At 52.8% G+C, this 57,671-nt stretch carries 42 protein-coding genes and 2 riboswitches (2 of these 44 cut by a window edge); of the genes, 24 read left to right on the top strand and 18 right to left on the bottom strand.

Features of this window, described 5'->3' with window-relative positions; genetic code table 11:
* A protein-coding gene (locus C0560_RS13575) for a YadA-like family protein (protein WP_248858742.1) crosses the window boundary here: on the bottom strand, window positions 1-462 show its 5' end (the start). It extends 483 nt beyond the left edge of the window; only the first 462 of its 945 coding nucleotides appear in the window; it begins with the start codon at window positions 460-462; its stop codon lies off the left edge, out of view.
* Window positions 463-933: 471 nt separating this feature from the next.
* Window positions 934-1,029: riboswitch (TPP riboswitch) on the top strand.
* Between the two features lie 67 nt (window positions 1,030-1,096).
* Here C0560_RS13575 and C0560_RS13570 point away from each other — a divergent pair.
* From C0560_RS13570 to C0560_RS13560, 3 genes are all read left to right on the top strand, one after another.
* Window positions 1,097-2,398, top strand: a complete 1,302-nt coding sequence (locus C0560_RS13570; protein WP_248858741.1) for a tyrosine-type recombinase/integrase — start codon at window positions 1,097-1,099, stop codon at window positions 2,396-2,398.
* Between the two features lie 233 nt (window positions 2,399-2,631).
* Complete coding sequence (locus tag C0560_RS13565) at window positions 2,632-3,525, top strand: DUF1837 domain-containing protein (RefSeq protein WP_248858740.1); 894 nt, start codon at window positions 2,632-2,634, stop codon at window positions 3,523-3,525.
* Between the two features lie 5 nt (window positions 3,526-3,530).
* Entirely contained in the window at window positions 3,531-6,110 is a 2,580-nt protein-coding gene (locus tag C0560_RS13560; protein WP_248858738.1) for a DEAD/DEAH box helicase, read from the top strand.
* Window positions 6,111-6,418: 308 nt separating this feature from the next.
* Here C0560_RS13560 and C0560_RS13555 read toward each other — a convergent pair whose 3' ends face one another.
* A complete protein-coding gene (locus C0560_RS13555; protein WP_248860288.1) occupies window positions 6,419-6,994 on the bottom strand; it encodes a recombinase family protein in 576 nt (191 codons plus the stop codon).
* 843 nt (window positions 6,995-7,837) lie between these two features.
* On the opposite strand from C0560_RS13555, the gene C0560_RS13550 reads away from it, so the two are divergent.
* The 3 genes from C0560_RS13550 (at window position 7,838) to C0560_RS13540 (ending at window position 9,603) form a co-directional block, all read left to right on the top strand.
* Entirely contained in the window at window positions 7,838-8,197 is a 360-nt protein-coding gene (locus tag C0560_RS13550; RefSeq protein WP_248858736.1) for a hypothetical protein, read from the top strand.
* Between the two features lie 9 nt (window positions 8,198-8,206).
* On the top strand, window positions 8,207-8,833 hold the full coding sequence (locus C0560_RS13545; RefSeq protein WP_248858735.1) for a hypothetical protein: 627 nt from the start codon (window positions 8,207-8,209) through the stop codon (window positions 8,831-8,833).
* Between the two features lie 122 nt (window positions 8,834-8,955).
* Window positions 8,956-9,603 (top strand): hypothetical protein, encoded by a 648-nt coding sequence (locus C0560_RS13540; protein WP_248858733.1) that lies wholly within the window; start codon window positions 8,956-8,958, stop codon window positions 9,601-9,603.
* A 110-nt stretch (window positions 9,604-9,713) separates the two neighbouring features.
* On the opposite strand, the gene C0560_RS13535 is transcribed toward C0560_RS13540, so the two are convergent.
* The gene (locus C0560_RS13535; RefSeq protein WP_248858732.1) at window positions 9,714-12,758 is read right to left on the bottom strand and encodes a hypothetical protein; all 3,045 of its coding nucleotides are present in this window, start codon (window positions 12,756-12,758) and stop codon (window positions 9,714-9,716) included.
* Between the two features lie 1,017 nt (window positions 12,759-13,775).
* Window positions 13,776-13,873, top strand: a riboswitch (TPP riboswitch).
* Between the two features lie 36 nt (window positions 13,874-13,909).
* Here C0560_RS13535 and thiM point away from each other — a divergent pair.
* From thiM to C0560_RS13520, 3 genes are read left to right on the top strand one after another with little or no spacing between them, the layout of a single operon-like run.
* Window positions 13,910-14,680, top strand: coding sequence for a hydroxyethylthiazole kinase (thiM, locus tag C0560_RS13530; protein WP_123427330.1), 771 nt, complete (start codon window positions 13,910-13,912; stop codon window positions 14,678-14,680).
* Window positions 14,677-15,477 carry a bifunctional hydroxymethylpyrimidine kinase/phosphomethylpyrimidine kinase gene (gene thiD / locus C0560_RS13525; protein WP_248858730.1) on the top strand — a complete coding sequence of 267 codons (801 nt, stop codon included), beginning with the start codon at window positions 14,677-14,679 and terminating at the stop codon, window positions 15,475-15,477. Before thiM ends, thiD begins: the two co-directional genes overlap by 4 nt.
* A gap of 49 nt (window positions 15,478-15,526) precedes the next feature.
* Window positions 15,527-16,273: a GntR family transcriptional regulator gene (locus C0560_RS13520; protein WP_100779578.1), complete on the top strand. Its 747-nt coding sequence runs from the start codon at window positions 15,527-15,529 to the stop codon at window positions 16,271-16,273.
* Here the strand turns inward: C0560_RS13520 and C0560_RS13515 are convergent.
* From C0560_RS13515 to C0560_RS13505, 3 genes are read right to left on the bottom strand one after another with little or no spacing between them, the layout of a single operon-like run.
* Window positions 16,247-17,203: a PfkB family carbohydrate kinase gene (locus tag C0560_RS13515; RefSeq protein WP_181826572.1), complete on the bottom strand. Its 957-nt coding sequence runs from the start codon at window positions 17,201-17,203 to the stop codon at window positions 16,247-16,249. The two genes, C0560_RS13520 and C0560_RS13515, sit on opposite strands and share 27 nt — an antisense overlap.
* Complete coding sequence (locus C0560_RS13510) at window positions 17,200-18,204, bottom strand: ADP-ribosylglycohydrolase family protein (protein WP_102104111.1); 1,005 nt, start codon at window positions 18,202-18,204, stop codon at window positions 17,200-17,202. The genes C0560_RS13515 and C0560_RS13510 overlap by 4 nt, the downstream gene beginning before the upstream one ends.
* On the bottom strand, window positions 18,201-19,478 hold the full coding sequence (locus C0560_RS13505; RefSeq protein ID WP_248858728.1) for a nucleoside permease: 1,278 nt from the start codon (window positions 19,476-19,478) through the stop codon (window positions 18,201-18,203). The genes C0560_RS13510 and C0560_RS13505 overlap by 4 nt, the downstream gene beginning before the upstream one ends.
* A 252-nt stretch (window positions 19,479-19,730) precedes the next feature.
* Between C0560_RS13505 and fbaB the strand changes: the two genes are divergently transcribed.
* The 7 genes from fbaB (at window position 19,731) to C0560_RS13470 (ending at window position 27,454) form a co-directional block, all read left to right on the top strand.
* Window positions 19,731-20,783: a class I fructose-bisphosphate aldolase gene (gene fbaB / locus C0560_RS13500; RefSeq protein ID WP_123427334.1), complete on the top strand. Its 1,053-nt coding sequence runs from the start codon at window positions 19,731-19,733 to the stop codon at window positions 20,781-20,783.
* Between the two features lie 312 nt (window positions 20,784-21,095).
* Window positions 21,096-22,250 carry a mandelate racemase family protein gene (locus tag C0560_RS13495; RefSeq protein WP_248858727.1) on the top strand — a complete coding sequence of 385 codons (1,155 nt, stop codon included), beginning with the start codon at window positions 21,096-21,098 and terminating at the stop codon, window positions 22,248-22,250.
* 33 nt (window positions 22,251-22,283) lie between these two features.
* Window positions 22,284-23,900 carry an ABC transporter substrate-binding protein gene (locus C0560_RS13490; protein ID WP_248858726.1) on the top strand — a complete coding sequence of 539 codons (1,617 nt, stop codon included), beginning with the start codon at window positions 22,284-22,286 and terminating at the stop codon, window positions 23,898-23,900.
* Entirely contained in the window at window positions 23,897-24,934 is a 1,038-nt protein-coding gene (locus C0560_RS13485) for an ABC transporter permease (protein WP_107703253.1), read from the top strand. The genes C0560_RS13490 and C0560_RS13485 overlap by 4 nt, the downstream gene beginning before the upstream one ends.
* Window positions 24,931-25,836 (top strand): ABC transporter permease, encoded by a 906-nt coding sequence (locus C0560_RS13480; protein WP_123427338.1) that lies wholly within the window; start codon window positions 24,931-24,933, stop codon window positions 25,834-25,836. The genes C0560_RS13485 and C0560_RS13480 overlap by 4 nt, the downstream gene beginning before the upstream one ends.
* Entirely contained in the window at window positions 25,808-26,671 is an 864-nt protein-coding gene (locus C0560_RS13475) for an ABC transporter ATP-binding protein (RefSeq protein ID WP_100779587.1), read from the top strand. The genes C0560_RS13480 and C0560_RS13475 overlap by 29 nt, the downstream gene beginning before the upstream one ends.
* 9 nt (window positions 26,672-26,680) lie before the next feature.
* On the top strand, window positions 26,681-27,454 hold the full coding sequence (locus tag C0560_RS13470; protein WP_102104106.1) for an ABC transporter ATP-binding protein: 774 nt from the start codon (window positions 26,681-26,683) through the stop codon (window positions 27,452-27,454).
* A gap of 87 nt (window positions 27,455-27,541) precedes the next feature.
* Here the strand turns inward: C0560_RS13470 and yegS are convergent, their stop codons facing one another.
* From yegS to yegD, 10 genes are all read right to left on the bottom strand, one after another.
* Entirely contained in the window at window positions 27,542-28,441 is a 900-nt protein-coding gene (gene yegS, locus C0560_RS13465; RefSeq protein WP_100779589.1) for a lipid kinase YegS, read from the bottom strand.
* 251 nt (window positions 28,442-28,692) lie between these two features.
* Window positions 28,693-30,054: a tRNA 5-hydroxyuridine modification protein YegQ gene (yegQ, locus tag C0560_RS13460; protein ID WP_100779590.1), complete on the bottom strand. Its 1,362-nt coding sequence runs from the start codon at window positions 30,052-30,054 to the stop codon at window positions 28,693-28,695.
* Between the two features lie 153 nt (window positions 30,055-30,207).
* The gene (locus tag C0560_RS13455) at window positions 30,208-30,540 is read right to left on the bottom strand and encodes a YegP family protein (protein ID WP_123427409.1); all 333 of its coding nucleotides are present in this window, start codon (window positions 30,538-30,540) and stop codon (window positions 30,208-30,210) included.
* 139 nt (window positions 30,541-30,679) lie between these two features.
* Window positions 30,680-31,402 carry a two-component system response regulator BaeR gene (gene baeR / locus C0560_RS13450; protein ID WP_100779592.1) on the bottom strand — a complete coding sequence of 241 codons (723 nt, stop codon included), beginning with the start codon at window positions 31,400-31,402 and terminating at the stop codon, window positions 30,680-30,682.
* Window positions 31,399-32,802 carry a two-component system sensor histidine kinase BaeS gene (gene baeS / locus C0560_RS13445; protein WP_129035992.1) on the bottom strand — a complete coding sequence of 468 codons (1,404 nt, stop codon included), beginning with the start codon at window positions 32,800-32,802 and terminating at the stop codon, window positions 31,399-31,401. Before baeS ends, baeR begins: the two co-directional genes overlap by 4 nt.
* Window positions 32,799-34,214 carry an MFS transporter gene (locus C0560_RS13440; protein ID WP_248858725.1) on the bottom strand — a complete coding sequence of 472 codons (1,416 nt, stop codon included), beginning with the start codon at window positions 34,212-34,214 and terminating at the stop codon, window positions 32,799-32,801. Before C0560_RS13440 ends, baeS begins: the two co-directional genes overlap by 4 nt.
* The gene (mdtC, locus tag C0560_RS13435; protein ID WP_107703257.1) at window positions 34,215-37,292 is read right to left on the bottom strand and encodes a multidrug efflux RND transporter permease subunit MdtC; all 3,078 of its coding nucleotides are present in this window, start codon (window positions 37,290-37,292) and stop codon (window positions 34,215-34,217) included.
* Complete coding sequence (locus tag C0560_RS13430) at window positions 37,293-40,415, bottom strand: MdtB/MuxB family multidrug efflux RND transporter permease subunit (protein ID WP_248858724.1); 3,123 nt, start codon at window positions 40,413-40,415, stop codon at window positions 37,293-37,295.
* A complete protein-coding gene (locus tag C0560_RS13425; protein WP_248858723.1) occupies window positions 40,415-41,662 on the bottom strand; it encodes an MdtA/MuxA family multidrug efflux RND transporter periplasmic adaptor subunit in 1,248 nt (415 codons plus the stop codon). Before C0560_RS13425 ends, C0560_RS13430 begins: the two co-directional genes overlap by 1 nt.
* Window positions 41,663-41,869: 207 nt before the next feature.
* Window positions 41,870-43,222, bottom strand: a complete 1,353-nt coding sequence (gene yegD / locus C0560_RS13420; RefSeq protein ID WP_248858722.1) for a molecular chaperone — start codon at window positions 43,220-43,222, stop codon at window positions 41,870-41,872.
* A gap of 132 nt (window positions 43,223-43,354) precedes the next feature.
* Here yegD and alkA point away from each other — a divergent pair, with 132 nt between their 5' ends.
* Window positions 43,355-44,227 (top strand): DNA-3-methyladenine glycosylase 2, encoded by an 873-nt coding sequence (gene alkA, locus C0560_RS13415; RefSeq protein ID WP_123427421.1) that lies wholly within the window; start codon window positions 43,355-43,357, stop codon window positions 44,225-44,227.
* Here alkA and C0560_RS13410 read toward each other — a convergent pair.
* On the bottom strand, window positions 44,192-47,521 hold the full coding sequence (locus C0560_RS13410) for a diguanylate cyclase (protein WP_107704247.1): 3,330 nt from the start codon (window positions 47,519-47,521) through the stop codon (window positions 44,192-44,194). The genes alkA and C0560_RS13410 overlap by 36 nt on opposite strands.
* A 342-nt stretch (window positions 47,522-47,863) precedes the next feature.
* On the opposite strand from C0560_RS13410, the gene udk reads away from it, so the two are divergent.
* The 3 genes from udk (at window position 47,864) to asmA (ending at window position 51,048) form a co-directional block, all read left to right on the top strand.
* Window positions 47,864-48,505 (top strand): uridine kinase, encoded by a 642-nt coding sequence (gene udk / locus C0560_RS13405; RefSeq protein WP_100779601.1) that lies wholly within the window; start codon window positions 47,864-47,866, stop codon window positions 48,503-48,505.
* A gap of 91 nt (window positions 48,506-48,596) precedes the next feature.
* Window positions 48,597-49,178 carry a dCTP deaminase gene (gene dcd, locus C0560_RS13400; protein WP_100779602.1) on the top strand — a complete coding sequence of 194 codons (582 nt, stop codon included), beginning with the start codon at window positions 48,597-48,599 and terminating at the stop codon, window positions 49,176-49,178.
* Between the two features lie 22 nt (window positions 49,179-49,200).
* Entirely contained in the window at window positions 49,201-51,048 is a 1,848-nt protein-coding gene (gene asmA / locus C0560_RS13395) for an outer membrane assembly protein AsmA (RefSeq protein ID WP_248858721.1), read from the top strand.
* A gap of 47 nt (window positions 51,049-51,095) precedes the next feature.
* Here asmA and C0560_RS13390 read toward each other — a convergent pair whose 3' ends face one another.
* Window positions 51,096-52,679 carry a TerC family protein gene (locus C0560_RS13390; protein WP_248858720.1) on the bottom strand — a complete coding sequence of 528 codons (1,584 nt, stop codon included), beginning with the start codon at window positions 52,677-52,679 and terminating at the stop codon, window positions 51,096-51,098.
* Between the two features lie 694 nt (window positions 52,680-53,373).
* On the opposite strand from C0560_RS13390, the gene C0560_RS13385 reads away from it, so the two are divergent.
* The 4 genes from C0560_RS13385 to wcaA form a co-directional block, all read left to right on the top strand.
* Complete coding sequence (locus C0560_RS13385) at window positions 53,374-54,513, top strand: polysaccharide export protein (protein ID WP_100779605.1); 1,140 nt, start codon at window positions 53,374-53,376, stop codon at window positions 54,511-54,513.
* 6 nt (window positions 54,514-54,519) lie between these two features.
* The gene (wzb, locus tag C0560_RS13380) at window positions 54,520-54,963 is read left to right on the top strand and encodes a low molecular weight protein-tyrosine-phosphatase Wzb (RefSeq protein WP_123427425.1); all 444 of its coding nucleotides are present in this window, start codon (window positions 54,520-54,522) and stop codon (window positions 54,961-54,963) included.
* 2 nt (window positions 54,964-54,965) lie between these two features.
* Entirely contained in the window at window positions 54,966-57,128 is a 2,163-nt protein-coding gene (gene wzc, locus C0560_RS13375) for a tyrosine-protein kinase Wzc (RefSeq protein ID WP_100779607.1), read from the top strand.
* 83 nt (window positions 57,129-57,211) lie between these two features.
* Window positions 57,212-57,671: the 5' portion of a colanic acid biosynthesis glycosyltransferase WcaA gene (wcaA, locus tag C0560_RS13370; protein ID WP_100779608.1), read on the top strand. Its footprint extends 383 nt past the window's final position; the window shows 460 of its 843 coding nt (coding positions 1-460); it begins with the start codon at window positions 57,212-57,214; the stop codon falls past the right edge of the window.

The following is a 57,671-nucleotide window of genomic DNA, read 5'->3' as shown; positions in this document are numbered from 1 at the left end:
AGTCTGCTGAAGATCTTTTTCAATGCGGGTCGTTTGCTGCGTGGTGGTATTTGTTACCGTCGTAATCTGGTTAGTGATGTTCGTGTTGGTCTGTTGCAGTGCATTATCGATGTCGATTTTCTGCTGAGTGACCGCATTATTCGTATTATCAATTTGCGTGTTTAAATCTGTTCGCGTCTGCTGTAAATCATAGTTGACCACCAGTACTGCATCTTTAGTGCTATTCAGATCGTCATCTACGCTACTGATACGCGTATTCAGTCCCTGAATAGCCTGTTCGCTATCGACTTTATTTTGGGTGATCTGGTTCTGATGATCGTTGATAAGACCGATAGCCGCCTGGTGATCGGCTTCAACGGTATCACCCCACGCTTGAGAATAATCTATTGGTGCAGCAAATACGCTTCCGGCGCAGAAAAGCGTCAACGCAAATACAGCGACAGGGGTTTTACGAGTAAGCATTAATTTCACGGTCTCAATCTCAACAATAAATGCAAAAATTCTTAGATATAACGCAGCTAAAAACCGACGCGAAAAATCGAGTCGAGTAAGTCTGCTCCAGAGGGTGTATTTCTTCGATGGTCACAATCTTATTAACCGGGCTGAACTATCGTCTAACTGACGCGTATGAACTTTGACGCAGATCACGTGCAGTGCATATATCTAAGTTGCTGAAAGTAAACATTAATTTTGCATAAAGCGTTGTTTTTATTTGTATTGTTACCCTGGTTTGCGAGGTGGTAGTGCGAAGAGAAGCGGAGAGTTAAAAACATTAAATCTGAATAATCAAAGAGATTAAATGTATACACAGTAAATGAATGTTGAGGCTATTTTTTTAATATTTTTTCCCTGACGCGCGACAGAAATCGGCTCGCGAAGGCTTGCCTGAGGCGATGGCTTGCTCTACCCTGCTAAAATTACTGAACTGCTCAGTAAGTTGACTCGGGGTGCCCTTCCTTGTGAAGGCTGAGAAATACCCGTACCACCTGATCTGGATAATGCCAGCGTAGGGAGCCAAGATTCCAGTTAGTATTCATGTGGTTACATTTCTTTTTGTCCGTGTGTAATGCACCTAAGGTACAAAAAGAGAGTGATCATGAGGTACAAAACTCTGCCATACACGTTTCAACGAAACGGTAATTACTATCTACAAATCCGGCTTTCAAATGGCAGGATGTATAAAAAATCACTCCTTACTGATAGCTATCACCAAGCCTCAGCTTTGATGATTAACATCACCCCGCACATCCCATTTGTTAAATCATTAGCAACTCCGACTGCGATGTTTGATGCGTTTATCTTAAACCTGATCGTGTCAGAACGTAGGACTGTGACACTTCCGCTGTTATCCAGTCTGCCGCTTGCTGTATCCCCTAAAATTGGGGAGCCATCGGCACAAGTTGAGCCGGAAAACGCATTAACTCTCTCTGATGCTTGGGCTATGTACAAAGCCGAAAAGGGGGGGAATTGGACTAAATCGATCTCAATGGCGAATGAACGTTACATTGAAGTATTGCTTGTAGTGTTGGGGGGAAATACGGACGTAACTGCGATCACCAAACAGGACATTAGACAGGTGATGGAAGTTGTTGAGAATTTACCTAAACGTATTGTTCAACCGTATCGCTCGATGAAGGTTCGGCAGTTGATAGATTGTGATGACGTGCCACCTGATGAGCTTGTGGGCGTCGAGGCTATCCATAAGCATCTGAAGCTCTACAAATCCTTGTTCAAAACTTTTCTCACCGATAGCAAAGGTATTTTACCTAAGTCGCCAACTGATGGCGTAGTGGCGGCACCATCAAAAGCCAGGTTCGGTGCGTACAGTTCGGCGGAGATGAAGAAGATCGTAGATTGGGCACTCAAGCAGCCAGATGGCTGGCAGAAGTGGATTACATTGTTGTTGGCATACACCGGAGCCAGGAGAGGCGAAATCGCAAAACTGGAAAAATCACAGATTAAATTTGATGAGGACAGCCAGCGATATTACTTCCTGATTGCAGAAGGAGGGCAGGGGAAAACAGAAAATGCCACCCGGCAAGTAGTAATCCACACCAAGCTGATCGAATGGGGTTTCATGGAATACGTTGATCGCCAGTGGAAAGAGCGGATTTTTTCAGAAGTGTCAGGTACGAACATGACGAAGATCGGTAAAGAATTTGCTGATGTGCGTGATCAGCTTGGCATCCCTTACTTAGACGACTTTGGACAGCGAAGGCTTTTGCACAGCATTCGTCATTCTGTTTGCTCCGCTGCGATGGCTGGGTGGGTTAAGAACATCGTGCATCTGCAACAAACGGTAGGCCATGAAAAAAGCGGAGGGATCACAAAACGCTATTTGCATACCTTTCCTCTATCGTCAATTTGTTACGTAATTGATGGGATTTGTTGGGTCTGAAACTACTAAGAATGGTAGGAAAAGCTACTTAATGATCCTTAGTTTTGGATGAAATTGAAGATTACAAAGATCTTGAGCTAACAATAGCTGATATGTGCCTTTTTTAATCAAAAAAGCCATAAAAACCTTTCTTGACTGTATATTAATACAGTGCTTATACTATGTATAAGAAATCGACATGAAAAATTTGATATGGTAAATTTTATCCATGATAACAAAAAGGTATTGTGGATATGTTACTACCAATACGAGTTCATAAACGATTTCTAACTTTATTTAAGACTTTGCAAATTGACGATTGCCCACAGCAATCAACTTTAAATATTCATGTACTTAATATCGAAAGCAATGAATTTATATACTGTAAGTTAGTTGAAGAATTACGTGACATAATAATTACTTATGTACATTCGAATAGGAGGCTTGAGGAGTTTAAGGAAAATTATCCTTCGTATAGCCCTAAACCTTTTTTCGAAGCAATACAAAAATTTCGCAATTATACGTCAAACGAAGGTGAGTTAGGTGAACTGCTTTTATACGCTTTTCTTGAAGCAGGACTAAATGCTCCGAAATTACTTTCCAAAATGCAATTGAAAACAGATTCTAATGATTACATTAAGGGTTCTGATGGTGTACATCTGTTAGAATTAGATGATGGTTATCAATTAATATTTGGAGAATCAAAGCTCTATGCTGATCTTTTAGAAGGTGCTCGAGAAGCGTTTGATTCTATTTTAGATTTTAAAAGTAATGGAATGGCATTTGAAAGAGGGCTGATAGATACACACGTTATAAATGAAATGGTTTCAGAAGAAGGTTATGAGAAAATAAAATCAATTCTTCTTCCTTCTGGCGATGATGGGCCAGATCTTGATTTATCTTTTGGTATATTTCTTGGTTTTGAATTGAAAATAGATAGCTCACAGTTATCGTTGAAAAACAAAGAGTTTAGAGAGTGGGTTAATGAGTCCGTGAAACAACATGCTACTCGCGTGGTCAGTACGATACGAAGGAAAATTATTAATCATAAATTATATGGTCACGAATTCCACATATATATAGTTCCTTTTACCGATATTGATGTTACACGAAAAAAATTAATTCATGAAATGCTAACAATTAAGTGAACACTATGAATGAATTAAATTTAAGTAAAAATATTCATTTGGCAGCTCGTCTTGCAGATGATGCTTTTGAAAGTGCTTATTTTAAAGAAATCAATAAGTTTATAATTGGTTTATACGATTACAGTTTATTTAACTGCGATTCAGATGTTAGTCTCTCCAAGAGTGATAACAATAAAATAGCACACGCTTTGCGTTTTGCAGATATATTTTCACATTCTTCAAAAGAAAATCATAGATCATGTGCATTTGAAATTATAAGTAGAATAGCCTTATTAAAAACACATGATCCTTATTTTAAATTTATAGGTACTGCTGTAATTAATCGGCTTGGGGTTTATGCAGCAGAAAAACTCATATCAAAAGGGGTGAAATTACCCTTAGATAGAGAAGTTGATTCTATTATTAAAAAATCAATTCAGAAAACAGATGAAGATGGAGTATATTTCACTGATAAACAACATGAGTTATACAAACTTTTAAAAAGTAGTAAAACAATTAGTTTTGCTGGTCCCACTTCGATGGGAAAGTCATTTGTTATTAATGCATACATTAAAGAAATAACTCTTAAAAAAGAGCTTAAAAATATAGCTTTAATTGTTCCCACACGGGCTTTAATAAGCCAAAATGCACTAAAGTTAAAAATTGATATTGCATTGTATAAGAATGAAAGCCCTTATAAGGTTGTTACGACATCCTATATGATTAATGGTGATGAAAGTAAAAATAAAGGCTATATTTTTATTCTCACCCCAGAAAGGCTGGTTAGTCTCATAAGCACTATTCCTGGACTAATGATTGATTATGTTTTTGTAGATGAAGCTCAAAAGTTAACAACAAAAAATGATTCGAGAAGTCTTGTTACTTATTCAGCTATAGAGCAAACCATTAGTAAAAATCCTGAGGCAAGATTATTCTTCTCTTCACCTAATTTATCTAATCCTGAAATATTTAACATTTTGTTTGATAGAAAAGACGCTTTGGTATATAGAAATACAGAAGGTGCAACTACTCAGAATATGTATTTTATTGATCTCTTAAATAGCAGCTTTAGCTATGTTAACACCGAGGAAAGGACGCTTGAAAAAATAGATGAGATCTCTAATACTTACACGAGCACAAATGATGTTATCTATAAATTAAATAATGGTAAAAGTAAAATTATTTATTGTGGGGGGATAGAAAGCACTCTTGAGAGAACACGTAGCTTTATCAATTATCTCAAAATTAATAAGAAAAAAACAAAGCCTTTGAATTTAGAAATATCATCTGAGATAAGAAAATTTGTTCATGATAACTATGAACTTGCAGAAGCCATCAACTATGGTGTTGCTTTCCACTTTGGAAACTTGCCTCAATCGATTCGAGATTTAATTGAGCATCATTTCAAAATAGGAAATATTGACTATCTATTCTGTACATCAACCCTACTTGAGGGGGTCAATTTACCTGCAAGATCCGTATTTATTCTTACACATAAAAAAGGCCCCAGTCCCTTAGAGTCGGTTGACTTTTGGAATCTGGCTGGGAGAGCTGGGCGATTATCTATGGAATTGTCAGGAGATATTTTTTGTATTAGAGATGATAATAAGTTTTGGAATAAAAAAGCTGTTGATAATATCCTTCTGTCTGATAAAAATAATATTTCATTAAAACCAAGTTTTTATATTGAAGACGAAAAAAGATTGAACGATTTACACCAGATAATTACGACTGGTAAAACAGGGGATATTAAAAATGCTGAGTTCCTTAGAACTTTAGGAGATATGATAAGAATAGACACTATGAGGGATTCTAAAGAACTTCCTCTCATTAGTTATTTCCAAAGTAGTGGAAAATCAGAAATTTTGTTAAGTGCAGAAAAAAGCACTGAAAATATTACCATGCCAATGAATATCCTTTTGGCAAATAGTCATATTGCGATTGATTCGCAGTATCATGCTTTTAAAAAAATAAAAAGCCTTACAGTTAAGGATCTGAAATTATCATGGCAACCTACATACGAAGAAATTAAAGAAAAATTGAATTTGATATTCGATATTTACCAAGTTGAAAAGTTTGCAACAGGTAGAGAACGTCTTTATTTAAATTCAATTCCATACTATGCAGTATTACTGTTTCAATGGATTCGCGGAAATAGTCTACAGGAAATTATCTCGGGGACAATTGCTTATAGAAAGAACAAAAGTATATATATTAAAAATACACCTGTTCTTTTTGACAGCGAAAACCCAGCTCATTTAACTGCATTAGTTAATGAAACTATAAAAGATATTGAGTTGCGTGTAGGTTACCAGTTACAAAATTATATTTCACATTACTGTCAGCTTCTGAATTATGTGTTACAAGGAAATCCAGGGGCAAACTGGTCTCAGTTCATTGAGTTTGGCTCTAATGAGCCAATAGTATGGCATCTACAAATGATGGGCTTTTCAAGGGATAGTGCTGTTTTTCTCAAGAAGAATTTTTCAAAATACCTTAAACTTAATAATGAAATGAATAAACTCATCATAATGGATAAAGAACTGATCAAGCGTTCATTCAAAAAAGATGGACTACATTATTTAGAAATCCAATCGTTATTATAAAACTGCCGAATCAGAGTCTTTTATTCACTCTGATTCGCACTTTTATGGTCAAATCAAAAGGAGCATTAAAATTTTTCAGTAGCGATTTAGTATGCTAAATCACTGCATATCGAATCTGCTTCTAAAGCTTGATTAAGTGTTGCGAACTGCCTTGATTGTTCATTGCTACACTTTAGAATTAATCGCAACGCACAAATCAATACAATGTAGGCAGTTGCATAGAATTAATTACAGGCTCATTATGGATATCGAGAGGATTCGAACAGTACTAAACTGCAAGCCCTTTGACTTTATCTCCTCCTACTATATCAGCGTTCAATGCCGCAAATACTGGCAAGCATTTCCTTCTTCACACGAAAAACTGTAGCCCTGCCGCAATCACATAACTTTGCGATCTCGTCTGGTGTATTCTTCCCGGCCTGTAACATATCGATAATCTTGTTATGTAGTTCTTGGTTCTTTTGCTTGCCTTTGTACTTCCCTGCTTCTTTGGCAAGAGTAATCCCTTCGTTGCGGCGTGATGCGATCATTCCTCGTTCAAATTCCGCAACGGCTCCCATCATGGTTAGGATCAGGCGTGATTGTGGGGAGTTATCAAAGCTCATTGAGTTAGCAATGAACTGAACAGTGATCCCACGAGCAACCAGGTTATCAATTATTTCCAGCAAATCGCGAGTATTGCGTGCCAAGCGGTCGATGCTGTGGGCGACGAGAGTGTCACCTTCGCGGAGGTGTGAAAGTAGATTCAACAATTCAGGTCTTTCGCTGGTGGACTTGCCTGATTCTTTCTCTGTAACGATTTTATCGCAAACAGGTTCCAGTACTGTTAGCTGACGCTGAAGGTTTTGGTCCTTACTTGAAATTCTCGCATATCCGAAAATCATTTCCTTGCCCTCACTCGCCGCAAATATCATTTAAACTAACTGAATGATACTGTATCATTTAAATACAATCAATGTCTAAATGATACAAGTTAGGAGAGGAAAACGGAGTATCGTTGGGGAGTACCCAAAAGAGATTCTTGATCGTTCTGTTTTAGGCAATATAGGGTTAGTGGAAAGTTCGACACTGAGATCTGAGTACACGGAATTTTGTTGGCAGGGTTGAACCTGATCATGTGAACGACATTTTAAATCAGGCGGAAAAAAACAGACTGTACTTTTATCTCAGTAAACGATCCCTTTACCTTTTTTGTCACAAAATGAGTAGCTTGGGCTTTGATTATTTTATGATCTGAAGGCCAGTACTTTTAGCGAAGACGAAAAAGCGGCCTTCATGAGGCCGCCTACGATAGATCACCAACGAACTTCCGAGGTAGGTAGTGGTGTTGCATTATAACGCTCTGTACTTACGCTATTTTTTGAGGTTCAATCCTGCAATCACCTGTGGTATTCAACGATTCGTGCATCTGGGGCAATGGGGTACTGTTTGTTACTGGGGAGTTCATTAGAAGGGTACAAGATAGGTGATCGGGCGTTCTTTCAGAATCAGTACCGGCAGTACTGGTTGGGAGTCATTCAACGGGATTGTTTTGTCCTGCTCTATCCTGAACCGCTATCGAGCATATTGGATGGCCTGACGTACCTTAATGCAGAACGGCATATGAAACAGGTTCATCAAGATGATTGGTTCTGTGATCAGAGTGGGCTTCCATTCTGATATAGATATCAGGTATTTGATAGATGTTGTAGGATGATGGGATAACTAACATGTGAGGCTGTACAATCATGCAATATTACCCCCTCTCTACTAATACCACCGAACATAACAGTGAAAGTGCTGAACTGTTATTTGATATTTTAAGTAACATCATCAAAGACAAATCTTTAATTAGTATTCTGAAAATTGATCTAAGTTTTATAGATCCACGTGCAACAGCATCCGATTATATTATCATCAACGAAGTTGAACACATTTTGGATAATACATACTGTGTTCAGTATACCTTAGATTATTATATCTATAACCTCTGCAAAGATATGGATGTTGAGGGTGAACATGAAACATCCATGAATTTTGATGTTTACCCTAATTACATAGAATTCGATTTAATTGACATTGTCAGGGATACAGTAGAAGAGTTTTAAGGGTAACTTATGGATCGTTTACTAAAGATTATTAACATCCTACTACTCAGTATTGTAGGAATGCTGTTGCTTATCGGCGTGATGGTGCTGGTACAAGGTAGTAAGGTAGATTTGGGCAAGATTGCTGATTGGTGGGCTGGATTAAGTGCTGTAGCAACGGCTGGTACTTTTGCCGTAGCTGTCATTGTTTTGAGGAAAGCACCAAACTGGTTCAAACAAAAAAGAAATGAAACTGGATTTAATCATGTTATCTCTTTAATGTTAGAATACGATGATATTGAACAAAAAATTCAACGATTATATTTTGATGTAGCCAGTATTCGTCGAAACGATCCCAATTTTGATAGTCTTTGGAATGAAGTTAGAACAGTTGTTTACACAATAATAGTTCTTCGCTCTAAGCTACAATCTTGTAAACGATGGAATATAAATGCATCACCAGATGTGGATAATGCAATTATTAGATTAAAAGATTTTTGTAGTCTTTCACTAAAAGTACTCACTTGTGAAAAACTTAGGGATTTGGATAAATTAGCTGAGTCTCAAAATAATCTATTAGAACTCAAAAATAACATATCAACAGATGCTCAATCATTTAAAACAGATATTAGTGACATATTCGGATTTCCAGAATGATAATGATTCCCCTGTTCAGTACCAGGTAACAAACCCCGAATGGACGGACGGTACTGAACAGGGGATTGGTAGTGTACCGTCAAGTACTATTAGATTTTAATTACAGAAATGATGGATAACAAGTGAATAAAACTAATAAAATTCTAATTGGTTCGGTAAGTGCCTTATGCATTGTTGGTACTTTGACCCTACTTAAAGCGGTGTTTAATGATGGGGGGAAGATGGTTACTGATTGGATCAGTGCATTGTCAAACGCAACAATGGCAGGTGCTGCGGTTTATGCTGCTTTACAGGCGAAGAAATGGTTCAAGCAAAAAAAGTATGAGATTGCTCATTCTATAGCTAAAGATCTAACTTATACACTTTATGAAATGCAAACCATATTGGATAACTTTGATACACATGTCACTATGTTTACTGCTTCCTCTACTGCTCAAGCTGACATTAATGAAATTAAATTAATTACAGATAAATTCTGTCAATTAATATCTAAAAAAGAAAGAATGCTGTTTGAGTTAAAAAGATTACATTGGGTATTAAAAAGTGAGTATGATGAGATATATTACTTACCTTCATGCCTCGACTTTGAAATACTTATATGTCAAGTAAATTTATCACTTGTAATGTATGAGTTTGATAATACCGATAGTGCTCATTTGGAGTATGATATTCGACAAATAAATGATCCCATTAAACAATATGAGGCAGCCATAAAAGTTTTTCTTTCTAATGAAATAGAATACGAAGAATATTTCGACATAAAAAAATAAACTACCACCATCAGGATACTATCAATAGTGGTAGTTGCTTTGTCTATACTATCCTATTTAAAGTTGGATATTCAGTACAAAAAAATAAAGGGGCATTATGCCCCTACTCTTTAAATCATCCGTCTATTAAAAATAGTACTTTTCAATGTTGATTTTGATTGTGTGATTACTGCTGGGTCAACATTCAGTAATACAGCATCAAATACAGGTCGCGTCTTAGCTTTGATTACATCGGCTAAATCAGTACCCTGATCATTCTTGCTTTCAAATTCAAAACCGGTAAGGCTTAAGTACTTCACTGGCGTAAGGCGTTCTACATTCCCGTTAATACGTGAGCGTTCTGATTTACCGAGTGTGATATAGCGGTTCAGTACTTCGTCTGGTGTTTTGTCTTGTGAGTCCAATAAATGATCCACAGCTTCTGCATTTATATAGGTATTACTATCGAGCTGTGGATCATTTTTCATAACTGACAACCAACCACCCAAACGCATTTGCAACACATCACCATTGAACCGTTCTACCAGTACAAAACGAGCAATTTTTTCTGCCAATTCACGTTTACCCTGAACGGTTAACCCCTGCTTTTTATGCTTACCATACGTCACTAAGTGGTTAGGCAATTCACGGGTAATCAGATCAAGTACGCTGTTACCGTTATGTGCATTACCCATATCTTCATTCAAGTACCGCCAGTACTCTTTGTTGGCTTTGAGGCGTTCTAAGTACTCAACAACATCAGTACGCTTTAGGCCACGACGTATAAACCCTTCTACAAACTCACGCTGTACCTGTGCTTCTGGTGTGTCGTTATCAACTACCCAACCACGATCATGTACCTGACTGATCACCAGGTCGATAGTTGCCCGGTACTGCTCCTTCTTATCCTGTGCAACGGCTGCACGTTCTTCTGCTACCTCTGCATAAAGTACTGCACGTTGAGGAACCGTGAACTTAAAGCCGTACTCTGTTAGTTCCTGAGCGTAACGGTTGAAATTGGCCTTACTGCATTCAAACCTGTTGTTAGCCATCTGGTAATCAATCTTGATGAACGACACTTCAAACTGTTTCGTTTCATCATTCCAGTACACGTTTTCCATACGGTTTTCATTACGGTATGTGTTGATGTACTTCTTCCGTTGCTTATCGCCTAATAGCTGAATATAGCGGTTCATTGCTTTTGCAGAATCAGTACCAACATCTACGTAATCCTGTGCCGTGATCTCTATACCCTGCTCTGGTAAATCACCACTAACCAGTACTGACGGCGTGTAATGGTATGTACGGATAGTACCAGTACACTTACGCCAACGGTTTGTAACCTGCTCGATACGTTCTGGTGTGCAATCACCGATTACGTGTACTTCACAGTTCTTTAGTACATCGTTTACATTCAGACCTTCTACGATACTATTAGTACCGATCAGACAATCGTACTGCTCACCTAAAATCGAGCTATTCAAGAATGTCTGAATTTCTGCTGTGTCTTTAGTATCTGCGGTATATTCAAGAGTACGTATGCCAGTTAATTTAGAACGTACTACTTTAATATCGTCTTTGTCATTTAACAGAATAACCATCTTGTTTGTATGTTGACGTTCATTAATGCGTTTAATTGCAGTGCCTACTATATCCCCTTCACACTGAATACGGGTTAACACCTTATCAAATGGTTGTACCTTACGTACTCGTACTGTATTAACTACTTCCAGTTTGCAGAAGTATTCACGACGAATAGTACCTGACATTAGCACTACTGATTTGAATAGACTAAAACATTTATGAACAAGCTGATTTACCGAATCACGGTAAGAATCAAGATATAAACCGTGTGCCTCGTCAATTACCAATGTCATATTTTTATATTTGTCGTGGTTATCTGTATCATTCAGAATTTTTTCAATCTGATGATAAGTACTAACCCCGTCATGAATATTATTAAATTCTGCACCTGCACGGGTATTCTGCTTAACAATGCTGAGTAATGGGGCAACCATGATCACATCAGTACGTTTAGACCAGTACCACGACTTACCTACTCCACAATCACAGATTAAAAGATTCACACCGTTCAGTACTTTGAACTTATCAGCCACGTCTGATAGGTACTGATCACCGTTTAACATGATTTCGTAATCGTATTGTGTTTGTTCGGTGACTACCGGCTTAACGCTAATGTACTGAGGCAAGATAACAGGCATTGGTAGTTTGTATCCTGCTGGTAAGTTCTTACGTAGCCCTGCAATATGACCATATGAAGCATTAGCCATTGCTGCAATCTCTGCTCCAGTATGTGTTGCCCCACTACGCCCTACATGTTCCAGTACTCGAATCATATCGTATTGGTTAACACCCAGTGCTGCCAGGCGATTACCGAGAATGCGGCGATCTTCGTACTCAAGCTGACCATCATTGTGATTGATAATGGCTTCAAGTAGATCTTGATGTTCAGCATAAGTAAATTCATAGCTAACTGGATGAACAGGATTGATGTACTGTGCTATTGGTTCTACGTACTGCACATCAGCCATTACATCTAATAGACGGCCTTCATTGTGATGACTAATAAACTTATCGGTGTGTACGGTATTCAGTTGCGGCAAGTACTGAATCTGTAATGACTTACTGAATGACGCATCTGAATAATGAAAACGCTGCTTTAACGATTCAGACCATTCAGACCACTCATCAGCACTAAGTGTTTTAGTAAGTGGAAGTACTACACGGAAACGTTCACCAGATCTAATACCAGTACCACCAGAGCTATACAGAACGTATTCGTACTGACTTAGATCTTCTTGTACTTCTTTAACGGTAATCCCATCATCAATATCGAGTACCACGGCGTAATGTGCGATGACGTTTTTTGCACTACGTGCTGCACCTTCAATCATCTGAGCAAATACTACTGCATCAAATTGTTCTTTAGCCTTGTTGTATTGTTCTGGATTACTTGCAGTGAACGTAGCCCATTTAGAACGATCCAGTACTTCCTTAACAAATTCATCCCAGTCAAATTCTGTATGAAAAGTACTGGCTACTGTACGTCCTTCGGCTGCTGCTTTCTGTTTTAGTTCTGCCTTGTCTGATGCAAAACGGTTTTGAAAATACGTAACTTTTAATTTTTGATTCTGATAAATAGTATTGAGATTCATAAAAAATTCCTTTTATTTAAAATTGGCATCATTGCCTATGTACTAAAGCACTTAGTACAATGTATTTAACTTGAAGTACCAGTGCCGCAAATTCTGGTGTTTTTTTATTACAGCTTAATTGTTATTACACCAGCTTGAATATCATCCTTCAGTAATTAATGTGCTGTTTGCTTTTGATAACGCTATATTGCATTCTCAGATAACACACTTAGTATAGGATAGATATTTTAATCGTTTCAAACATTTTCCCATTAAGCACCATTATTAATTATATCGCATGAAATATATTTTTTCCTGAACCACACTCAGCAGATGCATACTTAAACTTGGTAAAAATAAATGTAGGATTAATCATTTGTACACGCTCCATATTGATTAATTTAGAAAGGCCGATTCATGCGAGTGAGTCGGCCTTTTTTTGGGGGATGGATTAGTTGTTTAACTGGGGGCTGTGTAAATGCTTAAGTTTTACTTTTTGATACCATTTTTTGTATTTCGTAAGTTTGTTATTTCTTGGCTTCTCTATGTATCCTTTTTGTAATCGCACTTTTAATATGTTACATATTCGTGCTGAGTCATATCGCTACATAGAATGTTTTCATATTGATCAAAAGTCAGTGATCTTTCATTTTCATTTAATCACCGGTTTCATTGTCTGTGTCACTTTTAGTATATGTTACAAAAACAATCCGTTTCACAAGAATAATTTGTTAATGTAAGAGGGTATTTTATATGTGTAATTACATGCTAATGCTTAATGGGAAATAATGGTTGTCATCTTCTCCCCTCGCACATTTAATCTGACGCCGTATATATATCGATTGATATTGATTATAGAGATTGCGATGGTGGAGTAGGTCAGAAGTTGATTTGAAAAGTATTAAGTTCTATTGTTTTCCTATGAGGTACAAAATGGGGTACAAGGTGCGGTACAGCGTGATAGTGTAATATTCATAAGATCAATCTTGTATCAGCACGTGACTTGACGTAACCTACTAATTGATAAAGAAATGTAATCAACATGACTCGGGGTGCCCTTCTTCGTTGAAGGCTGAGAAATACCCGTATTACCTGATCTGGATAATGCCAGCGTAGGGAAGTCAGATGCCCCTCACGGCTATCGCTTCTTGACGCAAGGCAGGAGCGAAACCATGCAGCCTGACCTGCTCGATTTACACGTCTTACACCACTTCCGTACCCGTTCTCCGCTTACTCACTGCATGACTAACGATGTGGTGCAGGCCTTTACCGCGAACGTTTTACTGGCCCTCGGGGCCTCTCCGGCGATGGTTATCGAAGCCGAAGAGGCGGAGCAGTTTGCCGGGATAGCCGATGCGCTGTTAATCAATGTCGGTACGCTCACCTCGCCGCGCGCGCAGGCCATGCGCCGGGCAATTGAACGTGCGGTTGGCGCAGGCAAGCCCTGGACGCTCGATCCGGTGGCGGTCGGTGCGCTGGCGTTTCGCACCCGCTTTTGCCAGCAAATTCTCACTCTGAAACCCGCCGCCATCCGTGGGAATGCCTCAGAAATCCTTGCCCTTGCCGGTATGAGCGCGGGCGGTCGCGGCGTAGACACTACCGATACCGCTGCCAGCGCGTTGCCCGCAGCCCAGGCACTGGCACGCCAGACCAACGCCATTGTTGCGGTCACGGGGGAGGTGGATTACGTCACCGACGGGCAGCGAACGAAAACCATCGCAGGAGGTGATCCGATGATGACCCGCGTGGTCGGCACCGGCTGTGCCCTGTCGGCGGTGGTTGCGGCAAGCTGCTCGCTGCCGGGCGATCGGCTGGATAATGTGGCTGCCGCCTGTGGATGGATGAAGCGCGCGGGAGGAGTAGCCGCCGCACACAGCGCCGGGCCGGGCAGTTTTGCCAGCGCCTTTATTGACGCCCTCTGGAATCTGGAGGCGCAGGCATGAAACGCATCAACGCATTAACCATCGCAGGCACCGATCCGAGCGGCGGCGCGGGTATTCAGGCCGATCTCAAAACGTTCTCCGCTCTCGGGGCTTATGGCTGCTCGGTCATCACCGCGCTGGTGGCGCAAAATACCCGTGGCGTACAGTCGGTCTATCGCATTGAGCCAGATTTTGTCGCGGCTCAGCTCGATTCCGTGTTCAGCGACGTACGCATTGATACCACCAAAATCGGCATGCTGGCCGAAACCGATATCGTTGTAGCGGTGGCCGAGCGGCTGAAGCGTTATCAGGTGCAAAACGTGGTGCTCGATACGGTGATGCTGGCAAAAAGCGGCGATCCGCTGCTTTCAACGTCTGCCGTTGAAACCCTGCGTAAAAAGCTGCTGCCGCAGGTTTCGCTCATCACGCCGAATCTGCCGGAAGCGGCGGCGCTGCTCGATGCGCCGCACGCCCGTAGCGAACAGGAGATGAAAGAGCAGGGCCGTGCATTACTGGCGCTGGGCTGTGAAGCGGTGCTGATGAAGGGCGGTCATCTGGACGACGCCGAAAGCCCGGACTGGCTCTTTACCCGCGACGGTGCGCAGCGATTTACCGCCCCGCGCGTCATCACCAAAAACACCCACGGCACCGGCTGCACCCTGTCGGCGGCACTGGCGGCGCTGCGCCCGCGCCATGAAAACTGGGCCGATACGGTGCAGGACGCCAAAGCCTGGCTCTCACTGGCGCTCGCCAAAGCCGATACTCTGGAAGTCGGTCACGGTATTGGCCCGGTTCACCATTTTCATGCATGGTGGTAAAGCGCTGAAGGAGTATACTGAATAAGGACTTTCTGCCAGGAAAACAGAGATGGAACAAGCGCATACCCGGTTAATTGCTCAACTGAATGAACGGTTTGCGGCGGTGGATAATACCCCGCTTTATCTGAGATTTGCCGAGACGGTAAAAAACGCCGTGCGCAGCGGAATGCTGGAGCATGGCAACATTTTGCCGGGCGAGCGCGATCTGAGCCAGTTGACCGGGGTGTCGCGCATTACCGTGCGCAAGGCGTTGCAGGCGCTGGAAGAGGAGGGCGTGGTCACGCGTTCTCAGGGCTATGGCACGCAGATTAATAACATATTTGAGTATTCCCTCAAGGAGGCGCGCGGGTTTTCTCAGCAGGTGGTCCTGCGCGGCAAAAAGCCTGACACCCTGTGGGTGAACAAACGGATCGTCAAATGCCCGGATGAAGTCGCGTCGGAGCTCTCAATCGCACCGCAAAGCGATGTCTTTATGCTCAAACGCATTCGTTACGTTGACGACGACGCCGTGTCGATTGAAGAGTCCTGGGTGCCGGTTGGGCTGATTCACGACCCCGATGCCATCGGGATTTCTCTGTACGACTATTTCCGCAGCCAGAATATCTTCCCGCAGCGTACCCGCTCGCGCGTCAGCGCCCGGATGCCGGACAGCGAATTCCAGATGCACATCAAAATGGACGAAAAAATACCGGTGCTGGTGATCAAGCAAGTCGCGCTTGACCAGCAACACCGGCCGATTGAGTACAGCATTAGCTACTGTCGCAGCGATTTATACGTCTTTGTGTGCGAGGAGTAGTTCCTCGCGCGTCGGCGCACAGTCGCCGCCGCGATGGCTGACTACCCACGCGGCCACCGCATTACCGAGTAATACCGCATCTGGCAGCGCCCAGCCCGCCGCCAGCCCAGCCAGCGTTCCACCTGCGTGGCTGTCACCTGCACCAATGGTATCCACCACCGTGGCGGGAAATGCCGGAACATGCCCGGCATTTTCACCGTCGTAATACTCTGCGCCGTCTTTATCGTGCCGCACAATCAGCGGGCAGCCGTAATGCGCCTGCCACGCCTTGCCGAGGGCTTCCATGGACATACCTAGACGCTCCGCCGCAATAACGGCTTCCTGGCGATTCAGCGACACAATCGGTTTGCAGGCCATGATACGTGCCATCAATGCATCAGGAATATCCGCGATGCGTGGCCCAAAATCGATAAACGCCGTTACGTCTCTAAGCCCTTCCAGCCAGTGCGTCAGCAGGTCCCCGCACGGCGAGGCCAGCTGATAGCCCGAGAGCGATACCAGGCTGTGAGGCGGCACCACAAGCGCGTCCAGCCAGCTCTGCTGCCACTGGTTTTCCACGCCGCTGAAAGACATAAAGGTGCGCTCGCCGTCCGGCTCCACCAGCGCCAGGCACCAGCCGTTATCACCGCTTTCGGCTTCCACCGCGCTGTGCAGATCCTGTTTCGCCATGGCGTTACGAATGATATCGGCCCACACGCCGTGCCCGACCGGTAGCGCGTTTTGCGCCGTGATCCCGAGGCGTTTCAGGGCGATAGCGATGTTCAGCGCACAGCCGCCAATGTTCACGCCCTGCTGTTTTAATTCGATATCACACCCGCGCCAGGGCAGGGCGTAGGCATCGGCGATCACGTCGATGACCGCCGCACCCAGCACCGTCACCGGACGCTGGGCCGTTAAGGTTTCAAGCTGGTGAGAAAGTTCGGTTCTCATGCGCCCTCTCTTTCTTCCCGATAGTGCAGCAGATGCTCGCAGTAGTAGCCAAAGTCCAGCTGATTCACCGCATCCAGCTCGGCTTTCAGCGCCGGATCAATTGCCTGCACGCCATGCAGCGCGCCGCAAATCGCGGTCGCCATCGCGCCGATAGTGTCCGTATCCCCGCCGAGATTCGCGCATAAAATTGCGCAGCGGTTTGGGTCTGTCCCGGCCAGTTCCACCATCGCAATCGCCGCCGGAACGGATTCAATGGTGCTGGTGCCTGCGCCGACGAGCTGGTAAATCTGCTCGCTGGCGGAGTCGATGCCGTTGGCCTCGCGCACGGTTTTAAGGGCCAGTTCCAGACGCGCAGCCAGAGAGGCGCTGAACGTGGTGGATCTGGACTCCTGGGCATAACGCGCGATGCCGGGCAGTGCGTCGACGATGTTCTGCCAGCTTTCCCCGTCAATGGCGCGGGAGATTGCCCAGGCGATCACCACCGCACCGGCAATCGCCAGATCCGATTTGTGCGTCGGACTGGAGGCGAGCGCCACCTGCTCAACAAAATGCTCAAGACGGGTGGCCGGGAGCAGGCAGCCGAGCGGTGAGGCGCGCATCGCCGCGCCGTTGGTAACGCCATTATTTTCCAGCTCGCTCACCGGTTTACCGCTGCGGATGGCGTTAAGGGCAATTTTTGACGTTGGGCCGAGCACGTTCTTATTAAAAGCATCAAACTCTTCGGCCCACAGCAGGATATGCCTGCCGATGGCATCGGGATCAATCTGCCCGTCGCATTCGATAATGGCATCCGCCAGGCTCAGGGCCATGGAGGTATCATCCGTAAACTCCGCCCGGCCAAAATAACAGGCGGCATTATTCTCTGCCGGGCCGGGCAAAAAGCGGTCGATCCAGCCAAAATGGGCTTTCACGCGGCTTCTTGGCCACAGCTCTGACGGCATGCCCATCGCATCCCCCAACATCTGCCCGTACAGGGCACCGAGAATACGTTCTGCTTTCATTTTACTTCCCCTCGTGTCAGCGCAGTATCGGCATCATCCACCTCAATGGCGGTGATCTCTTTATCCGATTCGCGGAAAAACAGCATAAACAGCACGGCGATAACGGCGATCATAATGCCGCCGAACGCCCACATTCCGGCCCAGTTGAAGGTCAACCCGTTCACAGGCTCTTTATAGGCAAACATTTTTTCCATCATCACGCCGCCCAGACGGTAGCCCAGCAGGCTGCCAAAGCCCTGACAGCAGAGTGTGATCAGCCCTTGCGCTGCGGTACGCATATGCACAGGCGCTTTTTTGTCCACGTAGATATACGCGGTGACGTAATAGAAGTCGTAGCTTACGCCGTGGAGCAAAATGCCCAGGAACAGCAGCGCGTAGGTGAAGTATTGATCTGCGCCACCGAAGACAAAGAAGCCGTAGCGGATGGCGGCGGTAATCAGGCCCAGCAGCAGGACCTTTTTAATACCAAAGCGCTTGGTGAAGAAAGGCAGCGCCAGCATAAAGAAGATTTCAGAGAACTGGCCGAGGGTCATCCAGCCGGTGGCGTTTTTCATGCCCACTTCCGTGAGATATCCGTTCGCAAAGATGTAGTAGAACGCCAGCGGCATCGCGAACAGGAACGAGCAGAAGAAGAACACGAGGAAGTTTTTATCGCGCAGTAAAATGAGCGCATCCAGCCCCAGCATCACTTTGATATCCAGCTTGCCGGTGCTCTTTGGCGGTGTATTCGGCAGGAACAGGGCAAACACGCCCAGAAGCGCAGAGCTGGCCGCCGTCATCAGCAGGGGAATATTGGTGTCAGAAATATCGTTGTAGCCGAGCATTTGCGGCAGGAAACCGCAGGCCAGGCCCGAGGCGATCCAGCCAATCGTCCCCATCACGCGGATGCGCGGAAAATCGGCCTCCACGTCGTCAACGTTCGCAAAGGCAATGCTGTTGGTCAGGGCGATGGTCGGCATGTAGGTCAGAGAGTAGAGCAGCAGCAACGGGAAGAAGGCGCTGAAGTGCGTTTGCTGAGCGGCGAAGTACATCAGAATTGCCCCGGCAAACATCAGCACCGCCAGCACTTTTTGCGCGGCAAAGAAGCGGTCTGTCAGCGAGCCAACGAGGATCGGCGAGAGGATCGCGGCGATAGCGGTACAGGCATACGACCAGCCAATTTCCCCGGCGGTAAAGCCGCTTTTACTCAGCCACAGCCACAGCGGCACAAACCACGCGCCCCAGATAAACCATTCAACAAACATCATGAATGACAGTTGGACTTTCGTTTTCATTGTTTAATCCTGCATGTCAGAGAGGGTACGCCTTTAACATACCACTCAATAATACCTTTTAAATACCTTTGCGGTGATTGTTTGATCAATGTAACAGTTTTGTTGTACACGAAACGAGCCAGCAGATTGTGCTGAAAAAAATGACTCAGGCTGGAAAATAGGCTAGGACGGGTCCAGGCTTAGTCTGCTCACAAAAATGTGGGTATGGATATCACGCTCCGACACGATGTCGGAACTTACGGGAGCATCGCTATGACTGATATTGCGCAGCTGCTTGGCAAAGACGCCGACAGCCTTTTACAGCATCGTTGTATGACTATTCCAGCCGATCAGCTCTACCTGCCGGGCCACGACTACGTTGATCGGGTGATGATTGATAACAATCGCCCGCCTGCGGTTCTGCGAAACATGCAGACGCTTTACAACACCGGGCGCCTCGCCGGAACAGGCTATCTGTCCATTCTGCCCGTTGACCAGGGCGTCGAGCACTCTGCGGGAGCGTCGTTTGCCGCCAATCCGCTCTATTTCGATCCGAAGAATATTGTTGAGCTGGCGATTGAAGCCGGCTGTAACTGCGTGGCGTCAACTTACGGCGTGCTGGCCTCCGTGTCGCGCCGCTACGCGCACCGCATCCCCTTCCTCGTAAAACTGAACCATAACGAAACCCTGAGCTACCCGACCGAATACGACCAGACGTTGTATGCCAGCGTCGAGCAGGCGTTTAACATGGGCGCGGTGGCAGTAGGGGCGACAATTTACTTCGGCTCCGAACAGTCCCGTCGTCAGATTGAGGAGATCTCTGCGGCGTTCGAGCGTGCCCACGAGCTGGGGATGGTCACGGTGCTGTGGGCCTATCTGCGTAACAACGCCTTCAAGAAAGATGGCGTGGATTACCACGTTTCTGCGGATCTCACCGGCCAGGCGAATCATCTGGCGGCGACCATTGGCGCGGATATCGTGAAGCAGAAAATGGCCGAAAATAACGGCGGCTATAAGGCAGTAAACTTCGGTTACACCGACGACCGTGTTTACAGCAAACTGACCAGCGAAAACCCGATTGATCTGGTGCGCTACCAGCTCGCCAACTGCTACATGGGCCGCGCGGGGCTGATTAACTCCGGCGGTGCGGCAGGCGGCGAAACGGATCTTACCGATGCGGTGCGCACGGCGGTGATCAATAAACGCGCGGGCGGTATGGGCCTGATTCTGGGCCGTAAGGCGTTTAAAAAATCGATGACCGAAGGCGTTAAGCTGATCAACGCGGTGCAGGACGTGTATCTGGATACCAAAGTCACTATCGCGTAGGTTTACTGCAATCCCTTCTCCACCCTGGAGAGGGGATTTATCAGATCCGATAATTTCCCTCTCATTTCTATGGGAAAAGAGATAACCCAAAACCCCGTTTCATTTCAGCCAAACCCTTATCCCGATCAACTTCACACTTCCCCTCTCTTTTGTGAAAACTGTCACTCCTCACCGTGCATATGCCCAATAAATGGTCGATGCTTAGCGGAATTTGTCTAAGGCAGCGGACGAATTTTGCGCTTAAAGTTACTTTCGAAACAGCTTTTCAAATTACGAAGTCGCTCTGAACCTCTGTTGTTTTAAGGACTGATAATGAAAATTGAATCTGTAAACGTCACCGTCTTCCAGTACCCGACGCGCCGGGTCTCCGACAGCGCCGGGCACTCGCACCCTGGCCCGGAAAGTATGGCCAAAATGGCGATGCTCTCGATCACGGCAGACGATGGCACCAAAGGGTATTCTTTCGCGCCGCCGGAAGTGGTGCGTCCCTTTGTGGTCAATACTTTCTTTCGCAAAGTGCTGGTCGGCCAGGATGCGTTCAATCGCGAGAAAATCTGGCAGGAGCTGGCGCACTGGCAGCGCGGGAGCGCGCACCAGCTCACCGAGCGCGCGCTTGGGTTCGTCGAGCAGGCGCTGTGGGATCTGATTGGCCGCAAACTGAATATGCCGGTCTGGAAACTGCTTGGCGGGTATCGCGATAAAGTTCCGGCCTACGGCAGCACAATGTGTGGCGACGATCTGCCAGGCGGCCTGTCGACGCCGGATGAGTACGCGAGCTTCGCTGAAACCCTGGTGGCGCGCGGATACAAAGCCATCAAACTTCACACCTGGATGCCGCCCGTCTCGTTTGCGCCAAACCCGAAAATGGACGTCAAAGCCTGCGCCGCCGTGCGTGAAGCGGTCGGGCCAGATATCGATCTGATGATCGACGGCTATCACTGGTACAGCCGTACTGAAGCGTTGTACATCGGCAAAGAACTGGAAAAACTCAACTTCGCCTGGTTTGAAGAGCCGATGGAAGAGGAGAGCATGGCCTCCTACGTCTGGCTTGCGGAAAACCTGTCGATCCCGATTATCGGCCCGGAAAGCCTGGGCGGAAAACATCACAGCCGCGCCGACTGGGTGAAAGCGGGGGCGTGCGACATTCTGCGCGCGGGCGCTAACGGCGTGGGCGGGATATCACCGACGCTGAAAGTGGCGAACCTCGCGGAGTCCTTCGGCATGGACTGTGAAGTACACGGTAACGGCGCGGCAAGCCTCGCGGTGATTGGCGCCATTAAAAACTGCCGCTGGTATGAGCGCGGCCTGCTGCACCCGTTCCTTGATTACGACCAACCGGCGGCGTATCTCCACAGCCTGGTCGACCCGATGGATGAACACGGCATGGTTAGCCTGCCGAATCGCCCTGGACTCGGCGAAGACATTAATTTTGCGTATATCGAAGCCAATATCGTCAGCCACGACTGACACATAAAAACGTACCCTACAGGCGATATATACATGAAACAAACTCCGCTGTGCAGAGCGTGTGTACTCGCGCTCTCGCTGATGATGGGGGGCGGTGCGGCGTACGCGAAAACGCCGCCCGACCAGCTCATCATCGGCATGAACATGAACAACCTGCTGACCCTCGACCCGGCGGCGATGACCGGCAACGAAGTGGTTGGCATCGTGGTGAATCTCTACGATTCGCTGGTGGAGCTGGATCCGAACGAACTCACCCACGTCAGGCCCGCGCTGGCGAAATCCTGGGATATTGCGCCAGACGGCAAAACCCTGACTTTCCATCTGCGCGATAACGTCAAATTCCACTCGGGCAACCCGCTCACGGCGCAGGATGTGGTGTGGTCGATGCGCCGTCTGCTGCACCTCAATCTGGCGCAGGCATCCGTCTGGAAATCCTACGGCTTTTCGAAGAAAAACATCGACCAGCAAATCCGCGCGACCGACGACTACACCGTGCAGATCGTGCTGCCCAAGCCTAACGATCCGCAGCTGGTGATTTATTCTCTCGGGGCGCTCGGCAATCTGGGGGTGCTCGACAGCAAAACGGTGCAGTCCCATGAGGTGAATAACGACTGGGGTAACCGCTGGCTGACCACCAACGAGGCCGGTTCTGGCCCATTCATGCTGGAAACCTGGCAGGCGAAAGATGTGCTGCGTATGCAGCGCAACCCGCACTACTGGCGCGATGAACCGAAAATGAACCGCGTCGTGCTGCGCCACTTTCAGGAGTCACAAACCCTGCGCCTGATGATTGAGAAAGGCGATCTGGATATTGCCAGTAACATGGCTGTGTCGGATATCAACGCCCTGCGCAAAGACCCTCAGCTTACGGTTGAAGCCGTGCAGAAGGGGACGGTCTATTACGTGGCGATGAGCATGAAAGAGGCGCACTTCGCCAACCCGAAAGTGCGCGAAGCGGTGCGCTATCTGATTGATTATCAGGGCATCAACAAAGCCCTGATGCCGGGCTACGGTGTGCTGCATCAGCGTCCAATCAAAGCCGGTATGCCGTCGACGCTCCCTGATCCGGGCTACCGGCTGGATATTCCGCGCGCCAAAAAGCTGCTGGCAGAGGCGGGCTATCCGGAGGGTTTCGACACCACCCTGCGCGTGCTGGCGGATCAGCCGTTCCTCAATATTGCCATCGCGGTGCAGTCGACGCTGATGCAGGCGGGGATCAACGCCAAAATCATCACCGGTACCGGCAATCAGATCTACGGCGCCATGCGCGAGCGTAAGTTCGACATGCTGGTCGGGCGCGGCGGGAGCGGCGTCGAACCGCACCCGCACTCTAGCCTGCGTGCGCTGGTCTATAACCCGGACAACAGCGACGAAGCGCGGCTCACCAACTTCCAGGGCTGGCGCACCAGTTTCTACGACAAGCCGCTGAACGAGATGATCGACAAAGCGCTGCTGGAACGCGATCCGCAGAAGCAAGTGGCGGATTATCAGCAAATTCAGGTGCGCTACGACGAACTCATTCCGGCAATGGTCCCGCTGTCGCAGATGGTGGATTCCGTTGTCGTGCGTAATGAAGTGAAAAACTTCCAGTCGCACCCGTCGGCCACCACTTTCCTGCGTGAAGTCTACAAAACCGGAGGTGAAAAATGAGCGTCGCGATCCTCTCGCCCGGCTCCCGGACCCGCCGTTTCTCAAAGCGACTGACGCAGGTGCTGGTGACGCTGTTTGGCCTGCTGCTGCTGACGTTCTTTATTGGCCGCGTGATGCCGGTCGATCCGGTGCTGGCGATTGTCGGCCCGGATGCCGACCACAGCACCTATCAGCAGGTGTATCACCAGTTGGGCTTCGACCAGTCGTTGCTGACGCAGTTTGGTATTTATCTGAACAACCTGCTGCACGGCGATCTGGGTAATGCGCTGCTGACGGGCAAACCGGTCACAGACGATATTCTGCGCGTCTTCCCGGCAACGCTGGAGCTGGCGACGATGGCCATTATCGTCGGTGCGGGGTTAGGCATTCCGCTCGGCGTGCTGGCGGCGGCGCGTCGCAACAGTCTTTCCGATTACGTGGTGCGCATTATCAGCCTTGCGGGCTACTCCACGCCGATCTTTTGGGTCGGGATGATGGGTCTGCTGCTGTTCTACGCCTGGCTCGGCTGGGTGGGCGGCGCGGGACGGCTCGATTTAGGGCTGGACGGTATCGTGCCGCGTCGTACCGGGCTTATGACCATCGATGCGCTGCTGGCCGGAAACAGCGCCGTGTTCTGGAATGCGATCAACCACCTGGTCCTGCCCGCATCGTTACTGGGCTTCCATTCGCTGGCCTACATCAGCCGCATGACGCGCAGCTTTATGCTGGCGCAGCTGTCCCAGGAGTTCATCATCACCGCGCGGGTGAAAGGCTTAACCGAGCGTCAGGTGATCTGGAATCACGCGTTTCGCAATATCCTGGTACAGCTCTTAACGGTCGTGGCGCTGGCCTACGGCTCGCTGCTGGAAGGAGCGGTGCTGATTGAAACCGTCTTCTCCTGGCCGGGCTTTGGCTCCTATCTCACCGGCAGCCTGCTGCTCGGCGACATGAATGCGGTGATGGGCTGTGTGCTGCTGGTGGGGCTGATCTTCGTGATGCTCAACCTGCTCTCCGACATGCTGTATCAACTCTTCGACCCGAGGACGAAATCATGACCGTTTCTCTGGATTCGCCGCTGGGGGCGCGCAACAGCGAAAGCCGCCAGCGTATTAAACGCACCCTGAACCGGGCGGGCGGTTTTGTCGGCAAAATGGCACGCAATCCGCTGACTGCCATCGGCGGCGGAATTGTTCTGCTACTGCTGATCGTGGCCGCCTTTGCGCCGCTGATTGCGCCCTACAACCCGCTGGTGCAGGACCTCAACAATGCGCTGGTCGCGCCGAATGCGCAGCACTGGTTCGGCACCGACGAGTTTGGCCGCGATATTTTCAGCCGCCTTGTGTACGGCTCGCGTATCACGCTCTATATCGTGCTGCTGGTGTCGGTCACCGTCGGGCCGCTCGGCTTGCTGCTGGGCGTCACCGCCGGGTATTTCGGTGGCAAAGTGGATGCGGTGCTGATGCGGGTGACGGATATCTTTATCTCGTTCCCGAGCCTGGTGCTGGCGCTGGCATTCGTGGCGGCGCTCGGTCCGGGGCTGGAGCACGTGGTGATTGCCATTACGCTCACCGCATGGCCGCCGATAGCGCGCCTGGCGCGTGCGGAAACGCTCTCTCTGCGTCAGGCCGATTTTATCTCGGCGGTGCGCCTGCAGGGCGCGTCTCCCGTACGCGTGCTGTGGCGTCATATCGTGCCGCTGTGTCTGCCGTCGGTGATTATCCGTATCACCATGAACATGGCGGGGATCATCCTGACCGCTGCCGGTCTGGGCTTCCTCGGCCTGGGCGCGCAGCCGCCGGAGCCGGAGTGGGGCGCGATGATCTCCAGCGGGCGAACCTACATGATGGAGTGCTGGTGGGTAGTGACTATTCCGGGGCTGGCGATTCTGATCAACAGCCTGGCGTTCAACTTCTTAGGAGATGGCCTACGTGACATCCTCGATCCTCGCAGCGAATAACGCTCCACTGCTCGATGTGCGCGATCTGCACGTCGATTTTATCAACGGCGGCGCGGTGACCCATGCCGTGCGCGGCGTCTCCTTCCAGCTCGGACGCGAAAAGCTGGCGATTGTCGGCGAGTCCGGCTCCGGGAAATCCACCGTCGGGCGCGCGCTATTGCGCCTGCACCCGGCAAAAGCGCGGATCAGCGCAACCAGGATGCAGTTTGGCGATGTCGATCTGCGCAGCGTCAGCGAGGCGCAAATGCGCGGCATTCGCGGCAAGCGCATCTCTATGATCATGCAGGACCCGAAATACTCTCTCAATCCGGTTGTCTGCGTGGGCGATCAGATCGCCGAAGCCTGGCTGACGCACCATCCGGGGCGCAAAGCCGAGGCCAAAGCCAAAGTGCTGGAGATGCTCGACGTGGTGCGTATTCGCCAGCCGGAGCGGGTCTATCACCTCTATCCGCATGAAATTTCCGGCGGGCAGGGGCAACGCATCATGATCGCCATGATGCTGATCACCGATCCCGAGCTTGTGATCGCCGATGAACCGACCTCCGCGCTGGACGTCTCTGTGCGTTTGCAGGTGCTGGGATTGCTGGACGATCTGGTGAAATCCCGCGGGCTGGGGCTAATTTTTATCAGCCACGATATCAACCTGGTGCGCAGTTTCTGTGACCGGGTGCTGGTGATGTACGCCGGTCGGGTGGTGGAATCCATCGCCGCCTGCGATCTGCACAAAGCGCAGCATCCTTATACCCAGGGGTTAATCAGCGCCCTGCCGGAACTTAACCACCGCCGTCCGGTGCTGCCGGTATTGCAGCGCCAGGCCAGCTGGCTCACGGAGTAAGGAGCAGAGATGATCGAGATTAACAACCTCAACCTGGCCTTTGGCGAAGGTGAAAAGCGCAATCAGGTGCTGAGCGATGTAAATATTCACGTCGGAGAAGGGGAAATTTACGGGCTGGTGGGGGAGTCGGGTTCCGGCAAAACCACGGTGCTGAAATGTCTGGCCGGGCTGTTCACCCACTGGGACGGCGAACTTGCCATCGACGGTAAACCGCTGGGGCGAAAGATTAACGCTGAGCGTTGCCGTCGCGTGCAGATGGTCTTTCAGGACCCGTACGGATCGCTGCATCCGCGTCATACTATCGGCGATATTCTGGAAGAGCCGCTGCAAATCCACGGCATTCAGGATCGCGACCGGCGTATCCACGGTTTGCTGGATAAAGTGGGGCTGAACCGGGCGTTTCGCGATCGCTATCCGCATCAGCTCTCCGGTGGACAGCGTCAGCGCGTGGCCATCGCCAGGGCACTGATTCTGGAGCCGCAGGTGTTGCTGCTGGATGAACCGACGTCGGCGCTGGACGTGTCAGTGCAGGCGGAGATCCTGAATTTACTGGCGGAACTCCAGCGCGAATCGAATCTCACCTATTTAATGGTGACGCACGATCTGGGCGTGATTGCGCACCTGTGCCAGAAAGTGGCGGTGATGCAGTACGGCAAGATTCTGGAGACCCTGAGCGTGGATGAACTGGTCGCAGGAAACGCCAAAACCGACTATACGCGGATGCTGGTCAATGCCAGCCAGCAGTACAGCCGGGAGATGGCGCGCGAGGTGGCGGCGTATTGAGTGGCGTGGGTGCCGGGGGGTAGCTGCACCTTTGCGGGCCTACGGGTGTGCAGGCTCGTGCAAGGAAAGCGTCGCCTGGCAAAACGGTCACCGCAGAAGCGCACAATCCGGCGGCAAACGGCACTCCAGCGCACCGGGAAGCAGGGAAATACGGAAATGTTCCCCGCTGAGCGGCTCGCCGTCGAGATTAAAGGTCATACCGTGTGGGGCGATAATTTCAAACCACGCGGACTGTCCGTCGAGCACATTCGGGCTCTCTTCCGGGCGAGTCAGTGTGGTGAACAGGGCAGGCAGCATACCGTCGCTGGTGAAGATACGCAGCTGTAACAGCCCATCGTTGATCAACGCGTCCGGACACAGCTGCTGTCCGCCGCCCGCCTGACGCCCGTTTCCGATGCCGATCACCAGCGCATCGCCCTGCCAGTGGAAGTTTTCGCCGTTAATTTCGCAGCGATCGGGCTTGAGCATATCCATGCGCATCAGACCGTGAATCAGATACGACACACCGCCAAGGGCGGCTTTCAGTTTTTCCGGCGTTTCGCTGGTAATACGCGTACCAAATCCGCCTGTCGCCATATTGATAAAACAGGTTTTATCATTCACCTGGGCAATATCCACTGCTGCCGGTTTCCCGACAATAGCCAGCTGGAGCGCCTTGTCCAGCGTCTCCGGAATGCCTGCGCTGGTGGCGAAATCATTGGCGGTACCGAGCGGTAAAATGCCCATCACCGGGCGCTGAGCACTATCGTGTTCAATCAGCGCCGTCGCGACTTCGTTAATGGTGCCATCGCCGCCCCCGGCGATCACCGTCGCCACCCCAAGCCGACAGGCTTCGTCGATATACCGCGCGGCATCGCCTTTTTCCCAGGTCACGCGAACGTGAATGTTCGCGCCAGTATCACGCAGGTCGGCAATCGCCTGGCGCAGAAGGTCGTTGCCTGCACTTTTGCCGTTGAGGATCAATAAACTATCCGGATATGTCGCCATTCAGCGTTGCTCCCTTTTTTAGCACTAACAAGAGTGTATCCCAGCGAGGGAAAAAGCGGGTAAGAACAGGATGAAAGGGCAAAAAATAAGCCTGCGTAAGGGAGATTACGCAGGCTAAGGAGGTGGTTCCTGGTACAGCTAGCATTTATGGGTTATGTTTTTCAGCGCAGGGGATAATACCCGTATTGAACGAAGCGGTATGTGATCCGATTCTAAGAATTATCCCATGCTGAAAAAATCCCGACAGTTGACTATTTACTGTGCGGATTACGGGTGCTTTCGCCAGCAAAATTGCGCATCAGCAGCGCGTATTCCAGCTCCACCTCTTCCGGTACCGGCAGCCACACGGTGTGACCATCCCCAGGGGCGACGGTGATTGCTTCGCCTTTACCGTTTTCCAGATGCTCCAGCGTGAAGTTGATATTGCCCTGCGGGGTCATCAGCTCCAGGCTGTCCCCTTTGGTGAATTTGTTCTTCACTGCCACTGCCGCCAGCGGGCCTTTGCGCGCGCCGGTAAAGTCGCCGACAAACTGCTGGCGCTCGGAGATGGAGTAGCCGTGCTCGTAGTTCTGATAATCGTCATGAGTATGACGACGCAGGAAGCCTTCGGTGTAGCCGCGATGGGCCAGGCCTTCCAGGGTTTCCAGCAGGCTGGTATCAAACGGTTTTCCCGCTGCGGCGTCGTCGATGGCTTTACGGTACACCTGTGCGGTACGGGCGCAGTAGTAGTAAGACTTGGTGCGGCCTTCGATTTTAAGCGAGTGCACGCCCATCTGCGTCAGACGCTCGACGTGCGCAATCGCGCGCAGGTCTTTGGAGTTCATGATGTAGGTGCCGTGTTCGTCTTCAAACGCCGTCATGTATTCGCCCGGACGTTTGGCCTCTTCAATCATAAACACGCTGTCGGTTGGTGCGCCCACGCCCAGCGTCGGCTCCACGGTTTTCACCGGAATCGGTTCATGCTTGTGCACGATGTTGCCCACATCATCTTCTTTCCCTTCCTGGACGTTATATTCCCAGCGGCAGGCGTTAGTGCAGGTTCCCTGGTTCGGGTCGCGCTTGTTGATGTAGCCGGAGAGCAGGCAGCGGCCAGAGTAGGCCATGCACAGGGCGCCGTGAACGAAGATTTCGAGTTCCATTTCCGGCACCTGAGTGCGAATCTCTTCGATCTCTTCAAGAGAGAGCTCGCGCGACAGAATCACACGCGTCAGGCCCATCTGTTTCCAGAATTTGACCGTCGCCCAGTTGACGGCGTTGGCCTGCACGGAAAGATGGATATCCATCTCCGGGAAGTTCTCACGCACCAGCATGATTAAACCGGGATCGGACATAATCAGCGCATCAGGACCCATTTCCACAACCGGCTTCAGATCGCGAATAAACGTTTTCAGCTTGGCGTTGTGCGGCGCGATGTTCACAACCACGTAGAATTTTTTGCCCAGGGCATGCGCTTCGTTGATGCCGAGCTGCAAATTCTCGTGGTTGAATTCGTTATTACGCACGCGCAGAGAGTAACGCGGCTGGCCCGCATACACCGCATCGGCACCGTAAGCGAAAGCGTAACGCATATTCTGCAGCGTTCCCGCCGGGGAAAGGAGTTCTGGTTTAAACATGTTTGTTCTCGTTCTGATGACAGGTCAGATCCGCGTGCACCTGGTGCAGCGGTAAGGGGAGATCCCCTACTTTAAGGGCGGGCATTGTAGCGCTGCGGGGGAGGGAGGTAAAGCGCCGGTTGGCGGCAAAGCCTGCCCGGCGGGTCTGGCGGGTCAGGTTAAATCTTTCACCGTCTGGCTGGAGCCATTATTTTTCACCGAGGCGATACCACTTTCCCGCGTCTGCTCGGAAGCATAAAGCTGGCTTGAACCGATCACCTGGTGGTTTGCCGCCTTCAGGTTGAAGTGATATTTCCCGTTGGTCGCCGTTTTTTTCTCATAGCGCTCATCGTGCGGGCTATTGGTACGCACGGAGGCAATGCCGTTTTCTGCTGCGGATTTTGTGGTGTACAGCTCACTGGTGAGGATAATTTCTCCGTTTCCTGCTTTCAGAACAAACCTGAACTGCCCGTCACTGCTTTTGCTTAGTTCGAACCAACCAGCCATAAAACACTCCTTGAGGAAAGTTAACGAGAAACAGGCGACAGCTAAACGCACCGACAAGAAGAGTATGGATGATAATGTGAGACTTTCTAGTGAAGAAAAACCCGCCAGCAGGCGGGTCAGATTTGATGGGGGAAATCTTTTATGCAATCCGACAGGCATCCGCCTCCCAGCGATACCCCACACCGTACACCGCGCGGATAAACGACTGATCGGCGTCGAGCGCTTCCAGTTTACGGCGCAAGTTCTTGATATGGCTGTCGATGGTGCGGTCCGTCACCACGCGGTAATCGTCATAGAGATGATTCAGCAACTGTTCGCGGGAGAACACTTTCCCCGGCTCATGAGAGAGGGTTTTCAGCAGGCGGAATTCCGCCGGCGTCAGGTCCAGCAGTTTGCTGCGCCAGCTTGCCTGGAAGCGGCTCTCATCGACAATCAGCGGGCTTTCGGCGTCGAGCACCTGTAGTTCGCGCTGTGGACGGCAGCGACGCAGAATCGTTTTCACGCGGGCGACCACTTCACGCGGGCTGTAGGGTTTGCAGATGTAATCATCGGCACCGATTTCCAGCCCCAGCAGGCGATCGATCTCTTCGATTTTCGCCGTCACCATCACAATCGGTACGTCGGAAAAACGGCGGATTTCGCGGCACAGCGTCAGGCCGTCGGTGCCAGGGAGCATGAGATCCAGCAGGATCAGATGCGGCGGCGTCTGGCGCACATAGGGCAGCACCTGATCGCCGTGATTAATCAGCGTGGGGGCATAGCTTGCCGCGCGTAAATAGTCGATCAATAACTGCCCAAGCTTAGGCTCGTCCTCCACGATCAGAATGCGTGGCGTGTTTTCGTCAATGGGTAACTCAGTCATACTTCTCTCGATAAATCGCGTTCCAGCGGTAACTCTACTGTAATGCTAACCCCGCCAAAAGGCGAATGGGCGGCGCGGATAGTACCGCCGTGCGCCTCGACGATGTTAACGCAAATCGCAAGCCCCAGGCCCGAACCGCCGCTGGCACGGTTGCGCGAACCTTCGGTGCGGTAAAAGCGCTCGAACAGTTTCTCCAGCTGCGCGTCCTGCACTCCCGGTGCGGAATCGGCAAAGGTGAGGGCGAAACGCCCGTCTTCGACGCGACCAGAAATGCGCAGTGCGCCGCCGCCGTCCGTATAGCGCAGACTGTTTTCCAGCAGGTTATTAAACAGCTGCATCAGACGGTCCGGATCGCCGAAGACCACGGCGCTATCCGGCAGGGAGAGTTCAATGTTCAGATTCCGACTGGCGAAGCGTTCGCGGAACGCGCCGCTGACCACTTCCAGAATATTGATCACATCGACAGGGGCTTTTTGATAGGCCAGCGCGCCCTCATCGGACATGGAAAGCTGATGCAGATCGTCCACCAGCTTGGTCAGGGTGCCCACTTCTGCCTGCAACGAGGTGACGGACTCAGGCGTAAACTGACGTACACCGTCCTGAATGGCTTCCAGTTCACCGCGCAGCACTGCCAGCGGCGTGCGCAGCTCGTGGGAAATATCGGCCATAAAATCGCGGCGCATCTGCTGGTTTTTCTCAAGCGTACTGGCGAGCTGGTTGAAGTCCTGCGCCAGTTTGCCCAGCTCGTCCTGGCTACGGGTATCCACGCGGGTGGTAAAGTCTCCTGCCGCCAGCTTGTGCGTGCCTTCCACCAGCCGTTTGACGGGGGCCAGCAGGCCGCGCGCCAGCGGGAACGTCGCCAGTGCCGCAAGCAGGGTGGAGAGGGCGACAATCAGCCAGCTGGTCTGGCGTTGCTGGCGATCAAAGTTGATATCCGTGTTGCGCGTCAGCCGTTCGACCGGCGAGGCGATCACCCAGCCGACAGTGGCACCGTTAAACATAATGGCCCGCCGGGTGCCGTCAGGCGGAACCGGCGCGCGAGGCCCAACCAGCACGTATTTATCCTGGTCGATCACCCAGAACTGCGTGCGCCAGCCGTGCGGCGGCATTCCCGGCCCCGGGCGATCGTCGTCGTTATCGTGCTCAAGCGATTTGAGGATCTGGAACACAAAACGGTCGTTATTGCGCAGGAAACGCCAGTTGCCGTGCAGAGCATACTGATCGGCCAGCGCATCGCTCAAGCCCTGCAGTCGCTGTTCGTTTCCGCGTTTAATGTAGTCGATAAAACCCCGCTCGAAGCTGACCCGCACGGCCCAGTGCATAGTGATAAGCAGCACGATACAGGTGGCGAAAATCGCCAGAAACAGTTTTCCAGTAATGCCGGGGCGCCAGAATTTCATGACTCACTCCTTTTACGTCGGCTGATGACGACGTTCTTGCTGGTATCATCCGGGACCCGGGCGAAGATTAAGGCGGGCAGGGCGATAATCACCGCCATGCTGAGATAGGTGTAAAGGAAGACCTGATGCGCGCCGGCGGTATCAGCGCCCAGATGATGCTGACCGTACATGCCGAGCAGCAGGCCCGCGACGGTCACGCCCACGCTCATGGAGAGCTGCATGATCATCGACAGCAAACTGTTGCCGCTGCTCGCCAGTTCGTCGGGCAGATCCTTCAGCGTCAGGGTGTTCATCGACGAGAAACGCGTGGAGTTAATCACCCCCTGGAAGAACAGCACCAGCGGCAGAGCGTAATACCAGCCCATCAGCGCCACGGCCATAAACAGCAGGCTGATCAGCGCCAGTCCCAGCGTTGCGGCGACCAGCACCCGGCGATAGCCAAAGCGGTTCACCACCTGCACCACAATGCGTTTCATGCCCATGCTGCCAAGCACCATCGGGATCATCATCAAACCGGCGTGGAACGGCGAAAAGCCCAGTCCGATCTGCAGGAACACCGGCGTCATAAACGGCAACATGCCGCTGCCAAGACGCCCGGCGAAGCTGCCGAGCAGCCCGAGGCGGAAGGTGTGATTGCGAAACAGCGACAGGCTGAACAGCGCCTGGTCGTTATCCCTGGCGTGCCACAGATACCACAGCACCGACAGAACGCCGATAGTCACCAGCAGCGCCAGCGTGAGGGTGGAAATCCCCAGCCCTTTTTGCCCGTCCAGCGCCAGGGTCAGCGTCGCCATGCCCGCTGCCAGCAGCACAAAGCCGAAGAGATCAAAGCGCCGCGTCTGCATTTTGTAGTTTGGCATGAGCCACAGCGTGGCGATTGCGCCGACCACCCCGACCGGAAGATTGATCAGGAAAATCCAGTGCCAGGAGGCGTACTCCACCAGAATCCCGCCGAGGGCAGGGCCGAGCAATGGCCCGACCTGACCGGGCAGCGTCACGAAGGTCATCGCCGCCATATACTGCTCGCGCGGCACGATTTTCATCACCGTCAGTCTGCCGACGGGCACCATCATCGCTCCGCCGACGCCCTTCAACACGCGCGCCATCACCAGCTCGTTCAGCGTGTCGGCCTGCGCGCAAAACAGCGAACCGAGGGTGAACAGAATAATGGCGGTGAAGAAGATATTACGCACCCCAACTTTGTCCGCCAGCCAGCCGCTGGCGGGCAGCATCACCGCCACCGTTAGCACATAGGAGACGATGACCATGTGCATATGCAGCGGACTTTCCCCCAGGCTTTTCGCCATCGAGGGGAGGGCGGTGTTAACAATGGTGGTATCCAGCGACTGCATAAAGAAGCCGAAGGCGACAATCCACAGTTGCCAGCGAACATTGTTGGGCAAATCAATCATTTACTCGCTTACCGTTTCTCTGTTTTTACGTGAAAAACGCACCCGCAGGCGGTCGAAGAACAGATACACCACCGGTGTGGTATAGAGCGTCAATAGCTGGCTCATCACCAGTCCGCCGACAATGGTGATCCCCAGCGGCTGGCGCAGTTCAGAGCCATCACCGCCGGAAATCACCAGCGGCAGTGCGCCAAACAGCGCCGCCAGCGTGGTCATCATAATCGGGCGGAAGCGCAGCAGGCAGGCCTGGAAAATGGCGTCCTGCGGCGACATATTGCCGTTGCGCTGCGCGTCGAGGGCGAAATCGACCATCATGATCGCGTTTTTCTTCACTATGCCTATTAATAGCATGATCCCGATAAGCGCAATGAGGCTAAAGGGTGCGCCGAATAACTCCAGCGCCAGCAGCGCGCCGACGCCCGCCGATGGCAGAGTGGAGAGGATCGTCAGCGGATGGACGTAGCTTTCGTACAGAATGCCGAGCACGATATAGACCGTCGCAATCGCCGCCAGAATCAAAATCACCTGTGAGTTCATCGTCTCCTGAAACACCTGCGCGGTGCCTGCAAAGCTGCCGCGCACGGTCGACGGCACGCCAAGCTGGGTCATGGCGCGGTTGATCGCATCGCTGGCCTCAGAAAGCGACGAACCGGTTGGCAGGTTAAATGACACCGTTGACGCCGCCGACAGCCCCTGATGGTTTACCGACAGCGGCGCGTTGGCGGGCTGCCAGCTGGCGAAGTAGGAGAGGGGGATCGATTTACCGTCGTTGTTGATAACGTACATCTTATCCAGCGCGCTGATGTCCTGGGTGTAGCGCGGATCGACCTCCATCACCACTTTGTACTGGTTCATCGGCTGGTAGATGGTGGAAATCTGGCGCTGACCAAAGGCGTTATTGAGCAAACTGTTGGCCGCTTCAACGTTAATGCCGAGCCGCGCCATGGTTTCACGGTCATAGGTCAGGTTCATCTCCGCGCCGTTATCCTGTTGGTCCGAGTTCACATCGGCCAGCTCCGGCAGGGCCGCCAGCGCTTTACGGATTTTCGGCTCCCACTCGCGCAGGGCGGCCAGATCGTCTGACAAAAGGGTGTACTGATAGCTGGCGTTAGCCTGACGCCCACCGACGCGGATATCCTGAACGGCCATCAAAAACAGATTCGCGCCCGGCTCTTTGGCGAGCTTCACGCGCAGGCGGTCGATCACCTGCTGCGCCGTTTCGTTGCGCTCGCCGCGTGCTTTCAGGGTGATAAACATCATCCCGCTGTTAACGCGCGAACCGCCGGTAAAGCCCGTCACGTTATCGACGGCAGGATCTTCCCGGATGATCTTCATGAAATCCTGCAGCTTCACGCGCATCGCCTGGAATGAAATGCTCTGGTCCGCCTGAATCCCGCCCATCAGCACGCCTGTGTCCTGCTCGGGGAAAAAGGTTTTCGGAATGCTGATGTACATCCAGACGTTGAGTGCGATGGTACCCACCAGCACAAAACCGACAATTCGCGTATGGTTCAGCACCCATTTCAGTGACTTGCCGTAACCCTCCTGCATCGCCACCAGCAGGCGGCCAACGCCTTTTTTACGCGGCTGGGAATGGGGCTTGCTGCGCTTAAGCATCCAGCCGCACATCATCGGCGTCAGGGTCAGGGAGATCACCAGCGAAATACCTATGGCGACAGAAAGTGTGACGGCGAACTCGCGCAATAAACGCCCCGGCAGCCCGCCCATCAGCAGCAGCGGCAGAAATACCGCCACCAGCGACAGGCTCATGGAGAGCACCGTAAAGCCCACTTCGCGCGTCCCCTGAAGCGCGGCCTGCAACGGTTTCATCCCCGCTTCCAGATGGCGCGAAATATTTTCCAGCACCACGATGGCGTCATCGACCACGAATCCGGTGGCGATAGTCAGGGCCATCAGCGACAGGTTGTTAAGACTAAATCCGCACAGGTACATGGCGGCGAAGGTACCAATCAGCGATACGGGCACCGCCACGGCAGGGATCAGCGTCGCGCGACCGGAGCGCAGGAACAGGAACACCACCAGGATAACCAGCCCGACGGAGATAATCAGCGTCTGCTCGACCTCTTCCAGCGAGGCGCGAATAGTCGGGGAGCGATCCTGGGCGATTTGCAGATCGATCGCCGCCGGAATTGTCTCCTGCAGTTCCGGCAGGCGCTCGCGAATGCTGTTCACCGTCTGGATGATATTGGCTTCCGGCAGTTTGCGGATCATCAGCAAAATTGCCGGTTTGGCGTTCGTCATCCCGGCGTTACGCACGTCCTGCACCGAGTCGGTGACACTGGCCACATCGCTTAAACGCACCGCCGCGCCGTTGTTGTAGTGAATAATCAGCGGCTGATATTCCGCCGCGGTTTTTAGCTCGTCGTTGGTCTGGATCTGCCAGCGATGGCTGCTGTCCTCTATCGCCCCCTGCGGCCTGCGCACGTTGGCATTGCTGATGGCGCTGCGCACATCATCCAGCGAGACGCCCTGGTTAAACAGCGCTTGCGGGTTCAGGCCCACGCGCACCGCGGGCAGGGAGCTGCCACCGACATCGACGTCGCCGACGCCGTCGATCTGGGCGATGGTCTGTGCCAGCTGCGTCGAGGCGAAATCGTACAGTTCGCCCTGGGAGTAGGTGTCTGATGTCAGCGTCAGAATCATGATCGGCGCATCGGACGGGTTGGCTTTGCGATAGGTCGGCCGGCTCGGCATGCCGCTGGGCAGCAGGCTTTGCGCGGCGTTGATGGCGGCCTGCACGTCGCGGGCGGCGCCATTGATATCGCGATCAAAGTTGAATTCCAGAATGATTCGCGTGCTGCCGAGGGAACTGCTGGAGGTCATTTCACTGACGCCCGCAATGCGCCCGAGAGAGCGCTCAAGCGGCGTGGCCACCGACGAGGCCATCGTTTCTGGCGACGCGCCGGGCAGGGAGGCGCTGATCATGATCACCGGGAAATCCACCTGCGGCAGCGGGGCCACCGGCAGCAGCCGGAAGCCGAGCACGCCGCACAGGGTGATGGCGAGGGAGATCAAAATCGTTGCCACTGGGCGGTAAATGAAGAGGGCGAAAAACTTCACTTACGCCTCCTCTTCACGTTTCGGGAAGCGCGCTTTGAGCCTCAGCGCCAGGCTGTCAAACAGCAGGTAAATCACCGGCGTGGTGAACAGCGTCAGCACCTGGCTTACCAGCAAACCGCCGACCATACCGATCCCCAGCGGACGGCGCAATTCCGCACCGACGCCGGTACTGAGCATCAGCGGCAGTGCGCCAAGCAGGGCGGCCATGGTGGTCATCAGGATCGGGCGAAAACGCAGCAGGCAGGCCTGGAAAATGGCCTCGCGCGGGGCCATGCCCTGTTCGCGCTCGGCGGCAAGGGCGAAGTCGATCATCATGATGGCGTTTTTCTTGACGATGCCGATCAGCAAAATAATGCCGATAATCGCAATCACATCCAGCTCACTGCCCGACAGCATCAGCGCCAGCAGCGCGCCCACGCCCGCCGTGGGCAGGGTGGAGAGGATCGTCACCGGATGGATAAAGCTCTCGTACAGTACGCCGAGCACGATATACATCGCCACGACCGCCGCCACGATAAGCCAGATGGTGTTCCCGAGTGCGGCCTGGAACGCCAGGGTGCTGCCCTGGAACTGGGTCTGGATATCCGTCGGGAAGCTGAGGGTTTTCTCGGCGTTAAGAATGGACTCCACCGCTTCCCCGAGGGAGTAATTGTCCGGCACGTTAAACGAAATGGTGGTGGACGGGAACTGATCGAGATGGTTGATGGAGAGCGGCGTAAAGCGCTGCTCGACGGTGGCAATTGCGTTCAGCGGCACCATCCCGCCGTCTTTGCTGGTCAGGCGAATCGAATCCAGCGCCGCAAGGCCCGGCGTCTGTTCGGTGTTGTGCTCCAGCACCACGCGATACTGGTTGGCCTGGGTGTAAATCGTGGAGATCAGGCGCTGGCCGAAGGCGTTGTACAGCGCGTTATCCACATCGGCCATGGAAATGCCCAGACGGCTGGCGGTGTCACGGTTAACGTTGACGTAGGCAGCCAGCCCCTGATCCTGCCAGTCGCTGCTCACGTCCGACAGCTGCGGCAGTTCCTGGAGCTTACTGACCAGTTGTGGAACCCAGGTGCTGAGCGCCTCCAGACTGGTGGCCTGCAGGGTGAACTGGTACTGGGTGCGGCTGACGGTGGTATCGATGGTCAAATCCTGAGTCGGCTGGAGGTACAGCTCGACACCTGGCACTCTCGCCACCGCATTTTGCAGCCGTTCGATCACGGTATTCACCCGATCGTCGCGGTCGTCCAGCGGTTTGAGATTGATCTGCAGGCGAGCGCTGTTCAGCGACGGATTGGTGCCGTCGACGCCGACAAACGACGTCAGGCTCTCGACCGCCGGATCTTTCATGATCACCTCGGACACCTGCTGCTGGCGCTGGGCCATGCTGGCGAAGGAGACGGACTGCTGTGCCTGCAGCGTACCCTGAATAATGCCGTTATCCTGAATCGGGAAGAAGCCTTTCGGGATCATCACCCACAGCAGCACGCTCAGGGCCAGCGTTCCCAGCGCGACGCTCAACGTCGCCCACGGGTGATTGAGCACTTTGGTCAGCATCCGGCCATAGGCCGCAATCACGCGTTCAAACAGGCGCTCGGAGGCGCGAGAAAAACGGTTTTGCTTGCGCAGGGATTCCGCGCTCAGCATGCGGGCGCACATCATCGGCGTCAGCGTCAGGGAGACCACGGCGGAGATGAGAATCGCCACTGCCAGGGTGACGGCAAATTCGCGGAACAGACGGCCAACGATATCGCCCATAAACAGCAGCGGGATCAGCACCGCAATCAGCGAGAAGGTGAGGGAGATAATGGTAAAGCCGATCTCGCCTGCGCCTTTTAGCGCTGCGGCCAGCGGCTTCTCACCTTTTTCGATATAGCGCGAAATGTTCTCGATGACCACGATTGCATCATCGACCACGAACCCGGTGGCGATGGTGAGCGCCATCAGGGTGAGGTTGTTGATGGAGAAATCGAGGAACACCATTACCGCAAAGGTCCCGACCAGCGACAGCGGAACGGCGACGGCAGGGATAATGGTCGCCGGAACGTTACGCAGGAAGACGTAAATAATCATCACCACCAGCGCAATCGCCAGCATCAGCTCGAACTGAGTGTCGCTGACGGAGGCGCGGATATTGGTGGTGCGATCCGACAGGACCTTGACGCTCACCGATTTCGGCAGGCTTTCGATCAGCTGCGGCAACATGGTGCGAATGCTGTCGGCGGTGTCGATAATGTTCGCGCCCGGCTGGCGCTGGACGTTCATCACAATCGCCTGCTGTTTGTTGGCCCATGCGCCGAGCCAGCTGTTTTCTGCGCCTTGCTCTACGGTTGCCACATCGCCGAGGCGAATGGGGGCGCCGTTCTGGTATGCCACAATCAACTGACGATACTCGTCGGCGGACTGCATCTGGTCGTTAGCCGAGAGCGTGACGGCGCGCGTTGGGCCGTCCAGCGAGCCTTTTGCCGAGTTGACGTTGGCGCTGCTGATGGCGGTGCGGATGGTTTCGCTGGTCAATCCGAGGGCGGCAATCGCCTGGGCGTTCAGTTTCACGCGCACGGCCGGACGCTGACCACCGGAGAGCGTCACCAGCCCGACGCCGGAGACCTGGGAGATCTTCTGCGCCACGCGCGTTTCCACCATATCTTCCACCTGTGTCATCGGCATGGCGGAGGAGGTGACGGCGAGGGTCATGATCGGTGGATCCGCCGGATTGACCTTGCTGTAAACCGGTGGATTGGGCAGGTCGGAGGGCAGCAGATTAGTGGCTGCGTTAATCGCCGCCTGCACTTCCTGCTCGGCCACGTCGAGAGGCAGGGTGAGCTGGAATTGCAGCGTCACCACCGACGCGCCGCCGGAGCTTTGCGATGACATCTGTTTCAGGCCCGACATCTGCCCAAACTGGCGCTCCAGCGGGGCAGTGATCGCCGACGTCACCACATCCGGGCTGGCGCCAGGATAGAGGGTGATGACCTGAATCGTTGGATAATCCACTTCGGGCAGGGCCGACACGGGCAGGAAGCGATAGCCGATAATCCCTGCCAGCAGGATCGCCACCATCAGCAGCGTGGTGGCGACGGGGCGTAAAATGAACAGGCGTGATGGCCCACCTGTGGAGCTGGGTGGCAATACCTGCATCAGGACGCCGCTCCCTGTTTTACGTGTTCACGTTTAGCCGGTTTTTCGCTGGTGGCCGTATCCGTGTGTGCTTCAACGACTTCGACTTTGGCCCCTTCGGTCAGACGGTCGATCCCGTCCGTTACCACACGATCGCCTGCGGAAAGGCCCGCACTGATGACGACGGTCTGGCTGTCCTGAATGCCCGGTTTCACCAGATGTTTGCTGACTTTATTGTCACTGTTCAGTACCCAAACAAAGTTGCCTTCGTTGCCCATTTGCAGCGCCGCCGTTGGGATCACCACCGCATTTTCTTCGGTAGCGACCAGCATGCGCGCGTTGACGAACTGGTTCGGGAACAGGGCGTCATCCTGATTGGTAAAGCGGGCTTTAAGCTTAATGGTGCCGGTGGTGGTATCGATCTGGTTATCCAGGCTCAATAGTTGGCCGTCGCTCAGCTTGGCTTTGTTCGCGCGATCCCAGGCTTCTACCGCCAGCGTCTGGCCGTTTTTTTGCGCCTGAACGACGGTGGCGATTTCGCTTTCCGGCAGGGTGAAGACGAGATCAATTGGATGCGTTTGGGTGAGCACCACGATGCCGGTGGTGTCGCCGCTGGAAATCTGGTTGCCGATATCGACCTGTTTCAGGCCGACGCGACCGTCAATCGGCGCGGTAATGCGGCTCCAGTCGAGCTGCAATTGTGCGCTGGCAACAGCGGCTTCATCCGCTTTAATGGTGCCCTGGGCTTCGCTCACCAGCGACTGCTGCGTGTCCAGCTCCTGACGGGAAACGAGGTTGGTTTTCACCAGTTGCTGATAACGTGCCAGATCGCGCTGGGCGTTGGCAAGCGTTGCTTTATCTTTGGCGAGCTGGCCTTGCGCCTGCGCGAGGGCCACTTTGAACTGGCTCGGATCGATTTCAGCCAGCAGATCGCCAGCTTTGACCTGTTGGCCTTCCTGGAAGTGGATCGCCATCAGCTGTCCATCGACGCGGCTGCGCACGGTTACTGTGTTTGCGGCGGTGACCGTCCCAAGACCGGTGAGATAACGAGGAACCGATTTGCTGACAGCGGTCGCGGCCTGTACCGGGGCAAGCGCGCCACCGCGCATGCCGTGGCGTCCACCGCCCGCAGGGCGTTGCGTCTGGCCCTTAGCGCCTGCCGGAGCGGCACTCTGCGCCGATTGATTGTGCCAGTACCACGCGGCGGCAAGGGCCACCACAATGACACCGACGGCGATTGCCCAGCGGAATTTTTTGCTGCCTTTCATCGTTATACGTTCTCTTCCTGAAACACTTCGGGGAATGATACTAGTTTAGTCAGGCAACGCAGTGGAATAATGGAGGAAATATGAAAGACTGTCTGGATTTGTCTGAGAGATAAAAGCAAAACGGCAACCTGAGCTGCCGTTTTGAGGATTTCTCGCTCTTACCGGGCGCGGGGGGAGGGCATCAGCCCACACAGACCCCGACAAATATCAGCTGAACATCACCTTCGCCCAGCGTGCCAGCCCGGCGGTGACGGAGCCAAAATCATCGCCACCGGCAATCGGAATGCCCGGCAACTGTTCTGCCAGCGCTTTCTTGATCAGCGGTGAACGTGCGCTACCGCCCGTCAGGTAGATCACATCCGGCTTCTCGTTACCGTTTTCCAGCGCCAGCTGGACCTGCTCCAGAATGCGCTGCAGCGGCTGCGACAGCGCCGTCTCAAGCCCATGCTGAGAAATCGCGGTCGCCAGTTCATCGCTGATAAACGGCAGCGTGACGGCGTGCTCGGTCGCATCGGAGAGGGCAATTTTGCTCTCTTCCGCACTGCGCACCACACGGTAGCTCAGACGTTGACGCCAGACTTTATGCAGCAGGGCCACTTTGTCGCCGTCCTGGGCGTCACGCACCAGGTCGTTCAGGAAGCGTCCGTTAGCGGTACTGTAGAAATCGCTCTGCGCCGGAACGTCGTTAATCGCGACGGCATTCCACCACGGCAGAATCGGCAGGGCGGTCCCTTTTTCTGTTTGCCCGCCCATACCGAGCAGCGGCATCAGGCTTTTAAATGCCAGGGCGATATCCAGATCGTTACCGCCTACGCGGCAACCGCTGTGCCCTAACAGGCTGTTTTCGCGGTCGCGGCGCTGGTGCCATTGTGGCCCCATCAGCAGCAGGGAGCAGTCGGTAGTACCCCCACCGATATCCACCACCAGCACACGTTTCTCTTCGCGCAGTGTCGCTTCAAAATCCAGACCCGCAGCGACCGGCTCATACTGAAACACAACGTCGCGGAAACCGGCGCGATGGGCCGCGCGCTCAAGAATACCCTGCGCCTGCTGGTTGGCTTCATCGCCGCCCAGCCCCTGGAAGTTAATCGGACGGCCAATGACGGCCTGGGTGATCGCGTCCGACACCTGCGTCTGCGCCTGGTTGCGAATGTGCAGCATCATCGCACACACCAGATCTTCAAACAGGGCTACCTGCTGCGGCTTAAGCCCGCTGGCACCGAGGAAGGATTTGGGGGATTTAACGAAGTAAACTTCTTCCGGATCTTCAATGTACTGCGCAAGAGAGGACAAGCCAAACTGTACGCTGGACGGCGTGACGTCGATATCTTCGTCGCGGTTGAAATTCACGGCACGACGCAGTAACGCCTGCGTCTCTGTGGCAGTCGCCGGAACCTGATGGTGGCGATACAGCCATTCGCTCACGGCTTCGCGCGTCGGCGCGCACAGCATCGACGGCAGCAGCGAGCTCTCTTTTTCCATTTTCAGCAGACGTGGCGTGTTGTCATCCATCACCGCCACAGAGCAGTTTGCCGTACCGTAGTCAAAACCAATAAACACTGACGTAATCCCCATGCCGTTGAGAAGGGGCGAGACTTTAGCGAAATGTCTCGCTCACGACAACAGGAATATGAAAGCAAGGCACGCCGCGTAAGGTCGGGTTATGCTGTGAAGACAACAAAAGGAGCGATGATGTACACCCTGAACTGGCAACCCCCCTACGACTGGCAATGGATGTTTGGCTTTCTTGGCGCGCGTGCGGTCGCGGGCGTGGAGACCGTGACGGATACCTATTACGAGCGCAGTTTCACCTGCGACGGCCATCAGGGGCTGTTTCGGGTCACGCCATCGCTGGCGGATTGCACCCTGCAGGTCACGCTCAGCGAAGGGCTGGTGCCGGTCGCACAAAACTGCCTGGCGCGTATCGAACGCCTGTTCGATCTCTCCTGCAATCCGCAGCACATCGCTGCCACGCTGGGTGAGCTGGGCGCAGCACGTCCCGGATTACGCCTGCCGGGGGCGATGGATGCGTACGAACAGGGTGTGCGGGCGATTCTCGGGCAGCTGGTGAGCGTGTCGATGGCGGCGAAACTCGCGGCGCGCGTGGTCGCGCTCTGCGGCGAACCGCTGAAAGGATTCCCGGAATACACCTGCTTTCCGACCCCGGCGGCCCTGGCTGCTGCCGATCCGCTGGCGCTCAAGGCGCTGGGGATGCCGGTGAAACGTGCGGAGTCGCTGATTCACCTTGCGCAGTCGGTCGTTGACGGCACTTTTCCGCTCCAGCCGCCGGAAGATATTGAGAGCGGAATGAAGGCGCTTCAGGCGCGGCCCGGGATCGGGCGCTGGACGGCTAACTACTTAGCCCTGCGCGGCTGGCAGGCGAAAGATGTGTTCTTGCCGGATGATTATCTGATCAAACAGCGCTTCGCCGGCATGACGCCAGCGCAGATCCGCAAGTATGCGCTGCGCTGGCAGCCGTGGCGGTCTTATGCGCTGCTCCATATCTGGTATACGGAAAACTGGGCACCCTCAGTTGATAGCGAAATAACTGGTGTTGAGCAGTAGCTCCAGCGGCTGCGGTTCGGCAATGGAATCGCCATAGATGAAGTCGATGCCAATGCCGGAAAGGGTATCCATCATCAGCGGCTGATTGCTCGGCCCGGCAATGGTTTTCATTCCCAGCCGCTGGGCGTGGCCCTGGATAATGGTCACCATCATTTCGTCCATCAGATTACCGTGGACGTTGGTCACCAGCTCCGGGTCCAGCAGCAGGTAATCCGCCATGTGGGCGCTCAGGTGGTTAAAGATGTCCATATCGCGCCCGACCTGGCTCAAAATAATGCGGCAACCGGCCTGACGCAGTTTTTGCAGCCCGTCCTGAATCGTCGCATCCTGGTTTTGCAGGGTTTCGACCGGGATCACCAGATGCAACAGGCGCCCTGGCAGTGGGCTTTTCTCCAGCAAATCGAGCAGTTCATTCACCAGCGTCGAGCTGGACATCCCTTCAGGCGAGAGCGGCAGCGCCACACCCATCCCTTTATTGGCTACCTGAACGGCAAAGGCGCGGAAAAATTCCTGGAAAATACGACGATCGAGGGCGTGCAGCAGATCCGGCTCTGCCAGCCCCGAGCGGAACGCGTGTTCTTCGAGCACTTCGCCCTGACTGGTCCACAGCCGCAGGGAGACCAGCCAGAAGTTGCTGCTCTCCGGAATGCGCGGCGACGCGACGCTGCGGCCAATCATCAGCAGATGGTTGTCTTTGATCATGTGCCATTGCTCATCCAGCGACATCATGCTGCGCGCGCTGTGAATTCTCTCCTGCTGCGGTTCGTACACCGTTACCACGCCGCGACCGTTGTTTTTCGAGGCGTAGCAGGCGATATCAGCCTGGGACATGACTTCTGCGGCCAGGCTGTTGGTGTCGTCAATCAGCGTGATCCCGGCACTGGCGCCGATGCGGTGCAGGCGACCTTCCCACATGAAGTGGTAATCGTTGATGGCATGAATAATTCGGCCCGCGATATAGCGTGCGCTCTCGACGTTACAGTCCGGCAGCAGCAGGCCAAATTCATCGCCGCCCAGTCGCGCCAGCACGTCGCTTGAGCGCAGCATACTCAGCATCAGAGACGACAGTTCGCGCAGCAGGGCGTCGCCCGCCGCGTGGCCTGCGGTGTCGTTCACCGCTTTGAAGCGGTCGAGATCGATAAAGACCAGCGCGTGGCGCTGATGGGTGTCATGCACGGTTTGCAGCAGACGCTTGAGATGGCTTTCAAAGCTGACGCGGTTCGCCAGGTGGGTGAGGGCGTCGTGAGAGGCGCTGTAGCTTAGCTGACGCAGCATTTTGCGCGACTCGGTGACGTCCTGAATGACCAGCACCGAGCCGATATTCTGCCCGTCGAGGGTGCTCAGCGGCGTGATGCTGTAGTGAATATCGAAGCTGCCGCTATTGCGGCTGTGCAGGACCACATCCTGATTAATATCAGAACGTGACATATCGCCGCTGTGAATATTTTCCATCGGCGGGCCGTTCTCGCCGAAGGTAATGTGCAGTACGTTGAGGATGGGCTGTCCCATCGCTTCCTGCTGCGTCCAGCCGCTCATTTTCTCCGCGACCGGGTTCATAAAGGTGACGTGCATATCGATATCGGTACACAGCACCGCCTCGCCGATAGAGTCGAGGGTGATATGCAGACGCTCTTTTTCCTGGAACAGGGCTTCGTTAAGTTCTTTAACTTCAGTCATGTCCATATTGATGCCGAGCAGGCGTTCGACTTCGCCCTGCTTGTTGAGCACCCGATTCGCCAGCGAGCGGATATGACGCACACCCTCTTTGACGCGTATGCGGAATTCGAGCTTAAACGGCACGCGCGCCATCAGGGCATCGCGGATCACCTGTTCAGCATGCTCGCGATCCTCCGGAAGCATGCTCTCGTGCCACAGCTGCCAGGTCGGTTTGATATGCGACGGAATCTCGTACATCTCGAACATACGTTTGTCCCAGCTGATCACATCCGGCTGTAAATCCCACTCCCAGATACCGATGCCGCCCGCTTCGTTCGCGAGCGTAATACGCTCCATCAGGCGCTTATTGACCCACTCGGTGTGCTTGAGGTCGTTGATATCTTCGATTTGCGCGATGAAATAGAGCGGGGAGCCGTCCGTATGACGTACCACGGAGACCGTCAGCAGCGCCCAGACCACCTCGCCGTTGCGGGTGTAGTAGCGCTTTTCCATTGAATAGCTGTTGATGTCGCCACGTACCAGATCTTCCAGGCTTTTCAGGTCGGAATTTAAATCTTCCGGCCAGGTCAATTGCTGGAAAGTCAGGGCCTGCAGCTCAGGCTGAGAGTAGCCAAGGAACTGGCACAGCGCCTTGTTTGCCTGCAGCCACTGCCCTTCAATGCCCACCAGCGCCATGCCGATGGCGGAATACTCCATCGCATTACGAAAACGTTCTTCACTCTCGGTGATGTGCTTGCGCTCGGCGCGAAAGGCGTACATCACCATGGTCATCACGTTCGCCGGCAGGAGCATCATCAGGAAGGGCAGCCAGGGAGCGTTGAGCATCACGTCGGTGTTCTGGGGCGTGAGCAACGCCGGTTTGGTCGCAATCATCAGCGACACCATCATCACCGTCACCAGAAAGACGAGGAACGCCTCCATGCGCGGTAGACGCACGGCGCTCCACATCAGTAATACAATTACGCAGGTAAATGGCCAGGGCAGGAAAGTGATCGACACCCAGCACAGCACCAGCGTGACCGCCATAGTGAGCAGGGTTTCCAGCAGCAGTTTCGGGTTGCGGTGGCGCAGTAAATAGTGCGGTTTAAACAGCAGACCGAGCGGAACTAGCGCCAGCGCGCCGATAGATTCTGAAAGCACCCACACAAAAAAGTTACGCAGCGGCTCGGCGCTGGGGACCAGCAGCCAGGCCAGAACGCCGCCCAACAGCGGCGGCACAACGGCGCTGCCTATCGCCAGACGAATCCAGTCGCTAAGATTTTTAAGCGGGTTATACCAGGGCAATAGTTTGCGCAGCAGCAGCGCGCCGACGCACGCTTCGATCACGTTGATGGCCGTGTACCAGAAACTGAGGGTTTCCCAGGAAAACAGCATCCATGAGGCAAGAATGTTACCAAACGAGCAGGCGAGGGCGATTCCTGGCCACATCTTTCCGGCGTGGCGATAGAAGGCGACCATCATGATCGACGTCGGGAACCATAACGGTGCCAGTAAAGTACCGAAACGCGTCAGCTCGAGCGAGAAAAGGGTAAAGATGAAGGTCACCAGACCAAGACTGACAAGCCGTAGTAAAGGATGTGGGGTAGTCACCAAAACATGCTGGTATTGTTTATTCATTACCGCTTTATCCAGAGACGCCATGCTGCCAGGAACAAGGTCCGCACGAATGAGAATTTTAATTTGGATTATGCTAGTACAAACAATTTACAATTCATATGCCGACTGCTCATAATTTGTCATCATAGAGTTATTAAATACTTAGTCTGCAGAAATTTCAGGTTTAACGCGTTAAAAATGACCGTTAAAATTTCGGTCAGGGCGAAAAGAGGGATTTGGAATGACTCTCGCATTACCTGCCCTTTCCACTAGTATCAGGCACGCGAAATCCCTATAATTGCCGCGTTTGACGCTCAGGCGTCGTCCTTCCTTTACATCCAGGTTAATCAGGTCGCTAAATTTATGACTGATAAGTCTCATCAGTGCGTCATCATAGGCATCGCCGGCGCATCAGCTTCAGGTAAAAGTCTTATTGCCAGTACGCTTTATCGCGAACTGCGCGAACAAGTTGGTGATGAGCACATCGGCGTCATTCCCGAAGACAGCTACTATAAAGATCAATCCCATCTGTCGATGGAAGAACGCGTAAAAACGAATTACGACCATCCTAATGCCATGGATCACAGCCTGCTGTTCCAGCATTTGCAAATGATCAAAAGCGGCACGCCTATCGATCTGCCGGTCTATAGCTATGTCGACCACACGCGTACGCAAGAAACGATTCACATTGAACCGAAAAAGGTCATCATTCTGGAAGGCATCCTGCTGCTGACCGATGCGCGCTTGCGCGAAGCGATGAACTTCTCGATTTTCGTCGACACGCCGCTGGACATCTGTCTGATGCGTCGTATCAAGCGCGACGTGAACGAGCGTGGTCGTTCGATGGACTCTGTGATGGCGCAGTATCAGAAAACCGTACGTCCGATGTTCCTGCAGTTTATCGAACCGTCCAAACAGTACGCTGATATCATCGTGCCGCGCGGGGGTAAAAACCGCATTGCTATCGATATCCTGAAAGCGAAAATTAGCCAGTTTTTTGAATAATACGCCCGAATTGTGTACCGTTCAGAGATAACCGGGTTTGCCCTGAAGCCAGTGCGGTTTCAGGGTTTGATGCACGAAAGGAGAAAGTGTCATGCGTCTTTGTGACCGAGATATAGAAGCCTGGCTGGATGAAGGGCGTCTGTCTATCACCCCGCGTCCGCCAGTAGAACGCATTAACGGTGTCACCGTTGATGTGCGTTTGGGCAATAAATTCCGTACTTTCAGCGGCCACACCGCACCTTTTATTGATTTGAGCGGACCGAAAGACGAAGTCAGCGCCGCGCTCGATCGCGTCATGAGCGATGAAATTGTGCTGGCGGAAGGCGACGCTTTCTATCTGCACCCGGGCGAACTGGCGCTGGCGGTGACCTATGAATCCGTGACGCTGCCTGCCGATCTGGTCGGCTGGCTCGATGGCCGCTCGTCTTTGGCGCGTCTGGGGCTGATGGTGCACGTCACCGCGCACCGTATCGATCCCGGCTGGTCTGGCCGTATCGTGCTTGAGTTCTTCAATGCCGGTAAATTACCGCTGGCGTTGCGCCCTGGCATGATGATTGGTGCACTGAGCTTCGAGCCGCTGACCGGCCCGGCCGAGCGCCCTTACAACCGCCGTCAGGACGCGAAGTACCGCGACCAGCAGGGTGCGGTTGCCAGTCGTATTGATAAAGACTGATTTAGGCTTCATCGAGGATGCCATGAGAAGAGTTCTTACAACGCTGATGATTTTGCTGGTGGTGCTGGTTGCTGGCCTTTCAGCGTTGGTTCTGCTGGTTAACCCCAATGATTTCCGCGCCTACATGGTCCGCCAGGTCGAAGCTCGAAGCGGGTATGAACTGAAGCTGGATGGGCCTCTTCGCTGGCACGTCTGGCCGCAGCTCAGCATTCTGTCTGGCCGCATGTCACTGACTGCACCGGGCGCCGCTTTGCCGGTGGTCTCTGCTGACAATATGCGTCTGGACGTCGCCTTAATGCCGCTGCTTTCGCACCAGCTACAGGTGCGTCAGGTGATGTTGAAAGGTGCTGTCATTCAGCTGACGCCGCAAACAGAAGCCGTCCGCAAGCCGGGTGAGCCTGTCGCCCCTCGCGCTAATTCACTCCCCGACGTCCCCGAAGATGCGGGCTGGTCATTTGATATCGCCAGTCTGAAAGTGGCGGACAGCGTGCTGGTCTTCCAGCATGAGGATGACGACCAGGTCACCGTACGCAACATCAATCTGACGATGGAACAGGACCCGCATCATCTGGCGACGGTCGATTTTTCAGGTCGCATTAATCGCAATCAGCGTGACCTGACTCTGTCGCTAAATGCCCGCGTCAACGCGTCGGACTACCCGCATCAACTTACCGCCGATATTCAACAGCTGAACTGGCAACTCGCTGGCGCCGATCTCCCGACGCAAGGGATCACCGGCCAGGGCACGCTGCAGGCGATGTGGCGTGAAGAGCAAAAACAGCTTGAGCTGAATAATCTCAACCTGCAGGCGAATGACAGTTCATTAAAAGGTCGTGCCAGCGTTCTGCTGGGCGAAGAGCCGAAATGGGTCTTTGATCTTCAGTTCGACAAGCTCAACCTGGAAAATCTGTTGCCTCCGCAGCCGGTCCCGGCGAAAGAGGGTGACGACGCTCAGGCACCCGGACTGCCGAAACAGATGCGACCGGTTATTGCGTCAAACGTCGACGCGCCAGACTACAACGGGCTGCGCAGCTTTACGGCGGATATTCTGCTTAAAGCCAACGCAGTGCGCTGGCGGGGCATCGACTTCACGAACGTCAGTAGCCAGATGCTGAACCACAACGGTTTACTGGTCATTTCCGAGCTAAGCGGTCAGATGGGGGCGGGGCATATTTCTCTGCCTGGCATGCTGGACGTGCGTAAGGATATGGCGAAGGCCGAGTTCCAGCCGCGTCTTGAGAACATCGAGATTGGCACTATCCTCAAAGCCTTCGATTACCCTATCGCGCTGACCGGTAATCTGACCATGGCGGGGGATTTCTCCGGCGATAAGATAGACGCTGACGCCTTCCGTCACAGCTGGCAGGGGCAGGCGCACGTTGACCTCGCCAACAGCCGCATGGAAGGGCTGAACTTCCAGCAGCTGGTGCAGCAGGCCGTCGAGCGCAGCAGCAATGTCAAAGCCAAAGAGAACTTCGACAGCGCGACAAAACTTGACACCTTTACCACCGATCTGACGCTCGACAACGGGCAGCTCACGCTTGATGACATGCAGGGGCAATCCTCGATGCTGGCGGTCACGGGTAAAGGCACAATGGATCTGGTGAAAGAGACGACGGATACGCGCTTTAATGTCCGCGTGATGTCCGGCTGGGAAGGCGAAGGCCCGCTGATTGATGTCCTGAAAGAGACGGCTATCCCGCTCAACGTTTACGGCAGATGGCAGGAGCTGAATTATAGTCTTCAGGTTGACCAGATCCTGCGTAAACATCTGCAGGATGAAGCGAAACGCCGTCTGAATGAGTGGGCGGATAAGAATAAAGATTCGCAGAATAGCAAAGATGTGAAGAAGCTTTTAGATAAGCTCTGATCCAATCATCCCCCTCTCCTTAAACGGGAGAGGGGGATAAGAAGAGATCAAACCTCAAAATCCAAATCGTCCTCCCCACGCAGGGGTATCAGCTGCACTTTCTGCACGCGATGACTCTCCACCTGCAGCGTCTTCAGCACATATTCCCCGACCTGAACCTCTTCACCCGGCTGCGGAATGCGCTGTAAGTATTCCATCAGCAGACCGGCGATCGTGTGGTATTCGCGCTTCTCATCCAGCGGCAATGGAACGTACTGCACCAGATCTTCCAGTGGCATATGACCATTGGCAGTCCAGGACCCATCGGCATTTTTCTGGATGTCGTGGCGGGCGTCGATCTCATCCACTTCGTTAGGCAAATTACCGGCGATGGTTTCCATCACGTCGCTCAGCGTCACCAGCCCTTCAACGGAGCCAAACTCATCGACCACAAAGGCAAAGTGGGTGCGCGCGTTGCGGAACTGTTCTAGCGCCGAAAGCAGCGGCAGGGTTTCCGGGAACACCAGCGGCTGGCGGATCAGCGCACGTAAATCCAGTGGCTCACCGCGCAGGGACTGCTGGAGCAGGTCAATGACGTGCACCACCCCAAGCAGACCTTCCTCATCATCACCGCCGGTCACCACCACGCGAGTGTGCTGGTTTTTATCCAGCAGGGCGCGGATCTGTGCTTCCGGCGAATTCAGGTCGATATGTTCGATATCGTGGCGCGACGTCATGATACTGCTCACCGAGCGCTGGTTAAGATTGAGCACGCGCTCAATCATCCGCCGCTCCTGCGGGTTAAAGATCTGGCTGTCGTCGTGATCGGCAAGCAGCGACGCCGACTCTGCATCCAGCTCGGCGTCCTCTTTCTTACCGCTGAGCAGACGCAGAACGGTCTCTGCCGTGCGCTGACGCAAGGTCTGATTGGCAGAGAGAAAACGGCGGCGGTTGAAAATCGCCAGCTGGTTCAGGGATTCAATAATCACCGAGAAACCGATCGCCGCGTACAGATAGCCTTTTGGAATATGGAAGCCAAAGCCGTCTGCGACCAGGCTAAAGCCGATCATCAGCAGGAAGCTCAGACACAAAATCACAATTGTCGGATGGCTGTTCACAAAGCGCGTCAGGGCCTTGCTCGCCATCACCATCAGCGTGATGGCAATAATTACCGCCGCCATCATGACGGCCAGATGATCAACCATCCCCACGGCGGTAATCACGGAATCCAGCGAGAAGACCGCGTCCAGCACCACGATTTGCGCGACCACGGGCCAGAACTTCGCCCCACGACGCTGGGTGGGGTTCTCGCTGTCTTTCCCTTCTAGCCGTTCGTTCAGCTCAACGGTGGCTTTGAACAGCAGGAACAGGCCGCCAAACAGCATGATCACGTCACGGGCGCTAAAGCTCAGGCCGTGGAACGAGAAGAGGGGAGTGGTCAGGGTGACCAGCCAGGAGATCGAAGCCAGTAACAGCAAACGCATCACCATCGCCAACAGCAAACCGGTAACGCGTGCGCGGTCGCGCTGCGCCGGGGGCAATTTTTCGGCGAGGATGGCAATAAAGACCAGGTTATCGATGCCAAGCACTAATTCGATGACGACCAGCGTCACCAGCCCGGCCCAGATTGATGGATCGGCAATCCATTCCATAGTAATAGCAGTACCTCTGAAGATATGACATTTGTCACACTTCGATCATGGATAAAGCTGGCTAAAATTGCAATGACTGCTTGAGATTTCTCTTAATGAAAGCGAGGGAAATAGCCACGGCGATTAACCCTGTTATTTCTATAAGAAAGTGAAATTATCCGGTTAAGCGGATAATTAGGAAATATCGCATGAAATGTTTTATGTCCGTATTTTGTCAATATAAAGAAATTCCTAAAACCATAAAACTTTGCGCTTAATATTATTCTTAAAAACCAATAATAGGACGGTTGTCTCCTTGCCTGCTATTAGGTTAGCTGCAACAATTCTCCAGGCATCAAATGTTAAATCTTCTTGCTGCTATTTATGTAACGGTCTTAAGAGCGAACATTCATTACCGCTCAGGCATTGAAAATGCCGGATATATTTATCCTGCAAGACCTAATTTTAGAGGGTGTCTATCCATAATACATTGTTTCGTCAGTGGATTGGTAACTGAAAGCCAAGGGCGGTAGCGTGCCTGAAAGCGTGTGAATCAGCCTCGATTATTCTGTCAATAGCCAATGGATGAATAAGCGTTTTTTAGGATTGATGCCAGTTATATTTCTATTTTATTAACTGCATTCTGATTGCCTAAACAACCCGCGCTTATTTAAATTGCACAGGATAATTACTCTGCCAAAGTGATAAATAATCAATGATGAAATCCAAAATGAAATTGATGCCATTATTGGTGTCTGTGACCTTGATGAGTGGTTGTACGGTCTTTCCCGGCAGCAATATGTCAACAATGGGCAAGGATGTGATCAAGCAACAGGATGCTGATTTTGATCTCGACAAAATGGTGAATGTTTATCCATTAACGCCGCGTATCGTCGAACAATTACGCCCGCGTCCGAATGTTGCGCAGCCGAATATGTCTCTGGATCAGGAAATTGCCTCTTATCAATACCGCGTGGGGCCGGGCGACGTTGTGAGCGTCACCGTCTGGGATCACCCGGAACTGACCACTCCCGCAGGGCAATACCGCAGCTCCAGCGATACCGGTAACTGGGTGCAGCCTGATGGCACCATGTTCTATCCCTACATCGGTAAAGTGCACGTCGTGGGGAAAACCCTCGCAGAAATTCGTAGTGATATTACCGGCCGTTTAGCGCAGTACATCGCTGACCCGCAGGTGGACGTTAATATCGCCGCATTCCGTTCGCAGAAAGCCTACGTCTCCGGCCAGGTCAATAAATCAGGCCAGCAGGCGATCACCAACGTGCCGCTGACCATTCTCGACGCCATCAACACCGCGGGCGGGTTAACGGACGCGGCCGACTGGCGCAACGTGGTGCTGACGCACAACGGCAAAGAGGAGCGCATTTCACTCCAGGCGCTGATGCAGAACGGCGATTTGAGCCAAAACCGTCTGCTCTATCCGGGCGACATTCTGTTTGTGCCGCGCAACGACGATCTGAAAGTGTTCGTGATGGGCGAAGTTAAAAAACAGAGCACCCTCAAAATGGACTTCAGCGGCATGACCCTGACCGAAGCGCTGGGGAATGCGGAAGGCCTGGATCTGACGTCGTCTAACGCCAGCGGCATCTTCGTGATCCGTCCGCTGAAAGGCGAAGGCAGTGCGAAAGGCAAGATTGCCAACATCTACCAGCTGGATATGTCTGATGCGACGTCGCTGGTGATGGCGACGGAATTCCGTCTGCAGCCATACGATGTGGTCTATGTCACTACCGCGCCAGTCACACGCTGGAACCGTCTGATCAACCAGTTGCTGCCAACCATCAGTGGCGTTCGCTACATGACGGACACGGCGCGCGACATTCATACCTGGTAACCCGCGATGTTTAACAAAATTCTGGTGGTGTGCGTGGGGAACATTTGCCGTTCCCCCACGGCTGAACGGTTGCTGAGAAATTATCAGCCCGATCTGGTGGTGGACTCCGCAGGGCTGGGGGCGCTGGTGGGGAAGGGGGCGGATGAGCGCGCAACGAGCGTGGCGAAGTCGCATAACCTCTCCCTGGACGGACACGTGGCCCGTCAGGTCTCTGGCCGGATGTGCCGGGAGTACGATCTGATCCTCGCGATGGAAAAACGCCACATTAGTGCGCTGTGCGAAATCGCACCGGAGATGCGCGGCAAAGTGATGCTGTTTGGTCACTGGGACAGTGAGCGCGAAATTCCCGATCCGTATCGCAAGAGCCGTGAGGCATTTGAGGCGGTTTATACCTTACTAGACCAGTCTGCCCAACAGTGGGCGCAGGCACTGAAAGCTCAGCAGGGATAACAATGACAGAAAAAACAAAACCTTCTGCCGCCCCGATCTCGGGCAGTGATGAAATTGATATTGGCCGTCTGATCGGGACGGTGGTCGAGGCGCGCTGGTGGGTGCTGGGCATTACCGCGGTTTTTGCGATCGCCGCCGTGATCTACACCCTGTTTGCTACGCCTATCTACAGTGCCGATGCGCTGGTGCAGATCGAGCAAAACTCCGGTAACTCACTGGTGCAGGATATCGGTTCGGCGCTGGCGAATAAGCCACCGGCGTCCGATGCGGAAATCCAGCTGATTCAGTCGCGCATGGTCCTTGGTAAAACCGTTGACGATCTCGACCTGGATATCGCCGTCAGCAAAAACACCTTCCCGGTGTTTGGTGCCGGTTGGGACCGACTGATGGGGCGTCAAAACGATACCGTTAAAGTCACCACCTTTACCCTGCCAAAAGGTTCGGCGGATCAGGTGTTCACCCTGACGGTGCTTGGCCCCAAACAGTATGAACTGACCAGCGATGCGGGCTTTAGCGCACGCGGCGAAGTGGGGCAATTGCTGTCTAAAAACGGTGTCACCATGATGGTCAGCGCCATTCAGGCGGCCGAGGGCGGTGAATTTACCGTCAGCAAATTCTCGACGCTTGGCATGATCAACAATCTGCAAAACAACCTGACCGTCACCGAAAATGGCAAAGACACGGGTGTGCTGAGCCTGAGCTTTACCGGTGAAGATAAGGAGATGATCCGCAACGTCCTGAACAGCATTACCCGCAACTACCTTGAGCAGAACGTGGAGCGCAAGTCGGAAGAGGCGGCGAAGAGCCTCGCTTTCCTCGCGAAACAGCTACCGGAAGTGCGTACCCGTCTGGATGACGCGGAGAACAAACTTAACGCCTATCGCCAGCAGAAAGACTCCGTCGATCTGCCGCTGGAAGCGAAATCGGTGCTCGATTCGATGGTTAACATCGATGCCCAGTTAAACGAGCTGACCTTCAAAGAAGCGGAAATCTCCAAGCTTTACACCAAACGCCACCCGGCTTACCGCACGCTGCTGGAAAAACGCCAGGCGCTGGAAGATGAGAAATCGAAACTCAACAACCGCGTCACCGCGATGCCGAAAACCCAGCAGGAAATTGTGCGTCTGACGCGCGATGTGGAGTCGGGCCAGCAGGTGTACATGCAACTGCTGAATAAACAGCAGGAGCTGAAAATCACCGAAGCCAGTACCGTCGGTGACGTGCGAATCGTTGACTCCGCTATCACCCAGCCTGGCGTGCTGAAACCGAAGAAAGCGCTGATCATTTTCGGCAGCATTATTCTCGGCCTGATGCTCTCCATCGTCGGTGTGCTGCTGCGCTCCCTGTTCAACCGCGGTATCGAAAGCCCGCAGGTCCTCGAAGAGAACGGTATCAGCGTCTATGCCAGCATTCCGCTGTCGGAATGGCAGAAGTCGCGCGATAGCGTCAAAACGGTCAAAGGGGTCAAGCGTTACAAACAGAGCCAGCTGCTGGCCGTGGGTAACCCAACGGATCTGGCGATTGAAGCGGTGCGCAGCCTGCGTACCAGCCTGCACTTCGCCATGATGCAGGCCAAAAATAACGTCCTGATGCTCACCGGGGTCAGCCCGTCGATTGGTAAAACCTTCGTGTGTGCCAACCTCGCGGCGGTAATCAGTCAGACCAACAAACGCGTGCTGCTGATCGACTGCGATATGCGCAAGGGTTACACCCACGAACTGCTTGGCACCAACAACGTCAACGGTCTGTCGGAAATTCTGCTCGGCAAAGGGGAGATCAGCCAGTGCGCCAAGCCGACCTCCATTACCAATTTTGACCTTGTGCCGCGCGGCCAGGTGCCACCGAATCCGTCCGAACTGCTGATGAGCGAACGTTTCGCACAGCTGGTGAAATGGGCGAGTGAACACTACGACCTGGTGCTGATTGATACGCCGCCAATTCTGGCCGTCACCGACGCCGCGATTGTGGGCCGCCACGCCGGGACCACCCTGATGGTGGCGCGTTATGCGGTGAACACCCTGAAAGAGGTGGAAACCAGCCTGAGTCGCTTCGAGCAGAACGGCATCGAAGTTAAAGGGGTGATTCTGAACTCCATCTTCCGCCGCGCAACCGGGTACCAGGATTACGGGTATTACGAGTACGAATATAAGTCTGACAGTAAATAATCGTTTTCCCTCACCCTAACCTTAATTCCCTCTTCCATCGGGAGAGGGCAGGGGTGAGGGCAACAAGCCATCCGGGGAATAAAATGACAACACCACGCCCTTTGATCTCCATCTATATGCCAACCTGGAATCGTCAGCAGCTGGCGATCCGCGCGATTAAATCGGTTTTACGTCAGGACTACGACCACTGGGAATTGATCATCGTGGATGATTGCTCGTCATCCTTCGAGCAGCTGCAAAAATTCGTCACCGAGCTGAACGACCCGCGCGTGATGTATACCCACAACGCCATCAACTCAGGGGCGTGCGCGGTGCGCAACCAGGCGATTTTGCAGGCGAAAGGGGAGTTCCTGACCGGCATCGATGATGACGACGAGTGGACGCCCAACCGTCTGTCGACCTTCCTGGCGCATAAACATCAGCTGGTCACCCACGCGTTTTTGTATGCCAACGACTATGTCTGCCAGGGCGAAGTTTACTCCCAGCCCGCCAGCCTGCCGCTGTACCCGAAATCACCGTACTCGCGCCGTCTGTTTTACAAAC

Origin of the sequence: Lelliottia sp. AC1, from assembly GCF_023278595.1 — a bacterium.
GTDB classification, from domain to species: Bacteria; Pseudomonadota; Gammaproteobacteria; order Enterobacterales; family Enterobacteriaceae; genus Enterobacter; species Enterobacter nimipressuralis.
Note: the sequence above shows the minus strand (reverse complement) of the source record. Positions and strands in the feature narration are given on the sequence as shown.

Excerpts from the sequence above, each read along its gene's own strand:
- wzb (WP_123427425.1), top strand. The coding sequence starts at position 54,520 with ATGTTTAACAAAATTCTGGTGGTGTGCGTGGGGAACATTTGCCGTTCC.
- C0560_RS13490 (WP_248858726.1), top strand. The coding sequence starts at position 22,284 with ATGAAACAAACTCCGCTGTGCAGAGCGTGTGTACTCGCGCTCTCGCTG.
- C0560_RS13555 (WP_248860288.1), bottom strand. The coding sequence starts at position 6,994 with ATGATTTTCGGATATGCGAGAATTTCAAGTAAGGACCAAAACCTTCAG.
- C0560_RS13515 (WP_181826572.1), bottom strand. The coding sequence starts at position 17,203 with ATGAGAACCGAACTTTCTCACCAGCTTGAAACCTTAACGGCCCAGCGT.
- C0560_RS13455 (WP_123427409.1), bottom strand. The coding sequence starts at position 30,540 with ATGGCTGGTTGGTTCGAACTAAGCAAAAGCAGTGACGGGCAGTTCAGG.
- C0560_RS13545 (WP_248858735.1), top strand. The coding sequence starts at position 8,207 with ATGGATCGTTTACTAAAGATTATTAACATCCTACTACTCAGTATTGTA.
- yegQ (WP_100779590.1), bottom strand. The coding sequence starts at position 30,054 with ATGTTTAAACCAGAACTCCTTTCCCCGGCGGGAACGCTGCAGAATATG.
- C0560_RS13495 (WP_248858727.1), top strand. The coding sequence starts at position 21,096 with ATGAAAATTGAATCTGTAAACGTCACCGTCTTCCAGTACCCGACGCGC.
- udk (WP_100779601.1), top strand. The coding sequence starts at position 47,864 with ATGACTGATAAGTCTCATCAGTGCGTCATCATAGGCATCGCCGGCGCA.
- thiD (WP_248858730.1), top strand. The coding sequence starts at position 14,677 with ATGAAACGCATCAACGCATTAACCATCGCAGGCACCGATCCGAGCGGC.
- C0560_RS13485 (WP_107703253.1), top strand. The coding sequence starts at position 23,897 with ATGAGCGTCGCGATCCTCTCGCCCGGCTCCCGGACCCGCCGTTTCTCA.
- C0560_RS13425 (WP_248858723.1), bottom strand. The coding sequence starts at position 41,662 with ATGAAAGGCAGCAAAAAATTCCGCTGGGCAATCGCCGTCGGTGTCATT.
- C0560_RS13385 (WP_100779605.1), top strand. The coding sequence starts at position 53,374 with ATGATGAAATCCAAAATGAAATTGATGCCATTATTGGTGTCTGTGACC.
- C0560_RS13390 (WP_248858720.1), bottom strand. The coding sequence starts at position 52,679 with ATGGAATGGATTGCCGATCCATCAATCTGGGCCGGGCTGGTGACGCTG.
- dcd (WP_100779602.1), top strand. The coding sequence starts at position 48,597 with ATGCGTCTTTGTGACCGAGATATAGAAGCCTGGCTGGATGAAGGGCGT.
- C0560_RS13505 (WP_248858728.1), bottom strand. The coding sequence starts at position 19,478 with ATGAAAACGAAAGTCCAACTGTCATTCATGATGTTTGTTGAATGGTTT.
- C0560_RS13535 (WP_248858732.1), bottom strand. The coding sequence starts at position 12,758 with ATGAATCTCAATACTATTTATCAGAATCAAAAATTAAAAGTTACGTAT.
- alkA (WP_123427421.1), top strand. The coding sequence starts at position 43,355 with ATGTACACCCTGAACTGGCAACCCCCCTACGACTGGCAATGGATGTTT.
- yegS (WP_100779589.1), bottom strand. The coding sequence starts at position 28,441 with ATGGCGACATATCCGGATAGTTTATTGATCCTCAACGGCAAAAGTGCA.
- C0560_RS13565 (WP_248858740.1), top strand. The coding sequence starts at position 2,632 with ATGTTACTACCAATACGAGTTCATAAACGATTTCTAACTTTATTTAAG.
- fbaB (WP_123427334.1), top strand. The coding sequence starts at position 19,731 with ATGACTGATATTGCGCAGCTGCTTGGCAAAGACGCCGACAGCCTTTTA.
- baeR (WP_100779592.1), bottom strand. The coding sequence starts at position 31,402 with ATGACTGAGTTACCCATTGACGAAAACACGCCACGCATTCTGATCGTG.
- baeS (WP_129035992.1), bottom strand. The coding sequence starts at position 32,802 with ATGAAATTCTGGCGCCCCGGCATTACTGGAAAACTGTTTCTGGCGATT.
- C0560_RS13470 (WP_102104106.1), top strand. The coding sequence starts at position 26,681 with ATGATCGAGATTAACAACCTCAACCTGGCCTTTGGCGAAGGTGAAAAG.
- wzc (WP_100779607.1), top strand. The coding sequence starts at position 54,966 with ATGACAGAAAAAACAAAACCTTCTGCCGCCCCGATCTCGGGCAGTGAT.
- C0560_RS13440 (WP_248858725.1), bottom strand. The coding sequence starts at position 34,214 with ATGATTGATTTGCCCAACAATGTTCGCTGGCAACTGTGGATTGTCGCC.
- C0560_RS13410 (WP_107704247.1), bottom strand. The coding sequence starts at position 47,521 with ATGAATAAACAATACCAGCATGTTTTGGTGACTACCCCACATCCTTTA.
- C0560_RS13520 (WP_100779578.1), top strand. The coding sequence starts at position 15,527 with ATGGAACAAGCGCATACCCGGTTAATTGCTCAACTGAATGAACGGTTT.
- C0560_RS13570 (WP_248858741.1), top strand. The coding sequence starts at position 1,097 with ATGAGGTACAAAACTCTGCCATACACGTTTCAACGAAACGGTAATTAC.
- C0560_RS13430 (WP_248858724.1), bottom strand. The coding sequence starts at position 40,415 with ATGCAGGTATTGCCACCCAGCTCCACAGGTGGGCCATCACGCCTGTTC.
- thiM (WP_123427330.1), top strand. The coding sequence starts at position 13,910 with ATGCAGCCTGACCTGCTCGATTTACACGTCTTACACCACTTCCGTACC.
- C0560_RS13480 (WP_123427338.1), top strand. The coding sequence starts at position 24,931 with ATGACCGTTTCTCTGGATTCGCCGCTGGGGGCGCGCAACAGCGAAAGC.
- asmA (WP_248858721.1), top strand. The coding sequence starts at position 49,201 with ATGAGAAGAGTTCTTACAACGCTGATGATTTTGCTGGTGGTGCTGGTT.
- C0560_RS13550 (WP_248858736.1), top strand. The coding sequence starts at position 7,838 with ATGCAATATTACCCCCTCTCTACTAATACCACCGAACATAACAGTGAA.
- C0560_RS13510 (WP_102104111.1), bottom strand. The coding sequence starts at position 18,204 with ATGAAAGCAGAACGTATTCTCGGTGCCCTGTACGGGCAGATGTTGGGG.
- C0560_RS13560 (WP_248858738.1), top strand. The coding sequence starts at position 3,531 with ATGAATGAATTAAATTTAAGTAAAAATATTCATTTGGCAGCTCGTCTT.